At 72.3% G+C, this 57,671-nt stretch carries 45 protein-coding genes (2 of these 45 only partly in view); 20 read left to right on the plus strand and 25 right to left on the minus strand.

Annotated elements, in window-relative coordinates; translation table 11 throughout:
* Positions 1–454: the 3' portion of a TIGR03854 family LLM class F420-dependent oxidoreductase gene (locus OG408_RS34140; protein ID WP_326673590.1), read on the plus strand. The gene continues 428 nt to the left of window position 1, outside the view; 454 of the gene's 882 nt are visible here — the last part of the coding sequence; the start codon falls outside the window, past its left edge; its stop codon occupies positions 452–454.
* A 106-nt stretch (positions 455–560) separates the two neighbouring features.
* Here the strand turns inward: OG408_RS34140 and OG408_RS34145 are convergent, their stop codons facing one another.
* Together OG408_RS34145 and OG408_RS34150 are read right to left on the minus strand one after the other, a co-directional pair.
* On the minus strand, positions 561–1,676 hold the full coding sequence (locus OG408_RS34145; RefSeq protein ID WP_266785277.1) for a polyprenyl synthetase family protein: 1,116 nt from the start codon (positions 1,674–1,676) through the stop codon (positions 561–563).
* 37 nt (positions 1,677–1,713) lie between these two features.
* Positions 1,714–4,425, minus strand: coding sequence for a cytochrome P450 (locus OG408_RS34150; protein WP_326673591.1), 2,712 nt, complete (start codon positions 4,423–4,425; stop codon positions 1,714–1,716).
* A 608-nt stretch (positions 4,426–5,033) separates the two neighbouring features.
* On the opposite strand from OG408_RS34150, the gene OG408_RS34155 reads away from it, so the two are divergent.
* The 3 genes from OG408_RS34155 (at position 5,034) to OG408_RS34165 (ending at position 9,509) form a co-directional block, all read left to right on the plus strand.
* The gene (locus OG408_RS34155; RefSeq protein ID WP_326673592.1) at positions 5,034–6,008 is read left to right on the plus strand and encodes an arabinan endo-1,5-alpha-L-arabinosidase; all 975 of its coding nucleotides are present in this window, start codon (positions 5,034–5,036) and stop codon (positions 6,006–6,008) included.
* 100 nt (positions 6,009–6,108) lie between these two features.
* A complete protein-coding gene (locus tag OG408_RS34160) occupies positions 6,109–8,190 on the plus strand; it encodes a pectinesterase family protein (protein ID WP_326673593.1) in 2,082 nt (693 codons plus the stop codon).
* Between the two features lie 311 nt (positions 8,191–8,501).
* Positions 8,502–9,509 carry a LacI family DNA-binding transcriptional regulator gene (locus OG408_RS34165; protein ID WP_266785285.1) on the plus strand — a complete coding sequence of 336 codons (1,008 nt, stop codon included), beginning with the start codon at positions 8,502–8,504 and terminating at the stop codon, positions 9,507–9,509.
* Between the two features lie 64 nt (positions 9,510–9,573).
* Here the strand turns inward: OG408_RS34165 and OG408_RS34170 are convergent, their stop codons facing one another.
* From OG408_RS34170 to OG408_RS34200, 7 genes are all read right to left on the minus strand, one after another.
* Positions 9,574–10,287, minus strand: a complete 714-nt coding sequence (locus tag OG408_RS34170; RefSeq protein ID WP_266785287.1) for a GH12 family glycosyl hydrolase domain-containing protein — start codon at positions 10,285–10,287, stop codon at positions 9,574–9,576.
* A 42-nt stretch (positions 10,288–10,329) separates the two neighbouring features.
* The gene (locus OG408_RS34175) at positions 10,330–12,582 is read right to left on the minus strand and encodes a glycosyl hydrolase family 95 catalytic domain-containing protein (protein WP_326673594.1); all 2,253 of its coding nucleotides are present in this window, start codon (positions 12,580–12,582) and stop codon (positions 10,330–10,332) included.
* Positions 12,579–14,555: a beta-galactosidase gene (locus tag OG408_RS34180; RefSeq protein WP_326673595.1), complete on the minus strand. Its 1,977-nt coding sequence runs from the start codon at positions 14,553–14,555 to the stop codon at positions 12,579–12,581. Before OG408_RS34180 ends, OG408_RS34175 begins: the two co-directional genes overlap by 4 nt.
* 22 nt (positions 14,556–14,577) lie before the next feature.
* On the minus strand, positions 14,578–16,827 hold the full coding sequence (locus OG408_RS34185; RefSeq protein WP_326673596.1) for a 1,4-beta-glucanase: 2,250 nt from the start codon (positions 16,825–16,827) through the stop codon (positions 14,578–14,580).
* Between the two features lie 61 nt (positions 16,828–16,888).
* Complete coding sequence (locus tag OG408_RS34190) at positions 16,889–17,860, minus strand: carbohydrate ABC transporter permease (protein ID WP_266785295.1); 972 nt, start codon at positions 17,858–17,860, stop codon at positions 16,889–16,891.
* Positions 17,857–18,984: an ABC transporter permease gene (locus OG408_RS34195; protein ID WP_326673597.1), complete on the minus strand. Its 1,128-nt coding sequence runs from the start codon at positions 18,982–18,984 to the stop codon at positions 17,857–17,859. Before OG408_RS34195 ends, OG408_RS34190 begins: the two co-directional genes overlap by 4 nt.
* Positions 18,985–19,084: 100 nt before the next feature.
* Entirely contained in the window at positions 19,085–20,758 is a 1,674-nt protein-coding gene (locus OG408_RS34200) for an extracellular solute-binding protein (RefSeq protein ID WP_266785299.1), read from the minus strand.
* 456 nt (positions 20,759–21,214) lie between these two features.
* Between OG408_RS34200 and OG408_RS34205 the strand changes: the two genes are divergently transcribed.
* Both OG408_RS34205 and yicI read left to right on the plus strand, forming a co-directional pair.
* A complete protein-coding gene (locus OG408_RS34205) occupies positions 21,215–24,109 on the plus strand; it encodes a glycoside hydrolase family 3 C-terminal domain-containing protein (protein WP_326673598.1) in 2,895 nt (964 codons plus the stop codon).
* Positions 24,110–24,170: 61 nt separating this feature from the next.
* Entirely contained in the window at positions 24,171–26,435 is a 2,265-nt protein-coding gene (gene yicI, locus OG408_RS34210) for an alpha-xylosidase (RefSeq protein ID WP_326673599.1), read from the plus strand.
* 60 nt (positions 26,436–26,495) lie between these two features.
* Here the strand turns inward: yicI and OG408_RS34215 are convergent, their stop codons facing one another.
* Together OG408_RS34215 and OG408_RS34220 are read right to left on the minus strand one after the other, a co-directional pair.
* Positions 26,496–27,032, minus strand: a complete 537-nt coding sequence (locus OG408_RS34215; protein ID WP_326673600.1) for a DUF4232 domain-containing protein — start codon at positions 27,030–27,032, stop codon at positions 26,496–26,498.
* Between the two features lie 187 nt (positions 27,033–27,219).
* The gene (locus tag OG408_RS34220; protein WP_266785307.1) at positions 27,220–28,587 is read right to left on the minus strand and encodes a cytochrome P450; all 1,368 of its coding nucleotides are present in this window, start codon (positions 28,585–28,587) and stop codon (positions 27,220–27,222) included.
* A 228-nt stretch (positions 28,588–28,815) separates the two neighbouring features.
* Between OG408_RS34220 and OG408_RS34225 the strand changes: the two genes are divergently transcribed.
* The 3 genes from OG408_RS34225 to OG408_RS34235 all read left to right on the plus strand — a co-directional run bounded on the left by OG408_RS34225 (position 28,816) and on the right by OG408_RS34235 (position 31,451).
* On the plus strand, positions 28,816–29,385 hold the full coding sequence (locus tag OG408_RS34225) for a TetR/AcrR family transcriptional regulator (protein ID WP_326674634.1): 570 nt from the start codon (positions 28,816–28,818) through the stop codon (positions 29,383–29,385).
* Positions 29,386–29,449: 64 nt separating this feature from the next.
* Positions 29,450–30,634: a GDSL-type esterase/lipase family protein gene (locus tag OG408_RS34230; RefSeq protein ID WP_285564278.1), complete on the plus strand. Its 1,185-nt coding sequence runs from the start codon at positions 29,450–29,452 to the stop codon at positions 30,632–30,634.
* Positions 30,635–30,692: 58 nt separating this feature from the next.
* Positions 30,693–31,451 (plus strand): GNAT family N-acetyltransferase, encoded by a 759-nt coding sequence (locus OG408_RS34235; protein ID WP_285564277.1) that lies wholly within the window; start codon positions 30,693–30,695, stop codon positions 31,449–31,451.
* On the opposite strand, the gene OG408_RS34240 is transcribed toward OG408_RS34235, so the two are convergent.
* From OG408_RS34240 to xylB, 4 genes are all read right to left on the minus strand, one after another.
* Positions 31,430–32,980: an aspartate:alanine exchanger family transporter gene (locus OG408_RS34240; protein WP_326673601.1), complete on the minus strand. Its 1,551-nt coding sequence runs from the start codon at positions 32,978–32,980 to the stop codon at positions 31,430–31,432. The two genes, OG408_RS34235 and OG408_RS34240, sit on opposite strands and share 22 nt — an antisense overlap.
* Before the next feature lie 179 nt (positions 32,981–33,159).
* Entirely contained in the window at positions 33,160–33,990 is an 831-nt protein-coding gene (locus OG408_RS34245; RefSeq protein WP_326673602.1) for a hypothetical protein, read from the minus strand.
* A complete protein-coding gene (locus OG408_RS34250) occupies positions 33,990–35,264 on the minus strand; it encodes a VWA domain-containing protein (RefSeq protein ID WP_266785317.1) in 1,275 nt (424 codons plus the stop codon). The genes OG408_RS34245 and OG408_RS34250 overlap by 1 nt, the downstream gene beginning before the upstream one ends.
* A gap of 94 nt (positions 35,265–35,358) precedes the next feature.
* Positions 35,359–36,849 carry a xylulokinase gene (xylB, locus tag OG408_RS34255; protein WP_326673603.1) on the minus strand — a complete coding sequence of 497 codons (1,491 nt, stop codon included), beginning with the start codon at positions 36,847–36,849 and terminating at the stop codon, positions 35,359–35,361.
* A 222-nt stretch (positions 36,850–37,071) separates the two neighbouring features.
* Here xylB and xylA point away from each other — a divergent pair, with 222 nt between their 5' ends.
* A complete protein-coding gene (gene xylA / locus OG408_RS34260; RefSeq protein ID WP_266785321.1) occupies positions 37,072–38,241 on the plus strand; it encodes a xylose isomerase in 1,170 nt (389 codons plus the stop codon).
* 99 nt (positions 38,242–38,340) lie between these two features.
* Here xylA and OG408_RS34265 read toward each other — a convergent pair whose 3' ends face one another.
* From OG408_RS34265 to OG408_RS34280, 4 genes are all read right to left on the minus strand, one after another.
* A complete protein-coding gene (locus OG408_RS34265; RefSeq protein WP_285564273.1) occupies positions 38,341–39,585 on the minus strand; it encodes an ROK family protein in 1,245 nt (414 codons plus the stop codon).
* Positions 39,586–39,682: 97 nt separating this feature from the next.
* Positions 39,683–40,309: a DUF305 domain-containing protein gene (locus tag OG408_RS34270; protein ID WP_266786597.1), complete on the minus strand. Its 627-nt coding sequence runs from the start codon at positions 40,307–40,309 to the stop codon at positions 39,683–39,685.
* 62 nt (positions 40,310–40,371) lie between these two features.
* Positions 40,372–41,022 carry a DUF3105 domain-containing protein gene (locus OG408_RS34275; RefSeq protein ID WP_326673604.1) on the minus strand — a complete coding sequence of 217 codons (651 nt, stop codon included), beginning with the start codon at positions 41,020–41,022 and terminating at the stop codon, positions 40,372–40,374.
* 80 nt (positions 41,023–41,102) lie between these two features.
* Positions 41,103–41,531 (minus strand): hypothetical protein, encoded by a 429-nt coding sequence (locus tag OG408_RS34280; protein ID WP_326673605.1) that lies wholly within the window; start codon positions 41,529–41,531, stop codon positions 41,103–41,105.
* Positions 41,532–41,654: 123 nt separating this feature from the next.
* Here OG408_RS34280 and OG408_RS34285 point away from each other — a divergent pair, with 123 nt between their 5' ends.
* Positions 41,655–42,548: a phospholipid scramblase-related protein gene (locus OG408_RS34285; RefSeq protein WP_266785329.1), complete on the plus strand. Its 894-nt coding sequence runs from the start codon at positions 41,655–41,657 to the stop codon at positions 42,546–42,548.
* A 62-nt stretch (positions 42,549–42,610) separates the two neighbouring features.
* On the opposite strand, the gene OG408_RS34290 is transcribed toward OG408_RS34285, so the two are convergent.
* Together OG408_RS34290 and OG408_RS34295 are read right to left on the minus strand one after the other, a co-directional pair.
* Positions 42,611–43,960 carry a uracil-xanthine permease family protein gene (locus tag OG408_RS34290; RefSeq protein ID WP_326673606.1) on the minus strand — a complete coding sequence of 450 codons (1,350 nt, stop codon included), beginning with the start codon at positions 43,958–43,960 and terminating at the stop codon, positions 42,611–42,613.
* 8 nt (positions 43,961–43,968) lie between these two features.
* Entirely contained in the window at positions 43,969–45,093 is a 1,125-nt protein-coding gene (locus OG408_RS34295) for an aryl-sulfate sulfotransferase (RefSeq protein ID WP_326673607.1), read from the minus strand.
* A gap of 117 nt (positions 45,094–45,210) precedes the next feature.
* On the opposite strand from OG408_RS34295, the gene OG408_RS34300 reads away from it, so the two are divergent.
* Entirely contained in the window at positions 45,211–45,792 is a 582-nt protein-coding gene (locus tag OG408_RS34300; protein ID WP_266785335.1) for a helix-turn-helix domain-containing protein, read from the plus strand.
* A 36-nt stretch (positions 45,793–45,828) separates the two neighbouring features.
* Here the strand turns inward: OG408_RS34300 and OG408_RS34305 are convergent, their stop codons facing one another.
* Together OG408_RS34305 and OG408_RS34310 are read right to left on the minus strand one after the other, a co-directional pair.
* Complete coding sequence (locus tag OG408_RS34305; protein WP_442806089.1) at positions 45,829–46,794, minus strand: phosphotransferase family protein; 966 nt, start codon at positions 46,792–46,794, stop codon at positions 45,829–45,831.
* A gap of 28 nt (positions 46,795–46,822) precedes the next feature.
* Positions 46,823–47,602: a VOC family protein gene (locus OG408_RS34310; RefSeq protein ID WP_326673608.1), complete on the minus strand. Its 780-nt coding sequence runs from the start codon at positions 47,600–47,602 to the stop codon at positions 46,823–46,825.
* A 150-nt stretch (positions 47,603–47,752) separates the two neighbouring features.
* Here OG408_RS34310 and OG408_RS34315 point away from each other — a divergent pair, with 150 nt between their 5' ends.
* A complete protein-coding gene (locus tag OG408_RS34315; RefSeq protein ID WP_442806090.1) occupies positions 47,753–49,444 on the plus strand; it encodes an FUSC family protein in 1,692 nt (563 codons plus the stop codon).
* On the plus strand, positions 49,441–49,947 hold the full coding sequence (locus OG408_RS34320; RefSeq protein WP_285564266.1) for a MarR family winged helix-turn-helix transcriptional regulator: 507 nt from the start codon (positions 49,441–49,443) through the stop codon (positions 49,945–49,947). Before OG408_RS34315 ends, OG408_RS34320 begins: the two co-directional genes overlap by 4 nt.
* 30 nt (positions 49,948–49,977) lie before the next feature.
* Here the strand turns inward: OG408_RS34320 and OG408_RS34325 are convergent, their stop codons facing one another.
* Positions 49,978–50,757: an IclR family transcriptional regulator gene (locus tag OG408_RS34325; protein WP_266785341.1), complete on the minus strand. Its 780-nt coding sequence runs from the start codon at positions 50,755–50,757 to the stop codon at positions 49,978–49,980.
* 452 nt (positions 50,758–51,209) lie between these two features.
* Here OG408_RS34325 and OG408_RS34330 point away from each other — a divergent pair, with 452 nt between their 5' ends.
* From OG408_RS34330 to OG408_RS34355, 6 genes are all read left to right on the plus strand, one after another.
* A complete protein-coding gene (locus OG408_RS34330; protein ID WP_285564264.1) occupies positions 51,210–52,814 on the plus strand; it encodes a sensor histidine kinase in 1,605 nt (534 codons plus the stop codon).
* Entirely contained in the window at positions 52,811–53,218 is a 408-nt protein-coding gene (locus OG408_RS34335) for a roadblock/LC7 domain-containing protein (protein WP_024494673.1), read from the plus strand. Before OG408_RS34330 ends, OG408_RS34335 begins: the two co-directional genes overlap by 4 nt.
* Positions 53,215–53,586 carry a DUF742 domain-containing protein gene (locus OG408_RS34340; RefSeq protein ID WP_266785348.1) on the plus strand — a complete coding sequence of 124 codons (372 nt, stop codon included), beginning with the start codon at positions 53,215–53,217 and terminating at the stop codon, positions 53,584–53,586. Before OG408_RS34335 ends, OG408_RS34340 begins: the two co-directional genes overlap by 4 nt.
* On the plus strand, positions 53,567–54,181 hold the full coding sequence (locus tag OG408_RS34345) for a GTP-binding protein (protein WP_136324767.1): 615 nt from the start codon (positions 53,567–53,569) through the stop codon (positions 54,179–54,181). The genes OG408_RS34340 and OG408_RS34345 overlap by 20 nt, the downstream gene beginning before the upstream one ends.
* A gap of 94 nt (positions 54,182–54,275) precedes the next feature.
* Positions 54,276–55,862: a cytochrome P450 gene (locus tag OG408_RS34350; RefSeq protein WP_326673610.1), complete on the plus strand. Its 1,587-nt coding sequence runs from the start codon at positions 54,276–54,278 to the stop codon at positions 55,860–55,862.
* Positions 55,863–55,983: 121 nt separating this feature from the next.
* Positions 55,984–57,324: a 6-phospho-beta-glucosidase gene (locus OG408_RS34355; RefSeq protein ID WP_285564262.1), complete on the plus strand. Its 1,341-nt coding sequence runs from the start codon at positions 55,984–55,986 to the stop codon at positions 57,322–57,324.
* Between the two features lie 13 nt (positions 57,325–57,337).
* Here OG408_RS34355 and OG408_RS34360 read toward each other — a convergent pair whose 3' ends face one another.
* Positions 57,338–57,671, minus strand: partial view of a hypothetical protein gene (locus OG408_RS34360; RefSeq protein ID WP_266785355.1) — the 3' portion only. It continues 113 nt past the right edge of the window; 334 of the gene's 447 nt are visible here — the last part of the coding sequence; the start codon falls outside the window, past its right edge; the stop codon is at positions 57,338–57,340.

The raw sequence follows: 57,671 nt of genomic DNA on the forward strand, positions 1-57,671 counted from the left end.
CACGGTCGGATCCGCGCGCATCGGGCCGCTGCCCGCCAGGCCCCTGGACATCTGGCTCGGGGGCAGCGCGCCCGCGGGGCTGCGCAGGGTCGGGTGGTACGGGGACGGGTGGCTCGGCTCCTTCCTCACGCCCGAGGCCGCCGGGCGCGCCCGGGAGACGATTCAGGCCGCGGCGGCGCAGGCGGGGCGGGAGATCGAACCCGACCACTTCGGGATCAGCCTCGTCCTCGCCCAGGACGGCATTCCGGATGACCTCGCCCTGACGATGCGCCGGCGCGACCCGGAGAGCGACCCGCGCGATCTCGTCGCCACGGACTGGCCCGGCCTCCACCGGCTGCTCGACGCCCACATCGAGGCCGGGCTCACCAAATTCGTGATCTACTCCGCCGGGTCCCAGCCCTTCGACACCTTCCTCGACCGGTTCGAGGCGGAGCTGCTGCCCCGGCAGAACTGACCTGCCGGGGCCTGCGTTGCGGTGCGGTCCGTGGCGGTGAGGTCCGGGGTACGCCCGGCCGGCCCCCGGACCGGAGGCCCCGGACGGCGGGCCCCCGGACCGGTGGTCAGTGGGTGCGGTGGACGGCGAACTCGCCCAGTGCCGCCAGGGCGGCGGCGGCCGGACCGTCGACCGCTGTCCGGTGGATGAGGCTCTGTGCCCGGCACAGATGGCGCTGCGCGGAGTCGGCGGCGAGGGCGCGCCCGCCCGCCTCCTCGATCAGGTCGGCGGCCTTGCGCAGGTCCTCCTCGGAGCGCACACCGTCGGCCTCCGGACCGTCCGGGGTGCCGGGGGCGGCCGCCAGCAGCTCGACCAGCCGGCGGGCGGCCGGGGTGTCCTCGGCGAGCACCGAGACGATCGGCAGGGTCTTCTTGCGCTGCCGGAGGTCGCTGTAGACCGGCTTGCCGGTGACCGACGGGTCGCCCCAGATCCCGAGCAGGTCGTCCACCGCCTGGAACGCCAGGCCCAGATGGCGCCCCATCGCGGTCAGGTCCGCCACCGCGGCCGGGCCCGCCCCGCCGAGCAGCGCGCCGAGGCCGGTCGCGCAGCCGAGCAGCGAGCCCGTCTTGCGGCCCGCCATGGCCGTGTACTGCGCGACGGTGACGGCCTGCGGGCCCGTCCACGGCCGCAGTTCGAAGGAGACGTCCTCGGCCTGGCCGTTGACCAGCTCCACCAGAGCGGTCGAGAGGGCCTTCATGGCCGCCGCGCCGGTGTCTCCCGAGGCCGCCCGGGACAGGGCGTCCAGCGCGAGCGCCAGCAGCGCGTCGCCCGCGAGGACGGCCGTGCCGACTCCGTACGCCTTCCACACCGTGTCACGGTGTCTGCGCTGTTCGTCGCCGTCGATGATGTCGTCGTGCACCAGCGAGAAGGTGTGCACCAGTTCGACGGCGAGGGCGCCGGCGACCGCCGACTCCGGGGCGGCGCCCACGGCCTGCGCGGTCAGCATGGCGAGCGCGGGGCGCAGCCCCTTGCCGCTGCCGCCGCTGCGGGGACTGCCGTCGGCGTCGCGCCAGCCGAGGGTGAACTCGACCGTGGTGCCGATCTCCGGCGGAAGCCTGCGCACGGTCTCCCGCAGGGCCGGGGTGACCAGTTCACGGAAGTGGGCGAGGGTCGCCAGGACGTCCGTCGTCCCGGCCGCCTCGGCGGCGGGCCGCACGGGGGCCCCGGTGGACTGCTGTGTCATCGGATGCTCTCCTGGCGTGAGGTCCTGCGTCCGGTGCTCACCGGGCGCTCGACAGCGTGAGGCCGGCCGGACCGGAGACCCGGTCGCGGCGCTCGGGCACCATGGGCAGCGGGCCGGTCCCGAGCGAGGCCCGGGGGACCGCGGTGCCCGCCTTGGTGCCGGGGACGGTCCGCAGCCGCCAGCGGGCGGCGATGCCCGCGAGCGTGATGATGGTCTCCGCGGCGCCCAGCGTGTCGCCGATGCACTTGCGACTGCCGCCGCCGAAGGGCAGGTTGAAGCCGCGCGGCAGACCCTCGGCGCGCTCGGGCAGCCAGCGGTCCGGGTCGAAGGTGTCCGGGTCGGCGTATATCGCCGGGTTGTGCCCCAGCGCGTACGGGCTGTACAGGACGATGGTCCCCGCGTCGATGGACCGCCCCGCCAGCTCGGTCGCCCGAGTCGTGGCCCGGGTCAGCAGCCACGCCGGCGGGTACATGCGCAGGGTCTCGGTGATGACCCGGCCCGTGTACGGCAGCCGGTGCAGGTCCCCGAATCCGGGCACCCGGCCCGCCAGCACGGTGTCGAGCTCCTCGTGGAGCCGCTCCTCGATGTGCGGGTGGGTCGCGAGCGTGTGGAAGACCCAGGCCATGGTGTTGCCGGTGGTCTCGGTCCCCCCGATGAGCAGGGTCATGACCTGGTCGTGGATCTCCTCGTCGCTCAGCCCCTCCCCGGTCTCCTCGTCACGGGTGTTGACGAGGATGGACATCAGGTCGCCGGTGTCCTCGGAGTCCCCGGTGCGGTACGCCTCGACGGTCTCCCGGATCAGCCGGCGCATCCGTACCCGCACCTGCTCGAAGTCCCGGTTGTGGGCGGTGGGCAGCTTCTCCTGGAGTCCGGTCGGGGCGATCATCCGCTTGTAGACGCCGCGCATGATGACCGGCATGCAGTACGCGACCTCGTCGATCGCCCGCCGGTCCGCGGTGGTCGCGAACATGGTCCGCGCGGTGATCTTGAGGGTGAGCCCGTGCATCGTGTCGCTGACGTCCAGCGCCTTTCCGGGCTCCCACGCGGCGAGCTCCTCCTCCAGCTCCTCGCCCATCAGGCCGATGTAGCCCGGCACCCGGCTCGGGTGGAACGCGGGCTGGAGCAGCCGGCGCTGACGCTTGTGCGGCGCCCACTCGGAGCTCACGAGGCCGTTGCCGACGAGCAGCCTGGCCTTCTCGAAGAGCGGACCGCCCTTGTCGAACGTGCGCGAGTCGGTGAGCACCTGCTGGGCGAGTTCGGGGCTGTGCGCGAGGTAGGCCTTCTTCGGGCCGAGCCTGATCTCGACGAGGTCGGCGTCGGTGGGCAGCCCGCCGAGGAACTCCAGCGGCCGCCTCCAGAGCGGGAGCGCGTGGCCGAGCACCGGCAGGGCGCCGGGCGCGGTGACCACCTTCCAGGGCTCGGTGCGGGTGGCGCCCCGGGCGGGGCGCCTGCCCGGTCCGCCGGCCTCGGAGGCGTCCGGCTCCTGGCCGTCGCCCCCGGACCTGCGCTCGGTCCCCGGCGAGACGATCGACCGCAGTCGCGCGATGGCCGCCCGGTCGTCGGCCGTGGGCCGCGCGGGGGCGGCCCCGGAGTCCGGAGCTGCGTCCTCGGCTACGGCGTTGACGCCCTCCGGTTCCGGGGCCGTCGCGCGGCCGGTGTCGCCCGGGCCGGCTGTCCCGGCGCCGTCGGCGTCCTCCGCCGGGGTGTGCGGGCGGTCCCGGAAGCGGGTGACCTCCGCGTTCAGGTCCACCCAGCCGGACGTCGTACCGTCCCAGACCGAGCCGTCGCCGAAGTAGCGGGGCGTCAGGTACTCGAACTCCTGGCTGCCGCCCATCAGATGGTCGAGGCCGCGTAGATAGCGCCGTACGTCCTCGCGCTCCCCGAGCGCTCCGCCGAGGATCTCGTCGCGGGCGGCGATGTACGCCTTCTCGTGCTCCTCCACCAGATCGCAGAGGCGGTCCACCGCCTGCTGCAGACTGAGGCCCTCGCCCTCGGTGAGGACCCTGACCACCGTCATCTTGTCGTCCTGGGCGTGCTCCTTGCGCCAGGACAGCAGGTCGTTGATGATGATCATCTGGCGGCGGCAGTGCAGATGGACCTCGGTGAACTCCGGGATCAGCTCCGTCATGTCGACCTCGGCGCCGTACTCCGTCATCAGCTCGATGAAGTCGCACCCGAAGCTCTCCAGACGTACCGTCAGGCAGTCCTCGTAGTCCGGCACCCGGTCGGTCAGCTTGGCGTGGATCTCGGTGGCGCAGCCGCGGAGGAAGGCCTCCAGGCTTGCTCCGAAGCGGCCGATCTGCGCGGGGCTCAGCCCGGGGCTGATGCGCCGCCACAGGTCCTGGCCCGCCCGGCCGTAGGGGAACGCCTCGTCCGCCTCGACGTCGGTGTCGAAGTCACCGAGGATGCGGGCGAACACGGCCCGTGCGGCGTCCGCGCTCGCACCCAGGGCGGAGCGGTCCGAGACGAAGCTGTCGATCACCGTGACGTACTGGTACCAGTCGGCGATGTCGAGCGCCCGCTGGTCCGTGGCCTCCGGCACGGTGAGGGGCCCGTAGATGCCGTTGCGCTGGCGCAGGAAGTACAGCAGGTCCTCCTCGCCGGCGAAGGTGTCGCCCAGCTGGCGGCGTACCCAGCCGTTCGAGGCGATCTCCAGCTTGGCCGCCTGGGGGTGGTAGACGTAGGGGAGGAGGCGGGGGAGTTCCGGCAGGAAGAACTCGGTGATCTCCGGATCCGATGACTCCGGCACAGTGAATCCTTTCTTCGGGCGCACTGGACGTCAGCGCGCCGGTGGAACCGGCGCAGGCGTTCGCGGGCGACGAGCAGGCGGCGGCGTGGGAGGAGGGATGACGGGAGCCTCCCCGGTGGCCCGCAGCGGCCGGGGGAGCGAAGAAGGACAGGAGGACCGGCAGGGACGCGGACGGCACGGCGGTACGGAAGGCACGGAGGCGCGGATCGTCCGGCCCGTGCGAGGGGCGTCGTGGAGCGGCGGGATCAGCGGGCGGTGCAACACCGGCGACGGCCGCGGACGGCCGTCCGGCACGGGCTCTGAGCTGTCAAGGAATGCGCCAGCATGATCCGAACTCCCCCTTCGCGGAACCTTCCGACGTCCGGGATGCTAAGTGCGATGCTCGGCGGCTGTACACGCGCGCGTCCCGCCGGGCGGAACGGCCGGGCCGGTGCGGCGACCCGGCGCCCGGCACCTGATCACGGCGCTGTCCGGGCGGGGGCGCCCCGGACGCGGACGCGAGGCGTGCGGCAACCTCCCGCCCCGCGGCGGCAACTGCCTTACGCGTGCACGCACTCCACTTCCCCCGGTGCACGGTCCGCTCCGAGCCGAACGCAGGAGGCCCCCCCATGAGCCGCACCTTCCGCCGCAGGACCCTCGCCGCCCTCCCCGCCGCGCTCCTCCTGGCCCTGGTGCCGGGCAGCGCGTCCGCCTACCCCAACCCCGGGACCGTCACCGGCGACGTCGTCGTCCACGACCCCTCGATGGTCCGGACGGCCTCCGGGCAGTACCTGCTCTACTCGACGGGCGACGGCGTCCAGCTGCGCACCTCCACGGACCGCACCGCCTTCGGCCGCTCCGGATCGGCCTTCGCCACCCCGCCGGCCTGGTGGAGGAACTACTCCGCGGACTCCGATCCCTGGGCGCCGGACATCTCGTTCCACGGCGGCAAGTACCTGATGTACTACGCGGTCTCGTCCTTCGGCTCGAACACCTCGGCCATCGGGCTGGCCGGTTCCGCCACCGGGCAGCCGGGCAGCTGGACCGACTACGGCACGGTGTACACCTCCACCGCGTCGAGCGACTACAACGCCATCGACCCCAGCCTCTTCGTGGACGACGACGGGAAGTGGTGGCTGTCCTTCGGTTCCTGGTGGACCGGGATCAAGATGATCCGGATCGACCCGTCCACCGGCAAACAGGACGCCGGTGACACCGCCCGCCGCTCGCTGGCCTCCCGCCCCACGGGGACCAGGGCCGTCGAGGCACCGACCGTGGTGAAGCGGAACGGCTCCTACTACCTGTTCGCCTCGTACGACACCTGCTGCGCGGGCACGAGCTCCACGTACAAGGTCAGGGTCGGCCGCGCCGCGAGCGTGACGGGGCCGTACTACGACCGTGACGGCGTGAACATGCTCAACAACGGCGGGACCGCGGTGCTGGAGTCGCACGGCCGCTACATCGGACCGGGCGGACAGTCGGTGCTGGCCGACTCCGACGGCGACCTGCTCGTCTACCACTACTACGACGGCCAGGACGGCGGGACCCCGAAGCTCGGCGTCAACCTCCTGAACTGGAGCAGCGGCTGGCCCGTCGCGTACTGACCACCCGCGCGCACCGGGTGCCCGGCCCCGGCAACCCCGCGGTCTCCGGCGGCAACCAGTACCTGAACGCCACAACTCCTCAACGGGAATGGTTCAGGTCATGACAGCGGATCGCCGAACGGCACAGCACGCCCCCCACAGGCCGGCAGGCAGCGGCCACCGCAGAACCCGACTGGCGCTTGCGGCAGCGGTAGCCACCGCCCTCGTGGCCGGATTCACCGCCACCTCGGCGGCCGGCCGGCCCGTGGCGCAGAGCGCTCCGGGTCCCGCCGCGGCCGCCTCCACGGTCCGGGCAGACGAGGCGGCCGACGGATTCGCCTCGGTCGACGCCCTGGGACAGGACGGCACGTACGGCGGGCGCGGCGGTGCGACCGTCACCGTGCGCACCCTCGCCGACCTGGAGAAGTACGCGACGGCGGCGCAGCCGTACGTCATCGTCGTCGCGGCGGCCATCACCATGGACCCTAAGGGCAAGGAGATCAAGGTCGCATCGGACAAGACGATCATCGGCTCCGGCACCTCCGGACACATCGTCGGCGGCGGGTTCTTCCTCGGCCAGGGGGTGCACAACGTCATCATCCGCAATCTGACGATCCGGGACTCCTACGCCGGCACCTGGAACGACAAGGACCACGACTGGGACGCCATCCAGATGGACGGCGCCCACCACGTGTGGATCGACCACAACGACCTGCGGAACATGGCCGACGGCCTGATCGACAGCCGCAAGGACACCACGTACCTCACCGTGTCCTGGAACCGCCTCCAGCACGACAACAAGGCCTTCGGCATCGGCTGGACCGAGAACACCACCGCCGACATCACGATCCACCACAACTGGTTCCACGAGACCGAGCAGCGCAACCCGTCCACCGACAACGTGGCCCACGCCCACCTCTACAACAACCTCCTCCAGGACGACCCGGGCACCGACATCACCAGCAGCTACGGCAACTACGCCCGGGGCCGCACGAACATGGTCCTGGAGAACAGCTGGTTCGAGGGGCTGAACAACCCCGTCACCCGGGACGGCACCGCGACCCTCGTCCAGCGCGGCAGCGTCTTCAGCGGCACGAGCGGACGCAACGAGAGCGGCGGCGGCACCTCCTTCGACCCGCACACCTTCTACCCGTACGCCCTCGACAGTGCCGCCGACGTGCCCGCGCTGGTGAAGGCGGGGGCGGGGCCGCGCGCCACGACCGCGGCCGCCGCGGCGGCCGCCGCGGCCACGCTCACCGTCGCCCAGGACGGCAGTGGTCAGTACCGCACCGTGCAGGCCGCAGTGAACGCGGTGCCCGCCGGCAACACCTCCCGGGTCGTCATCGCCATCGCGCCCGGCACCTACCGCGAACTTGTCAAGATCCCCTCGACCAAGAAGAACGTCACCCTCCAGGGCACCGGTCCCAGCCGCAGGAGCACCGTCATCGTGTACGACAACGCCTCCGGTACCCAGAAGCCCGACGGATCGGGGACGTACGGTACGAGCGGCAGCGCGACCGTGGCCGCCGAGGCGGACGGCTTCCAGGCCCGCAAACTCACCATCGCCAACGACTTCGACGAGGCCGCCCACCAGGACCTGAACGGACTGCAGGCGGTCGCGCTGCGCACCGCGGCCGACCAGGTGTTCCTCGACTCGATCATCACCGAGGGCGACCAGGACACGCTGCTGCTCGACACCGCGGCCAAGGACAGGCTGGGCCGGGTCTACATGACCGACTCCTATGTCGTCGGCAACGTCGACTTCGTCTTCGGCAGGGCGAGCGCCGTCATCGACGCCTCGGTCATCACCCTGAAGAAGCGCTGGGACGGCAGTTCCGCGGGATACATCACCGCCCCGAGCACCGCCGCAGGCCGCAAGGGCTTCCTCATCAACGACTCCACGGTCAACGGCGACGTCTCCGCGGCCACCTTCTACCTCGGGCGTCCCTGGCACGCCGGGGGCGACGCCACGCTCGACCCGATGACCACCGTCCGCGACACCACCCTGAGCGCCGCGATCCGGCCGGCGCCCTGGACGGACATGAGCGGCTTCTCCTGGAAGGACGACCGGTTCGCGGAGTACCGCAACGACGGACCGGGCGCCGGGACGGCAGGCAGCGACCGGCCGCAGCTCGGCGACGGCGAAGCGGCCGGGCAGGAGATCGCCGACTGGCTGGGCGGCTGGACCCCTTCGGCCTCCTGAGCCGGGGAAACCTCCGGTCCCGCCGATGTTGCGGGCGGGGCGGCGGGCATATCGTGGCGGTAGCCGGGACGGCTGCCGCCACTGCCGTCCCCGGGCGGCCGACGGTCGGGACTCCCAGTGAGTCGAAGCGCTTCGACAGCACTCTGGACACGCTGTGCGAGCAGGTCTAGGCTCGCATCATCCGTGCATGTCACAGGCGGATCGAGCGAAGTCGAAGCGCTTCGCCACATCTGACCGAGATTGCCGGTGCAGGCCGATTTCCGCGCCGGTGTCCCGCCGGTGTCCGACGACGTCCCTTGATGGAGAGCTGAATGGTCACCCTTGCCGAGGTCGCCCAGCACGCCGGAGTCTCCGCGAGCACGGTGAGCTACGTCCTCAGCGGGAAGCGGTCCATCTCGGTGTCCACCCGGGAGCGGGTGGAGCTGAGCATCCAGCAGCTCGGCTACCACCCGAACGCGGGCGCGCGGGCGCTCGCGAGCAGCCGGTCGAACATCATCGCGCTCATGGTGCCGCTGCGGACCGACATGTACGTCCCCGTGATGATGGAGATCGCCATCGCGGTCGCCACCACGGCCCGCACCCACGGCTACGACGTCCTGCTCCTCACCGGTGAGGAGGGCCCCGCGGCGGTGCGGCGCATCGCCGGCAGCTCGCTGGCCGACGCGATGATCCTCATGGACGTCGAACTGCACGACGAGCGGCTGCCGTTGCTGCGCGAGACGGACCGGGCCGCCGTGCTCATCGGGCTGCCCGCCGACACCGACGGGCTGACCTGTGTGGACCTCGACTTCGAGGCGACCGGCGCCCTGTGCGTGGAACACCTCGCGGACCTCGGCCACCGGGAGGTCGCCGTGATCGGCGAGGCCGCCGCGGTGTACGAGCGGCACACCGGGTTCGCCGAGCGGACGGTCGACGGCATACGCGCCAAGGCGCGGGAGACCGGAGTGCGCGTGCTGCACCGCCCCTGCGAGGGCGGCTATCCCGCGATGGCGCAGACCCTGGCGCGGATCTTCGACGAGCGCCCCGGCACCACCGGGTTCATCGTGCAGAACGAGTCGGCGGTGGAACCCCTGCTCAACCTGTTGCGCCAGCAGGGCCGGGCGGTGCCCGAGGACGTGTCGGTGGTCGCGATCTGCCCCGAACAGGTGGCCTCGCAGGCCTCCGTGCGGCTCACCTCCGTCGCCATTCCCGCGCAGGAGATGGGGCGCCGCTCGGTCGAGCAGGTCGTCGCCAAGCTCTCCGGCCGCGGAACGGACGAAGTCGAGCTGCTGGCACCGGAACTGACGGTGCGCGAGAGCACGGGACCCGCACCGAAGTAGCCCCGGTACACGTGTGCGCGTGAGCCGGCCCCCGCGCGGGGACCGGCTCACGCGCGCGTACGGATCAGCTGGAGGAGACACCGAATCCGTTGGTCGTGAAGTCGAGGCCGCCCGGTGACGAGGTGATCTCGTAGCCGAACTGGACGTCACCGATGGTCTCGTCGCCCCACCAGCCCTTGGTGTCCTTGATCCACTTCAGGATCGGCAGGATGTCCACCGTGCCCGCGGTGGAGTCCGAGGTGCGCAGGAACGAGAAGACCTGGTTGGCCCCGTTGTCGCCCTTGTAGACGGTCCAGGTGTGACCGCCGAGCGTGAGGTTCCCCTGCGGGGTGCCGAGCGGGCCCACGGCGCCGTTGTAGTTGACCCAGAGCATGACCTCGTAGTCGTAGTCGCTGTCCCAGATGTCGTACGAGGTGTTGTAGGCACCCGACGACGGGACGGTGACGTTGTACGTGCTGGTGAGCGACGACAGCGAGGTGAGGGACTTGCCGACGACCTTCTTGGCGTTGGGGTACGACTTGATGCCGCCGGTGTCCGGGTGGTTCGCCGACACCCCCCAGTTCGCCGATGAGTTGGCCCAGATCGACTGCGAACCCGCGCCGGATCCCCAGATGTTGTTGTAGAGGGTGTAGCCGTCGGAGGTGGTGTAGTTGCCCCACTGGTCCGACGAGGACCAGATCGCGGCCTGGGCGGGGGCGGCGGCGAAACCGATGAGGGCGGCCACCGCAGTGGCCGGGGCCAGTACGAACCTGCTGAGTGTGCGGGTACGTCGTGCCATGGTTGTCCCTTTCCATGGTGGGGGGATGGGGTGGGGGGAGTGCTACCGCGGCCCCAGTTCGAGGACGCGGTCCACGCCGGCCGTCAGCTCCAGCGGGGCCGAGGGGGTTCCGGCGGAGGAACCGGTGAGGGTGCTGCCATGGCCCGTACGGACGTCCACGCGGGCGTCACGGGTGGGGTGGAGCACCGCGGTCGCGGTGCCGTCGGCGGACCAGCGCAGGTCCAGTCCGGCGCCGAACCGTGTCCGCACACCGCGCAGTTCGCCGCTCGGGCAGCCGGCCGGAGGGGCCGGGAGCAGGACCAGCCGGTGCGGTGTCGACTGGACCAGCGACTCGATCACCGCGGCGGGCAGGGCGTGAGCCGCGTCCGCGTTGTAGACGTTGCGGGACGGATAGTGCGCGCTCATCAGCGAGTCGTGGAAGAAGTCGCCCGCGAGCACGGCGTCCAGGGCCGCCGAGGCCCGGGCGCCGTCCCGCAGCCGTGCGGCGATCAGCGCATGGTGCAGATGGCCGTGGGCGGAGTCGTTCTCCGACCCGCGCAGCTCCAGTGCGCGGTGCGCGGCGGCCGAGAGTTCCGGGGTGTCGTACGGATTGATCGCGTCCAGCGGCCACACCGGGTAGAGGTGGCTGAGATGGCGGTGGTCGTAGGTCTCCGCCAGGCCCGGCCACGCCCACTCGGCGAGCGCCCCGTCCTCGTTGACCCGGTACGCCGGGAGCCGGGCGGCGAGCGCCCGCCGCCGTGCGGAGGCCGGATGGGTGGGGGAGCGGCCGGCCGACGCGGTGAGCGCGTGCCGGGCCGCCGCGATGTCCATCGTCGCGTTCACCGTCCCCCAGCTCGCGTTGGCCGGACGGTTCTCCGGCGAGTACGACGGCACGACGGCCACCGTGCCGTCCGGGGCGGTACGGGTCAGGAAGTCCTCGTAGAACAGGGCGGCTTCGTGCAGCGCGTCGACCAGCCGCGGGTCCGTCACCCCGCTCGTCTCGGCGTCCTCGATCAGCGGTTCCAGGAGCCAGTCCGCGCCCGCCGTCCACAGATGCAGCGGGTAGGCGCGCTGGTAGTGACGGGTGTGCCCGGACTCGCCGTCGGTGTGGGAGGGGGCGACGATGCCCCGCGCCCCGAAGATCGCCCGGGCGTTGTCCCGCCAGTCGGCCAGCTGCCCGTACACCAGGGCGGCATGGGCCCGGGACACCTCGGGCAGCGCGGCAGCGGCCGCCGAGGCGATCTGGAGGTTGAGGTTGGCGTTGGTGGTGAACGCCCCCGACCAGGCGGTGTTCCAGTCACCCGTCCACAGACCGGTCAGCCGGGGCGGCAGCACACCCGAAGAAGAGAGCAGGTGGTAGCGCCCCGCCGCGAACAGCCGCTCCAGAAGAGCGGGGCTGCCGGGCCGGAGCAGCAACTCGCTCCCGGGCAAGGCGCGTTCGGCCGGATCGGCGTCCAGGGTCAGGGCGGACCGCTCGAAGGCCGGGCGGTGCAGGGCGCGGTGCCGGGCGAGCAGCGCCGGGTAGTCGTCCTGCGGCAGCGCGGCGGACTCCGCGGCCGGGGCAGGCCCGCTCGCGTGACGGTGCACCCGGGTGAGGAGCAGCAGACTCCGGGCCCCCTCGATCCGGATGCCCTCGCCCGCGACCGTCACCCGGCCGCCGTCCGCCCGCACCACCGTCACCCCGGTGTAGGCGAGGTCGCTGTCCGGGTAGCCCACCCGCAGCGCCAGCCGGCCGCCGCCCGGCGTCAGCGCGGTGCCGCGCCCGATGGCCAGCCGGGGCGGGGCGCCGGGCAGCGCGTGGTCCAGGGTCAGATCCACCGCGAGGCCGGGGCCGGTGACCCGCTGGACGATGACGTCGTCGGCGCGGGAGACGAAGACCTGGCTGCGCCGGCCCTCGCACACGGCCGTGATCTCGCCCGTGGTGAAGTCGACCGTGCGCCGGTAGCCCGCCGGCGGACCCCCGTCCTCGGACCCGGCCGACGCGCCGGGTGTGGGGCGGATCCGGGTCTGGAACGCCGGGTGGAAGGGCTGGACCCACACCAGCGGCCGCCCCGCCCCGAACCGTTCGGCGGCCGTGGTGTCCCCGGTGAGCAGGGCGCTCTGCATCTGGTGCAACCGGTCCGCGAGCTCCGGCGGGCGGGCGTGTTCGCTGCCGTTGGGCCGGACCAGCGAGTGGTGGTTGACGATGACCCGGTCGTCGGCCGGATCCCCGTACACCATCGCGCCGTGCCGGCCGTTGCCGCCGAGGAAGGCGTCCTCCCAGCGGGTCGCGGGGCTCGGCTCCCACGTGCCGTCGATGTCCGCGCGCAGGGTCATGGCGCGGCGCTCCGCAGCACGGCCACGCCGTAGCGGCCCAGCTCGACCCGGTCCTCGACGGTTCGCCCCGTCAACAGGTCCTCGTGCGTGCCCGGCACCTCCACGGTGACGGTCTCGCGGCCGTGGTGCAGCAGGAAGAGAAGACCGCCGCGGCGCACCGCCTCCACACCCGCGGGCAGTCCGGCGAGCACCGGCTCCGCGCCGGCCTCCCGCACCACGTCACCGAGCAGCGCCCGCAGCGCCGCCGGTTCCGGCAGCGTCGACAGGTAGTGGGCCCGGCCCCTGCGCAGCACCGCGGGCAGCCCGGCCAGCTCGCCGTCACGGTAGGAGGCGACCACCTCGGTGCCCTCCGACGCCTCCAGTTCCTCCGACCACAGGCTTCCCTCGAAGCCGTCGCAGGCCACGGTCGCACCGGCGTCCAGCGGCCACCACTCGTGCAGGGTGCGGATGCCGAACAGCTCACGCAGCCGGACGTCCATGCCGCCCGGCCTGATGCGGTCGTCCACGTCCGCGATCCCGCTGAAGAAGCCGCAGACCAGCCGCCCGCCGCCCTGCGCGTACGCGACCAGGTTGTCGACCGCGGCGTCGTCGAGCAGGTACAGGTGCGGGACGGCGACCGCCTTGAACCGGCTCAGGTCCGCGTCGGGGCGGGCGAACTCCGTGACCACGCCGTTCTCCCACAGCGCCCGGTGCCAGCGCTGCACCACCTCGGTGTAGTCCAGCAGCGAGGACGGCCTGCCCTCCTGGGCGCCCGCCCACCAGGAGTCCCAGTCGTGCAGGACGGCCACATCGGCGGGCACGTCACCGCCGCCGACGGCCGGTCCGAGCAGGGCGAGTTCCGCCCCCAGTCGCCTGATCTCGCGGAACGTGCGGCCGTGTTCACCGGCGTGGGTGAGCATCCCGGAGTGGAACTTCTCCGAGCCCTGCCGGGACTGCCGCCACTGGAAGTAGCAGACGGCGTCGGCGCCGCGCGCCACGGACTGCAGCGACCAGAGCCGGTTCAGGCCCTCGGGCTTGGGGTGGTTGACGCCCCGCCAGTTGACGGGCCCCGCCGCCTGCTCCATCAGCATCCACGGACCGCCGGCCTGCGAGCGCGTCATGTCGGCGAGCATCGCGTTGTACTGACCGGCCTGCGGGTCCCGGGGGTCCGGATAGATGTCGACGGAGACGATGTCCTCCTGCGCCGACCAGGCCCAGGCGTCCTGACCCGACCACAGCGGCATGAAGTTCGTCGTGACCGGGATGTGCGGGGTGTGCCGGGCGACGATGTCCCGCTCGGCGACGTAGCACTCCATCAGCGCGTCGGAGGTGAACCGCTTGAAGTCCAGCACCTGCGCCGGGTTCTTCATGTACTGCGCCTTGCGCGGCGGCAGGATCTCCGTCCAGGAGTCGTAGCGCTGGCTCCAGAAGGCGGTGCCCCAGGCCTCGTTGAGCGCGTCCACCGTGCCGTACCTGCTGCGCAGCCAGCGGCGGAAGTGGGCGCCCGTCTCGTCGCACCAGCAGTGCGTGCAGTACTCGTTGTTGATGTGCCACACGGTGAGCGCCGGATGGTCCGCGTACCGTGAGGCGAGGTCCTCGGTGAGCGCGGCGGCGTAGCGCCGGTAGACGGGTGAGCTGGCGCAGAACTGCTGGCGCGAGCCGTACCAGACGACCGAGCCGTCCTCCGCGCGCGGCAGCGTCTCCGGGTGCCGCGCCCCCATCCAGGGCGGCGGGGACGCGGTCGGGGTGGCGAGCACCACGCCGATGCCGTTCGCGTGCATCAGGTCCATCAGCCGGTCCAGCCAGCCGAACTCCCTCGCTCCCGGGCGCGGTTCGATCTTGGCCCAGGAGAAGACGCCGAGGGTGACGGAGTTGACCCCGGCCTCCTTCATCAGCCGGGCATCGTCCTCCCACACCTCCTCGGGCCACTGCTCGGGGTTGTAGTCGCCTCCGAAGAGGATGCGGCCACGGGCCGCGTCGCGCAGGGACGGCATGGCGTCTCTCGTTCCTTCGTGCCTATTCGGGTTCTGCGTACTGGATGCCGCGGCCGTTGGTGCCCAGGTGGACACGGCCGTGGACGCGGGGGTCGCCGGTGATCACCTCACCGGTCCACCCCCACTGGTGGGAGTCGTCGTTGATCCGGACCCAGGTGGCGCCCGCGTCGTCCGAACGCAGCACGGCCACGCCGTCGTGCGTCGCGGAGACCCGTCCCGTCTGGAAGACCGCCGGATAGCCGGCACCGGGCCGCTTTCGCCCCTTCACCGGCGCCGCTCTGCCGAATCCCAGCGCGTGCGAGGCCTGGCAGCCGGCCACCGCCGTGAACGTGAGCCCGCCGTCCGTCGAGCGGAACAGTCCGTTGTCCTTCGCGGAGAGCCACAGGTCACCGCTGCGGCCGGGCGCCGCCGCCACCTTGAACTGCACGTCCCCGGAGGGGAGTCCGGACGCGCCGCGGGCGAAGGTCGCACCGGCGTCGGCGGAGTGGAAGACCGCGCCGGTGTCGGTGTCGTAGACGTAGAAGCGCCGCGGGTCGAGCGGATCGGCGACCGGGGCGGCGCCCTTCGGGAAGGTGGCGACCTCGGTCCAGGTCGCTCCGCCGTCCGTGGACCGGTGGGCCGGGTACTTGGTGCCGTCCCAGTGGACGAACGACCAGAGCAGCACCGAACCGTCCGCCGAGACCGCGACCGGCCCGGGGGCCGACGCGGCGATCTCCGGCTGGGCCGCGAACGGCCGCCAGGTCCTGCCGCCGTCGTCCGAGGACGCCCCGGCCGCCGTGGAGCCCGACGGCCAGCCCGTCCGTACGACGTACGAGGGTTTCAGCGCGGCGAGCGCGAGACCCGTGGCCGTGCCGAAGACCGGGTCCGACGCCATGCCCCGCGACGGGGACGCGGTCAGCGAGTCGTGGTACATCACCCCGATGTCGCCCAGGCCGCTCAGCAGCCGGGCGCCCTTGCCCGGCGGGGCGATCAGGAACCGTACGGACGACTCCTCGAGACCCCGGATCTCCGGGGCCCAGTGGACCAGGTCCCGCGTCCCGAAGACCGTTGCGCCCGTCCCGAAGACGATGTGGCGCGAGTCGAACGGGTCGACGGCCACGGTCTGGATCCACCAGCCGAACTTCGCCGAATCCCCGCCCCAGCGCAGATAGGGGGTCTCCGCGACATCGAGGACCGCGGTGTCCTTGAGCGACGCCCAGGTGGCGCCGGCGTCGGTGGAGCGGAACACCGTGTCGATCCGCGACCAGCGGTTGTTCGTCGTGACGACGAGCGTCCCGGCCCGGCGCGCGTCGACGGCGACACCGCCGTAGCCGAAGCCGTCACCGGCCGCCGCGTCCGGAGCCACCGGGGTGACCTCGCGCCAGGTGTCCGTCACGGTGTCGAGCCGGTGCACCGAACCGTCGGACTGGCCGTTGGGGCCCGGGGCGTCCGCGTAGGTGACGTACAGCGCCCGGTCGCGGGCGTCGTACGCCGCCCGGACCGGCACCTTCACCGCCGCGCTCCCGGACGGCTGCCCGGGCACGGCCTCCCAGCCGCCTGAACCGTCCGTACGGTGCAGCGCGGCGCCCCCGTCGCCGCAGCCCGCGTAGACCACCCGGCCCGCGGCGGCGAGGAACATCACGCCCTGCCCGTTCGCGGACGCGGTGGCCGGGAAGTCGACGGGCGCCCAGGTCGCACCCCGGTCGGCGGAGCGCAGCAGCCCGTCGTGCCGGGTGCCGAGCCACAGCGTGTCGCTGTCCCGCGGATCGACGAGCAGCCGCTCGCCGGCCCCGCGCCCGTCCTCGTTGGCGCCCAGCCGCACCGTCAGGTCGCTCCGCCGCCAGGTCGCGCCCCGGTCCTCGGAGCGGAGCACCGCGCCGGGGCCGGCCCAGTCCTGGGCGTACGTACCGCAGGCCAGGTAGAGACGGTCCGGGTGCGCCGGGTCGACGGCGAGCGCCTCGATGCCGAGGAGGTTCCAGTCGTCCCAGCCGAGGTGGTCGGTGAGCGCGGTCCACCGGGCCTTCGCCCCGTCCCAGCGGTAGGCGCCGCCGATGTCGGTGCGGGCGTACGCCAGTCCCTTCACGGAGGGGTGGAACAGCAGCCCGGTGACGAAACCCGTCCCGCCGATCGCTGCGGTCCGCCAGCGGTGCGGTTCGGCGCCGCCGTCCGCGTGGTGGTGCCCCGCCGCGGCCGAGGCGGGGCCGGCGGCCGGCAGGGCGACCGCGGCCGCGGCGACGGCCGCCCCCGCGAGCACGGTTCTGCGACGGGGCGTGGGCGCGCTGGAATCGCGCATGGCGAGAACACCTTCCGGACGGGGGGAGGGGAGACAGGGGGAGCGGGGGCCGCGGGGCGGATCAGCCCTTCACGGCGCCGGTGAGCATGCCCTTCTGGAAGTGCTTCTGGACGAACGGCGACAGGATCGCGACCGGGATCAGGGCGAGGATCATGACGGCCATCTGCACGGCCAGGCTGTTGATCGACCCGTTGCTGACCGCCGCGCCCATGGCACCCGGCGGCACCTGGTGCTGGAGGACCAGCTGACGCAGGATCATCTGCAGCGGGTACTTCTCGCTGTCCTGGATGTAGAGCATCGCGTTGAACCACTGGCTCCAGTAACCCACCGCGTAGAACAGCGAGATCACGGCGATCACCGCACGCGACAGCGGCATGATGATCTGGAGCAGGATCCGCCACTCGCCGGCCCCGTCGATGCGGGCCGCGTCGATGAGTTCGGGCGCGGTGTCCATGAAGAAGCCGCGCAGGACCAGCACGTTGAAGACGCTGATCGCGCTGGGCAGGATCATCGACCAGTAGCTGTCGCTCAGCCCGATGCCGGTGACCAGCAGATAGGTCGGGATGAGGCCGGCGCCGAAGAACATCGTCGCCATCAGCGTCATCAGCAGCGGCCGGTGGGCGTACGAGTCGCGGCGGCTCAGCCCGTACGCGCACAGGATCGAGACCACCATGCTGACCGCGGTGCCGACGACGGTGAGGCCCACGCTCACGGCCGCCGCACGCGTCACCGCGCCCCCGCTGAGGAGCTCCTTGTACGCGACGAAGGTGATGCTCCTGGGCCAGACGACCAGTCCGCCCGCGTCGTTGATGGCCTTGGTGTCGGAGAGGCTGGTGACGAGCACCACCCAGATCGGGACGATCACGACCGCGCAGATCGCGACGAGGCCGAAGCCCTTGAAGGCGAGGCCCGCCTTGGTGGGCTCCTCCTCCCACACCGGACGCGGCTCCGTCCGGAGGGCACGCTGGAGCGGGGTCTCCGCGCGCGGCGCGGGTCCGGCAGGGTCCTTCTCGAGTTCCAGGAGAGTTGTCATTTCTTGGAGTACACCCCCTGCTCGCCCAGCATGTGGGCGACCTTGTTGGCACCCAGCACCATGGCGACGCTGAACAGCCCCTTGAAGATGCCGGCGGCGGCCGCGTAGCCGAAGTCGCCGGTCTTGATGCCCGTCCACCAGATGTAGGTGTCGAGGATCTCGGACGCTCCGGCGCCGACCTGGTCGCGCTGGAGCAGGATCTGCTCGAAGTCGAGGTTGAGCGCGCTGCCGACCCGCAGGACGAGCAGGAGCGCGATGACCGGACGCAGCGCGGGCAGCGTGACGTGCCACATGCGGCGCCACCGGCCGGCGCCGTCCACGGCCGCGGCCTCGTACAGATCGGTGTTGACGGCGGCGAGCGCGGCGAGGAAGACGATCACACCCCAGCCCGCGTCCTTCCAGACCGCCTGGGCGGAGACCAGGAACTTGAAGAAGCCCGGGTTGGTCATCAGGTCGAAGCCTTCGTGGCCGTGCTCGCGCAGCCACTGGGCGACCAGCCCGGCGCCGCCGAACATCTGCTGGAAGACGGTGACGACGAGCACCCAGGAGAAGAAGTGCGGCAGATAGACGACCGCCTGGACCCAGGCCCGCACCCGTGCGCTCATGATCGTGTTGACCAGCAGTGCGATGGCGATCGGGATGGGGAAGAACAGGACGAGCTGGGTGACGAAGATGACCAGGGTGTTGATGAGGACTTCCCAGAAGCGGTAGTCCTCGAAGATCCGGGTGAAGTTGTCGAAGCCGACGAAGGGACTGCCGGTGATGCCCAGGTCGTACACGTCGTAGTCCTGGAAGGCCACGATGTTCCCGAGCAGCGGGATGTAGTTGAAGATCAGCAGCAGGGCGATGGCCGGCAGGGTCATCAGCACCAGGGTGCGGTCGCGCCGCAGCCGTTGCCGCCAGGTGATGCCGCCCGCCTGCGGTCCGGATCCGGTCCCGGCCCTCGCCGGTCCGTTCCTCGGCGAACGGGTACGGCGGCTGCGGGTCGTCCGCGCCCCGCCCGCCCTTCCGACGCTGTCCTCCCTGCCGCTTTTTCCGTCTCCGTCACCGCCGCCTCCGGCCGGGGCGTCGGCCCCGTCGGCGGTGCGGTCCGGGTCGGTCGCGACCGTGGCCCGTGGCTTCACCGTGTGCTCCCCATGTCGTGCTCTCCGCCCTGGCCGCCGGGGGTCGTGCGCCCGGCGGCCCTCGTGCTGTCCTGCGTACGGCTGCTGTGCCTCGTACGCGTCAGTTGCCGGAGCCGTTCTTGTCGAGGATGTCCTGGTACCAGTCGCGCAGCTTGTCGCCGCCGCTCTTCTTCCAGGTGTTGACGGCCTCGTCGATGTCGCTGACCTTCTTGCGCCCCCGGCGGATGTCCTTCTGGAGGTCGTCGAAGGGGGTGTACAGGGAGGCGTACCGCTGCGGTTCGACGACCTGCATGCCGAAGAAGAGCGGCTTCTTGACGTTCGGGGCCTGGCGCGCCATCCAGCCCGCGTAGTCCTTGGCCAGCTGCGGCTGGTCCGGGTAGGCGATGGAGGTCGGGGGCGAGGCGAGGAAGAGGAAGGTGGAGGGCTGCGCCTCCTGGACACCCTGCGGGGTGAAGGTCGGCGCACCGTCCTTCAGCGTGTAGTGGGTGCCCTTCACGCCGTAGTTGGTGAGCATGAACTCCTCGGTGCCGTACGGCGCCGCCGCGTAGTCGGCGATCGCGAGGAACTCCTCGATCTGCGCCTTGGAGAGCTTCTTGCTGAGGAAGGTGAAGATGCCGGCCGGGTCGTCCTGCCACAGGACCGGCTTGCCGCCGTCCTGGTTGAAGAAGTCCAGTGCCTGCATGTCGAACTTCGGGTTGGCGGTGGCCTGTTCGGTGACCATGCCCTTCCAGCCGCCGGTGCCGTCGTTGTACATGACCACGTGGCCGCTGGTGAAGCGGATCTTGGCGTCGGCGTCCTTGTTGGCCTCGGCGTCCGGGTGGACGTACCCGCCGTCGTGGAGCTTGCGGGCGAAGGCGAGTGCCTCGCGGTACTCCTTCGTCTCGATCTTGTGGACCAGCTTGCCGTTCTCCAGCTGCCAGTAGTGCGGCGCGTCGGGCAGCAGGCCGTAGATCTTCTGGATGCAGGTCCAGAGGTCGTCGAAGGCCCACACCTTCTTCTTGGGAGCGGTGTACTCCTTGCCGAAGGCCAGCAGGTCGTCCGCGCTGGCCGGCACGGCGCCGGAGCCGATCAGGTCCTTGCGGTAGAAGATCGCGTTGCCGATGACCGGCGTCGGCATGGGCAGGCCGCGCAGCTTGCCGCCGAAGACGGAGTACTGCCAGGCGCCCGTCGGGATGTTCGCCAGGTTCGGGTACTTCTTGACGGCGTCGCCCGCCAGGAAGGGGGACAGGTCCGCGAACTTGGCGCTGATCGCGTTGCGGATCTGGCCCACCATGTTCCAGCCCGGGATGGTCATGACGTCCGGGATGTCGGAACCGGCGAGGACCGCGCCGATCTTGTCCTGGTAGGTGTTGCCGTCCTGCGGGTCGAAGTCGAGCGTGGCGCCGACGGCCTTGTTCACGGCCGTGTAGTACGGGTTGTTCTTCTTCGGGACCGTTCCCCACAGCGGCGTCATGACCCGGAACTTCGAGCCCTTGCCGGGGACCGACTTCACCGAGACGACCAGCGGGTCGGGCAGCTTGGTGAAGCCGGGGCTCGAACCGTTGACGCTCGCGACATCGGGCTGGACCAGGTTCAGCGGGGCGTAGGACGGCACAACCTTCTTGAGGGCCTTGCCCGTTGTCGCGCCCTCCTTGCTCCCGGAACCGGAGCCGGAGCCGCCGCACGCGGCGAGCAGCGGTACCCCGCCGGCCACGGCGACGGCGGCGACCGCGCCCGTGGCGAGGAAGCTTCTCCGGCTCGGAGCCGTGGAGGAGGGGGAGGAATTCGGCGTCATTGCGTCAACCCTTCGAGGCGCACCAGGACGACACGTGGCGGGCGACCGCCGTTCGGTTCCTGTGTCTGAGGTGGGGCGTTGCTGGCTGGGCCGGTGTGACCGGCCCCAGGTGAAGCGGTTCAACAGCCGGGCGGCAGAACCTGTCGCCGTCCCGGGAAATCACGGGCGCCGGGCGCCCCATCGAAACTCTGTCGAAGCGCTTCGATGTTGCAGCGAGGTTAAGTGAAGGTCCCTTGCCGCACAAGAGTCCGTTTCGAGATTCCTCCGACCTGTTTCCGAACCGTTTCCCGGCGCAATGGGGGCGTGCGGCGTACGGAGGTCAGGTGCGAGGCCTTGACACGTGCGGGGTTGGCCACAGAGCATCGAAGCGCTTCGAAAGATCTTCCGAGGCTCCTCGGCCGCTCGCACGAGGCACTGGCACCGGAAAACCTCCCACCTCTCCAAGGGGACCCGCACGTGACGGAACAACCGCAGCCCTTCCGCGACCCGCAGCTGCCCTTCGCCAAGCGCGTCGACGATCTGCTTCAGCGGCTCACGCTCGACGAGCGCATCGCGATGCTGCACCAGTTCGCACCCGCGGTCGGCCGGCTCGGGCTCGGCGCCTTCCGGACCGGGCAGGAGGCCCTGCACGGCGTCGCCTGGATGGGGCCGGCGACGATGTTCCCGCAGGCCGTCGGGCTGGGCGCCACCTGGAACGGCGAACTGGTGCGCCGCGTCGGCGAGGCGGTCGGCAACGAGGTCCGCGCCAAGCGCGCCCAGGACGACCGCGTCGGCCTCAACGTCTGGGCCCCTACCGTGAATCTGCTGCGCCACCCGCTGTGGGGGCGCGGCGAGGAGGGGTACTCGGAGGACGCCGGACTGACCTCCGCCATCGCGGTCGCGTACACCCGGGGACTGCGCGGCGACCATCCGCTCTACTGGCGGACCGCCCCCGTCCTCAAGCACTGGCTCGCCCACAACAACGAGACCGACCGCGACACCGCCTCGTCCTCCGTCCGCCCGCGGGTCCTGCACGAGTACGACCTCAAGGCCTTCCGCGACGCCGTGCGGGCGGGCGCGGTGGCCGGGGTCATGCCGGCGTACAACCTGGTCAACGGGCGGCCCAACCACCTCTCGCCGCTCCTGTCCCAGCAGCTGCGCGCCTGGACCGACCGGTCCCTCGTGGTCTGCTCGGACGCCGGGGCGCCGTCCAACCTCGTCGACTCCGAGCACTACTTCGACACCCACGAGGAGGCCACGGCCGCCTCGCTGCGCGCGGGTGTCGACAGCTTCACCGACCACGGCCAGGACTCGTCCGTCATGACCGGCCGCGTCAAGGGCGCCCTGGAACGCGGACTCCTCGACGAGCACGACATCGACACCGCCGTCCGCCGGCTGCTCGAACTGCGCTTCTCGCTCGGCGAGTTCGACCCGGAGCTCGACCCGTACGCGGACACCGCCGACTTCGACACCGAGGAGCACCGGGCGCTCGCCCTGGAGGCCGCCGAGCAGGCCGTCGTACTGCTCAGGAACGAGGGCCTGCTGCCGCTCGACCCCGCAGCAGGCAAGACCGTCGCCGTCGTCGGACTCCTCGCGGACGCCTGCAAACTCGACTGGTACAGCGGCACGCTGATCCACCGCTCCACCCCGCTGGACGGCCTCCGGGAACGCTTCGGCGCGGAGCACGTCGTCTTCGAGGAGGGCGCCGACCTGGTCCGGCTGAGGTGCGCGGACGGCTGGCTGCGGATTCCCGAGGCGGCGGCGGGCGCGGAACCGGTGCGCGGCGCGGAAGGCGCCCTCGACCCGGCGCTGCTCGCGGGCCGTACCGACCTGCCCCCGCTGACCTGCGGCGACACCCCGTCCGAGCTGGCGCTCGTCGACTGGGGCGACGGCGTGATCACCCTGCGGGAACCGGCCGGCAGCTATCTCTCGGTCGCCGAGGACGGGTACGTACGCGCCTCCGCGGACGAGCCGGGCGGCTGGATCGTCCAGGAGACGTTCCGTCTGGAGGCGGCGGAGGGGCATGCGGGCGGGCACCGCCTTCTGCACGTGGGAACGGGTAGGTATGTCTCTGTCGCCGCCGACGGCGTAAAGGTTGCCGCGCCGGGCGAAGAAGTTTCCGGCCCCGGCGAAGGAGCCTCCGGCTCGGTTCCGGCCGCCGGGACGGTCTTCGAGCTGGAGGTGACCCAGCGGGGCGAGGACGCCGTCTCCCGCGCCGCGGCCGCCGCCGACACGGTGATCGTGGTCGCCGGCAACGACCCGCACATCAACGGCCGCGAGACCGAGGACCGCACCACCCTCGACCTCCCGGCCCAGCAGGAACGCCTCTGGCGCGCCGCCCACGCCGCCAACCCGCGCACCGTGCTCGCGGTCACCTCCGCCTACCCGTACGCCCTCACCGACGCGGCGGCCACGCTCCCCGCCCTGCTGTGGACCGCGCACGGCGGCCAGTCCGCCGGAACCGCGCTCGCCCGCGTCCTGGCGGGCGACGTCTCCCCGGCCGGCCGGCTGCCGCAGACCTGGTACACCTCCGACGCGGAGCTGCCCGGCCTGCTGGACTACGACATCATCGGCTCCCGGCAGACGTACCTCTACTACGAGGGCACCCCGCTCTACCCGTTCGGCCACGGCCTCTCCTACAGCGAGTTCACCTACAGCTCCCTGACCGCCGACCGCGAGGGCGACCGGCTGAGCGTCTCGCTCACCGTCACCAACACCGGCACCGTCGCCGCCGACGAGGTCGCCCAGCTGTACGTACGGGCGGTGGCCCCGTCCGTCGTCCGGCCGCTGCGCCAGCTGGCCGGCCACCGCCGGCTGCACCTGGCACCCGGCGCCGCCGAGCGCGTGGACTTCACCGTCCCGGTCACCGAGCTCGGTCACTGGGACGTCGCGCACGGCCGCTGGACGGTCGAGCCCGGCGCGTACGAGATCCAGGCGGGTGCCTCCAGCACCGACATCAGGACCGTCGCCGTCGTCACCGTCGACGGCGAACCCTCCGGACCGCGGCCGGTCCTGGCCCGCGGTCTGGACGCGGCCGACTACGACGAGCAGCTGGGCACCGAGATCACCGACCGGACGAGGACGGACGGCGACGCCGTCACCGCCGTCGCGGAGAGCAACGAACTCCTCTACCGCCGCTGCGACTTCGCGGCCGGAGTGCGGGGGATCGAGGTGTCCGCCGCGGGGGAGGGGGAGGTCCTGGTCACCGTCGGCGGGACCACGGTCACCGTCCCCGTCGCCGCCACCTCCGGACCGTACGACCACCGCACCGTGCCGGCCGCGCTGAGCGCCCGTGGCACCGGCGATCTGCGCGTCACGCTGCGCGGCACGGTCCGCCTCGCCCGGATCGGCTTCACCGGGGACGACGAGTGAACCCGGCCGCTCCACGCACCCCTGTCCCCGTCCCGCCGGCTGCCCCCGGCAAGGAGTCCGCATGAAGTTCACCGACGGCTTCTGGCTCATGCGTGAGGGCGTACGCGCCTCCTACGCGACCGAGATCCGCGATCTGCGCGTCGGCGACGACCGGTTCACCGCCCACGCGGCGGTCAAGCGTGTCGCCGAGCGTGGCGACACCCTCAACACCCCGCTCATCACGGTCGACTGCTTCTCCCCGGCCGAGGGCGTCATCGGCGTGCGGGCCACCCATCACGCCGGACGGGTCCACCGCGGACCGGACTTCGCGCTGCCCGGCCTCGACCCGGCGGCCGCCGGGGCCCGCACCCGGCGGGACGGGGCGGTCACCGAACTCACCAGCGGCCCGCTGACCCTGCGCATGGACGGCGACGGACCCTGGGGCCTGAGCTTCCTCGACGCCGAGGGCCACCGGCTGACCGGCGTCGACGCCAAGGGCACCGCCTTCGCCACCACACCGGACGGCAGCCACCACATGGTCGCCCAACTCGCCCTGGACGTGGGCGAGAACGTCTACGGACTCGGCGAGCGCTTCACGCCGTACGTCAAGAACGGCCAGACCGTCGACATCTGGCAGGCCGACGGCGGCACCAGCAGTGAACTGGCCTACAAGAACATCCCGTTCTACCTCTCCTCGCGCGGCTACGGCGTCTTCGTCAACCATCCCGGCAAGGTCTCCTTCGAGATCGGCTCGGAGTCGGTCGGCCAGGTGCAGTTCAGCGTCGAGGACCAGTCGCTGGAGTACTACATCGTCGCCGGGCCGACGCCCAAGGAGGTGCTGGCCCGCTACACCGCACTGACCGGCCGCCCCGCCCTGCCGCCGGCCTGGTCGTTCGGACTGTGGCTCACCACGTCCTTCTGCACCTCGTACGACGAGGAGACCGTCACCTCCTTCGTCGACGGGATGGCCGAACGCGACATCCCGCTGTCCGTCTTCCACTTCGACTGCTTCTGGATGCGCGAGTACCAGTGGTCGGACTTCCTGTGGGACCCCGAGGTCTTCCCCGATCCGGAGGGCATGCTGGCCCGGCTCAAGGAACGCGGCCTGCGGATCAGCATGTGGATCAACCCGTACATCGCCCAGAAGTCCGCGCTCTTCGCCGAGGGCGCCGAACTGGGCCACCTGGTGCGCCGGCCCAATGGCGACATCTGGCAGTGGGACCTCTGGCAGCCGGGCATGGCCCTGGTCGACTTCACCAACCCCGCCGCGTGCGAGTGGTACAACAGCAAACTGCGGGTCCTGCTCGACCAGGGCGTCGACTGCTTCAAGACGGACTTCGGCGAGCGCATCCCCACGGACGTCGTCTGGCACGACGGCTCCGACCCGGAGCGGATGCACAACTACTACGCACAGATCTACAACCGCACGGTCTTCGAACTCCTGGAGAAGGAGCGCGGTCACGGCGAGGCGGTCCTCTTCGCCCGCTCGGCGACGGCGGGCGGCCAGCAGTACCCGGTGCACTGGGGCGGCGACTGCTTCGCCTCGTTCACCGCGATGGCCGAGTCGCTGCGCGGCGGGCTCTCCCTCTCGCTGTCCGGCTTCGGCTTCTGGAGCCATGACATCGGCGGCTTCGAGGGCACCCCCGACCCGGCCGTCTTCAAGCGCTGGCTCGCCTTCGGCCTGATGTCCTCGCACAGCCGGCTGCACGGCAACGTGTCCTACCGGGTGCCGTGGGCGTTCGGCGAGGAGGCGGTGGACGTCGCCCGGAAGTTCACCCTGCTCAAGCACCGGCTGATGCCGTACCTGTACGGGGCGGCGGCCACCGCCCACCGCACCGGCATCCCGATGATGCGCCCCATGCTGCTGGAGTTCCCCGGGGACCCGACGACCCGGATGCTGGACCGCCAGTACATGCTCGGCCCCGACCTGCTGGTCGCGCCCGTCTTCACGGAGGACGGACAGGTCGAGTACTACGTCCCCGAGGGCACCTGGACGGTCCTGCTGACCGGCGAGACGGTCACCGGGCCGGTGTGGCGCCACGAGACCCACGGCTTCGACAGCCTGCCGGTCCTGGTGCGCCCCGGCGCGGTGCTCCCCTGGGGCGCGGACGACCAGCGCCCCGACAGCGACTGGCTGGACGGGCTCACGCTGCGCGTCTTCGGCGCCGGCGACGACAGCCGGCCGGTCGTGGTGCCGGACCTGACGGGCGAGACCGCCGCCGTGTTCCGGATCGTCCGGGACGGGGAGAGCCTGACCGTCACCGCCGAGGGCACGGACCGCCCGTACCGCGTGGTCGCGGAGACGACGGGAGCCACGGGGGAGGGAACGGGCACGGTGACGCTTTAGCGCGTCGCCCTGGCGGGGACCCACGGCCGTTGGCGGCTCCGGGTCCCCGCCTCCGCGGGGTCAGTGCGTCGCGCGGGCCAGGGCCCGGTCCGCCGCGCCCCGCGAGGTGTGCCACAGCGTGGTCACCGGCTCCCACACCCGGATGCCCCGGTCCATGCCCACGGCGGCCGCGCCGAACGTGACCCCGTAGTGCGCGGGGTCCGCCGCCACCGACAGGCTGCGGATGACGTGTCCGTGACGGGTGCCCCGCTCCGCCGTGCGGACGGCGGCGTACCCGCGCTCGCCCGGCGAGAGCACGTACGAGCCGCTGGTGGCGGGCGGGACCGGCTGGGCCGAGCCGTCGAGACCCCGGAACGTGATCGTCGGGATGCGGTCCACGACGCAGGTGCGGCCGCCCCGGTTGGTGACGGCGATGCGCGCCACGTTGTGCTGCCCGCCGGGCGATGCGGAGATCCGGAGGGCCTTCTCCTGGCAGTGGGCCGGGCGGCCCGACGGCCCGTGGGTGGCCGCGCCGGCCGTGGCCGACGCCCCGGTGGCGGTCAGGGCCAGGGCGGCCGCCGCGGTGAGGGCGGCGGTGAGAGCGGAACTCGGACGCATGATGTGTCTCCCCTGAATCGGCGTGGATCGACAGCGTGTGGTCGTGGCCCGGGGGCCACGGTGGCCGCTACGGCCGACACGCACATTCTGAACGGTATGCCCGGTTCATGGCGATAGATCGGACATATCGGTTCAGCATCTGTGTCGCCCTGTGCCCCCTGCTCGGCCGCCGCCCGGCCGTCTGCCGCTAGCGCGCCCGGACCGTGGCCATCACCTCGCGGTCGGGCTGGAGCGTCAGGGTCGGCACCGGGTTGACCGTGCCCGGATCGACGTCCAGGTCGAACCGCCGCGCGAGCACCGCCAGGATCAGCACCGCCTCGACCATCGCGAACCGGGTGCCCAGGCAGACCCGCGGGCCGCCGCCGAACGGGAACCAGGCGTACTCCGCGATCTCGTCGCCCGTCTCCGGGTCCCAGCGCTCGGGGCGGAACTCCTCCGGCTCCGGGAACCACCGCTCGTCCCGGTGGGTGGCCCACTGGCTGCTCCACACCCTGGTGCCCTCCGGGATCGGCAGCCCGCCGATCCGGGCGCCCTCCTTCGCGACCCCGGTGACCAGCCAGATCGTCGGGTAGAGCCGCAGCGTCTCCTTGACCACCGCCTGGGTGTACGGGAGCTGTGCGTAGTCGTCGAAGCCCGGCTCGCGGTCGCCGAGCACCCGGTCCAGCTCCTCGGAGAGCGCCGCCCGCGCCCCGGGGTTGCGGGACAGGAGGTACCAGGCCCACACCAGCGTCGAACTCGTCGTCTCGTGGCCGCCGATGTAGAGGGTGACGGTCTCGTCGCGGATCTCCCGGTCGTCGAGCTTCGCCCCGGTCTCGTCGACGGCGGTGAGGAGCCGGCTCAGCAGGTCGGGGCGGTCGTCCGTGCCCTCGCGGTGCCGGGCGACCACCCGGCCCACCTCGGCGTCGATGACCGCGGCGGCCTTCTTGATCCTGGCCCGGCCCGGGGTCGGGACCCAGTCCGGCAGCAGTGCGCCGATCCCTGCGAACTCCTTGCCGATCTCCGCCTGCGCCACATCCATCGCCCGGCCCATCGCCTCGGCGTCGGCGGGGGTGTCGACGCCGAAGATGGTGCGGACGGCGATCTTCTGTGTCAGCGCCGCCATCTCCCGCTTGATGTCGATGCGCCGGCCGCCCGACCAGGTGTCCGCGAGTTCCACCGTGCTGCCCGCCATGGTCGCCGCGTACGACCGGACCTGCTTGGGGCGCACCGACGGCTGCACGAGCGAGCGCTTGCGCCGCCAGTCGGCCCCGCGCGCGACCACCACTCCGTTGCCCATCACGGTACGGAAGGCGATGCCGAGCGCGGGCTGGTCGAAGGTGCGTTCCGTCTCGGTGAGCAGTTCGCCTATGCACTCCGGATCGGCTATGAACACGCATGAGTTGGGGCCGAAACGCCACTGGACCAGGTCTCCGTGGCCGCGCAGCCGCTCGAAGAACGCGAGGGGGTTCTTGCCGAACTGCGGCATGTTCCCGAGGAAGGGCAGCCCCTTGGGGCCCGGGACGATCCTGTGGCCGCGCGGTCCGGCATCGACGGCCGGGCCGGTCTCCGTGGACATGAAAGGTCTCCGCTCTGAATGTCCGGCCGGGCTGGGTCGCGCGTCACCGGCCTTGTGGAGTACGTGAGTTGTCGAGAGTAGCCCGGACATGTCACGGATGGCGCCGCCGCCCCGAGGCGTGATCGGCAAGGCGGATCCGGCCCGTCGGCGCCCCTAAATATCGATCCCATTTGCCTAAAGGTATTAGGCAAATGCATGATGGGTGATGCCGAGAACGAGGAGAAGCCGATGGTGCGCGCAGGACTGACCCCGGACCGCCTGGCGCAGGCCGGTGCGGAGCTGGCCGACGAGGTCGGCTTCGAGCAGGTGACCGTGTCGGCGCTCGCCCGCAGGTTCGACGTCAAGGTCGCCAGCCTCTACTCGCACCTGAGGAACTCCCACGACCTGAAGACGAGGATCGCGCTGCTCGCGCTGGAGGAGCTCGCCGACCGGGGTGCCGCCGCACTGGCCGGCCGGGCCGGCAAGGACGCCCTGAGCGCCTTCGCGAACGTCTACCGCGACTACGCCCGGGAGCACCCCGGCCGCTATGCCGCGGCACAGTTCAGGCTCGACCCGGAGACGGCCGTCGCCAGCGCCGGGGTCCGGCACGCGCAGATGACGCGCGCGATCCTGCGCGGCTACGACCTGACCGAACCGGACCAGACGCACGCGGTCCGGCTGCTGGGCAGCGTCTTCCACGGCTACGTCAGCCTGGAACTGCAGGGCGGGTTCAGCCACAGCGCCCCCGACTCGCAGGAGTCCTGGACGCGCGTCGTGGACGCCCTCGACGCCCTGCTGCGCAACTGGCCGGCCCCCTGACCTCCCGTACCGCCCCGGCGCCACCGCCGCGACCTCACCCCCACCGAGCAACAGGCAGAGACATATGGACACCGGAACCGAACTGATCACCACACCCCTCACCGCCGGCCTCCTGCGCGGCGCCCTCGACCTGGAGCGGACCGAGCACGGCCTGCGCCCGCACCGGCTGCCCGCCCGTGCCCGCGCGCAGTACCCCGACGGCCAGGTGGCCATGACGGAGGCCCAGCCCTCCGGCGTACGGCTGGTGTTCCGCACCCGGGCCGGTGTCATCGAGCTGGACGCCCTGCGCACCAAGACGGAGTACACCGGCGCACCGTCCCGCCCCGACGGTGTCTACGACCTCGTCGTCGACGGACGTCTCGCCGCCCAGGCCGACGCGAGCGGAGGCCACGTCCTCACGGTCGACATGACCACCGGCTCCGTCGACTTCCGGCCCGGCCCGGTGGGCACCGTCCGGTTCGACGGTCTGGGCGATGAGGACAAGGACGTCGAGCTCTGGCTGCCGTACAACGAGGGCACCGAGCTCGTCGCGCTGCGCACCGACGCCCCGGTCGAGCCTGCCCCTGACCGGGGGCGCCGGACCTGGCTGCACCACGGCAGCTCGATCAGCCACGGTTCGAACGCGGCGAGCGCCACCACCACCTGGCCCGCCCTCGCCGCCTCCCTCGGCGGAGTGGAGCTGATCAACCTGGGCCTGGGCGGCGGCGCGCTGCTCGACCCGTTCACCGCCCGCGCGATGCGTGACACCCCCGCGGACCTGATCAGCGTCAAGATCGGCATCAACGTCGTCAACAGCGACCTGATGCGGCTGCGCGCCTTCACCCCGGCCGTGCACGGATTCCTCGACACCCTGCGCGAGGGCCACCCCGACACCCCGCTCCTGGTCGTCTCGCCGATCCTGTGCCCCATCCACGAGGACACCCCGGGCCCCAGTGCGCCCGACTTCTCCGGCCTCGCCGAGGGAAAGCTCAGCTTCCGTGCCATGGGCGACCCGGCGGAGCGCGCGGCCGGGAAGCTGACGCTCCAGGTGATCCGGGAGGAACTGGACCGGGTGGTGCGGCAGCGCGCCGCCGACGACCCGCACCTGTACTACCTCGACGGCCGCGGTCTCTACGGCGAGCAGGACGTCGCGGAACTGCCCCTGCCGGACGCGCTCCACCCGGACGCGGCGACCCACCGCCGCATGGGCGAGCGCTTCGCCGGCCAGGTCTTCAGCGGCGACGGGCCGTTCGCCGCTGACGGCGTCTGAGAGCAGAGACCCGGAAAACCAGGAGGAGTTCCCCGTCGCCCGATGGCAGGATCCGGCCATGGACACCGACCGCGGCACAGGCACCGACCCCCTCATGGCACGGGCCCGTCTCCTGTGGGAGTCACTGGCCGGAGTGCCGGTCTCGTTCGCGTCCCGCGGCGGTCCGACGGTGGTCACGGCGCCCGCGTCGGCCCTGGCCCCGCCGGGCTGGGTGGGCACCGTGCTGCTGGGGGACGCGGCCGTCGTCACCGCGCCCTCCGACGGCGTGGCGCACACGGTCCGCCGGGCCCTGACGGGTGTCGCGACGCCCTCGCTCACCGACCCCGGTGCGGTGGCCGGGGTCCTGCCGGTCGCCGAGGTGCTCGGCCCCGCCACCCTCGCCTACCTGTCCGGCGACGCCTTCCGCCCGTCGCCACCGGGAGCCGGCGCGACCGACCGCCTGCCCCCGGGCCACGGAGACCTCGTGCGGCTGCTCGCCTCGGTGAGCGAGGAGGACGCGGGGGAGTGCGGGCTGGACGAGATCACCTCCCCGGCGTTCGCCGTACGGGACGGGGACACGGTCGTCGCGGCCGCGGGATACCGGGACTGGCCGCACGGCACGGCGCACCTGTGCGTCCTGACCGCCCCTCATGCGCGGGGCCGCGGTCTGGCCCGCCGGGTGGCCTCCGCAGCGACCGCGCACGCCCTCGCCGCCGGGCGGCTGCCGCAGTGGCGCGCGAGGCCGGCCGCGTCGCGCCGGGTGGCCGGGGCCCTGGGCTTCCGGGAGCTGGGCAGCCAGCTGAGCGTGCGCGGGGTTCAGAGTCCGACGATCAGCTGAATGCAGACGATCTTCACGAGGATGGCGAGCGCGAACAGCGTCGAGTAGCCGTTGTTGACGCGGCTGTCCGTGACCCGGCTGTTGGCGTACGCGGTGATCGCGGGGTTGCCGACGTACCCCGACAGCAGGCCCATCGTCCGCTCCCTGCTCTGCCCGAGCGCCTTCGCGACCAGCACCATCAGCGTGTAGCTGACCACCGCGCCGATCACCAGCACGGCCACCAGTTTCAGACCGAACAGCGAGAACGCGTTCTGGCGGAAGGAGTAGCCGGAGGTGAGGCCGACGACCGCGAGGAAGAGCAGCAGACCGATCTGGCGCAGGGTGAGGTTGGCCCGGGTCGGCAGGGTCCACACCAGCGGGCCGGTGCGCCGTCGCCAGCCCAGGATCATGCCCATCACCAGCGGTCCGGCGCCCGTGCCGAGCGCCAGGGTGGTGGAGCCGAAGGTGACCGAGGGGATGGCGATCAGGAAGCCGAGCGTGAGTCCGAGCCCCAGGCTCACCGCGCTCACCTCGCTGACCTTCGTCTCCGTGTCGCCGAGATACGTGGAGACCTCGGTGATCCGTTCGCGCGGCATCACCACACGCACCCGGTCGTCCAGTTGGAGCACCAGGTCGTCGTGGGCGAGCATGTCGACGTCGCCGCGGCGGACCCGGCTGACGGCGGCCCCGTACCGGGGGCCGAGACCGAGTTCGGCGACGGTGTGGCCGGCGAGCTCGGGGTTGGTGAGCAGGACCCGGCGGTAGTCGACCGTGCGGCGGTTGTCGAGGAGGTGGACCGGCGCGGTCGAGCCCAGCCGCTCGGTCGCGACGCGTACGTCGTCCTCGCCGCCCACCAGAACGATGAGGTCACCGGGGCGCAGCCGGTCCAGGCCGTGCGCCACCTGGACGTCGCCGCCCTCGGGGCGGTACTCGCTGGCCAGCACCCGGTGGTCCGCGACGCCCGGTACCGCGTTCCACTCCGTGTCGTGGTCCACCTGGACCGTACGGGTGACGAGCACGGGCGGCAGTCCGGAGCCGGGGTCCCGGCGTGCCGCCCAGTGGCGGCGGGCCGCGATCGCGGAGATGAACAGGATGGTGATGACGACGGCGAGCGGATAGCCGATCGCGTACCCCACGGCGGGCTGCGTCGGATCGGCGGAGGCCTCCTGCGCGGCGGCCAGACCGGGTGTCGTCGTCCCGATCCCGGCGTACCCGCCGGCCAGGAACGGTCCGCTGATGCCGAACGCGCTGTGGCCCACGTACCCGACCACGACCGCGGTGAGCGCGAGCGCCACCACCGCACCGGCCATCACCGGCAGCTGGCTGCGCAGTTCGCGGAAGAACGCGGGCCCCGACTCCAGGCCCACGGTGTACACGTACAGCGCCAGGCCCAGGGCCGAGACACCGGCGGGCACGGCGGGCGCGATGTCCTTGTCGAGCGCGCCGACCAGCAGGCCGACGAACAGGACACCGGCCGCACCGAGTTTCACCGGGCCGAACCGGACCATTCCGAGCAGGGCGCCGACGGTGATGACGGCGAACACGGCCACCCAGGGATTGTCCGCGAAGAACTGCCACACGGGGTGGGCCTCCCGTAGCGAGGAACGAGGCGATCCTGACGGGGCCATGATCTTCGAGGTGCCGGGAGGCTGCCACTCAGGACCGTCCGGCCGAGCGCCCGCACCGCCGGGCGGGCCGGGCGCCCGGCCCGCCCGGCGGTTTCGTGCCGTCAGACGCCGGACGGGACCCGGGACGGGCGGCCGCGGCCACGCGTCAGGGAGTAGCCGAAGACGGCCGCGAGCGCGCCCAGCACGCCGCCGCCGACGGTCCACAGCCAGCGGTCGGTCCACCAGCCGGAGGACCAGCCGTCCTCGGGCTCGGTGCCGAGCGCGACCGGAGCGGCCGACGCGTCGGCCGAGGCCTGCTCGGCCGAGGACACTCCGGGAACCAGCGGCTGGGAGAGGGTGCCGTCGACGTCCGAGGCACCTCCCTTGTCGGCCGACGTGACCGCGACCTCGGTGCTCACCGGCAGTCCGAGATCCGCCGACGGCAGGTCCACGACCGTGAGGCGGACGTAGTAGCTGCCGGGCAGCGGGTCGTCGGCCCACGGTTCGGACCAGGCCCGGACGGTCCGCAGGACGCAGGTCAGCTCGACCGCGCCGGCGTCGGCCGCCACCTTGCCGGTCTGCTTCCCGTACATGCAGGCCTGACGGCGGCGCAGTCCGTCGTACACGTCGACCTGCCAGGTCGAGGCGCCGTGCCGGGTGGCGGACTCGGGCAGGGTGACCTTCGCCCTGACCGTGGCCCGCTGACCGGCGTCGGCCGGGAAGACCCAGTACAGGTAGTCGCCGGTGGAGGCGCCCGCGGTGGCGGTCTGGCCCTGCTGGAGCGCCGTGGCGGTACGGAAGGTGGTGCCCGCCTCCGTGGGGCCGGAGCCCTCGGCGGAGGCGCTCGGGTCCGGGCTCGGCGACGGGTCGTCGGCGACGGCGGCACCCGTCCCGGTCAGCAGTGCGAAACCGGTCAGCAGCGTGCCCGCGAGCACGCGTCTCGTACGGAACATCAGCTGGTCCTCCAGACGGCGACGCGCCAGCGCGAGATCCAGCCGGTCAGCAGACCCGCGATCAGTCCGGTCAGGACGAGCACGCCCAGCAGCCACCAGCCGTGGCCGAGGCCGAACGCGGCGGCGTCGGCCGCCTCGTCGGGGCCGTCCACCAGGTCGACGGTCAGCTCGACCGGCATGCCGGGAGCGGTCTTCACCGAGGCGGGCGCGGAGAAGGAGTGGGAGACCTGGAGGCAGACGGTCTCGGCGGCCGGCTTCTCGTCGCCGTCCGTGTCCTGTTCGGGCTTCGGATAGCGCAGCCCGGACGAGATCGCGTCGGTGCGTCCGGTGCCGGACTCCGAACCCCGGACGATCTCCCGGCCGTGCACGGTCACCGCGCGCAGCAGTGTGCCGTAGTCGTTGTTGACGGCCCGGTCGGCGAACACGCTGACGGAGGCGCGCAGTTCCTGGCCGGGCAGCACGTCGACCCGGTACCAGCGGTGCTCGCCGAACTTCGACCGGTCGGTGTAGAGACCGGGCTGCAGCTGCGGGGCGCCGGTGCAGCTGTCCGCACCCTTCGTCGCGACCGGGGTGACGACGGGCTCGGCCGCGCGGTCCACCAACTGCTTGACACGGCCCGAGAGTTCGTCGGTGTGCTGGACGGCGGTGTAGGTGCCGCCGGTGGCCTCCGCGATGCAGGTGAGCTGCTGGCGGATCTTCGCGTTCGGCACCAGGCCGAGGGTGTCGATGACCAGGTGGATGCCGCGGGCCGCGATGTCCCGGGCGACCTCGCACGGGTCGAGCGGACCGCAGGTGTCCTCGCCGTCGCTGATCAGCACGATCCGGCGGGTGGAGTCGCCGCCCTCCAGATCGTCGGCGGCGCCCAGCAGGGCCGGGCCGATCGGGGTCCAGCCGGTGGGGGCGAGGGTGGCGACCGCGGTCTTGGCCTCGGTGCGGTCCAGCGGGCCGACCGGGTACAGCTGCCTGGTGTCCTTGCAGCCGACCTTCCGGTCGTCGCCCGGGTAGTCGGCGCCGAGGGTGCGGATGCCGAGCTGCACCTGCTCGGGCACCGCGTCCAGGACCTCGTTGAACGCCTGCTTGGCCGCGGTCATCCGGGACTGGCCGTCGATGTCGCGGGTCCGCATGGAGCCACTGACGTCGAGCACCAGCTCGACCTTGGGGGAGGCTTTGGCGGGGGGTTCATCGGCCGCGGCGGGGAGCGCCGAGCCGAGCCCGGCGGTCAGGGTGGCGAGCAGGATGCCCACCCCGACCGTCAGCCTTCTTCTTATGATCATCGCCGGATAGTAGTGAACATCAGTTCGCTATCCAAAACGGCTGGTGCCCGCCGCACGCGCTTGTGCGCGGCGTGCGACGGGACATGACTGCCGGTCAGCTCGCCCGGGCCGCTCCCAGCAGGGGGCCGGCCGCCCGCTCCAGTACGGAACCGACCCGGTCCCAGGTCGTCAGATCCCGTTCCACCGCCGCCAGGCGGACGTCATCGCCGGTGTCCCAGCCGGTGGCGATCGCGACCGGATCCGCGCCCGTGGCCGCCGCGGCGGCGAGCGCGGCCGCGCCGAGTGCGACCAGTTCGCCGCTCGCGGGCACCGTCACCGGCCGTCCGGAGAGGCGGCGCACGGTCTCCACCCACACCCTCCCCTGAGCGCCGCCGCCGATCAGCCGCAGCGGGCGGGCCGCCACCTCGGGGTCGTCGGGGTCCAGCCCGCAGGCCCGCAGCAGTTCGTCGAGCGCGCGGAGCACGGTGACGACGGCCCCCTCGTAGGCGGCGCCGAGGAGCTGCTGCGGGGTGGTGTCGTGGCGCAGGCCGGTGAGGAGTCCGGCGGCGGTGGGCAGGTCGGGGGTGCGTTCGCCGTCCAGGTAGGGGAGGAGCACGGCTTCGCCGCCGGGGGCCGCGTCATCGCGGTCCAGGCCGAGCAGGGCGGCCACCTTGTCCACGGCGAGCGTGCAGTTGAGGGTGCAGCCCAGCGGCAGGTACGTGCCGTCCGCCGCAGCGAACCCGGCGAGTGCGGGCGAGGCGGGGCGGGCCCGGGAGGCGGTGAAGACCGTGCCCGATGTGCCCAGGCTGAGGACGGGGTGGTCGAGGAGGCCGGCGCCGCCGAGCCCGAGGCCGACGGCGGCGCTCATGTTGTCGCCGGTGCCGGCCGCGACCGCGATGCCGGCGGCCAGCCCGAGTTCCCCTGCCGCCTGCGCGGTGAGTGAACCGACGCGGGCGGCACCGCTCGACGCCACCTCCGGAAGCATCGCCGGGTCGATGGCGAGCAGGGCCAGCAGCTCGGGGTCGTAGGCGCCGGTCGCGGTGGAGTACCAGCAGGTGCCGGACGCGTCGCCGGGGTCGGTGACGGCCCGGCCGGAGAGGCGCTCGGTGAGGAAGTCGTGGGGGAGCCGGATCGCGGCGGCCGCGGCGGCGGTCTCCGGCTCGTTCTCCCGCAGCCACTGCCACTTCGACGCGGTCATCGAGGCCACGGGCACCGAACCGGTTCGCGCGGTCCAGGCGTCGGCCCCGCCCAGTGCCTCGGTCAGCGCGGCGGCCTGCGGCGCGGAACGGGTGTCGTTCCACAGGAGGGCCGGGCGCAGTGGGCGGCCCGCGCCGTCGAGGACGACCAGTCCGTGCTGCTGCCCGGCCACGGCGATCCCGATGACGTCGGAAGCGGCGGCGCCGGACTCCTTGAGCCCTGCGGCCACCGCGTCGCGCAGCGCCTGCCACCACACCTCCGGATCGCTCTCACGGGCCCCGCCCTCGCCGGTGACGACGTGCGGGGCCCGGCCGACGGCGAGCAGCCGGCCGGTTGCGGTGTCGACGAACGCCGCCTTGGTGGACTGGGTGGAGCTGTCCACACCGATGACGACCGAGTGCGGCGGCATGGCTGACCTCATTCTCTGGTTGACGGGGATTTGATCGTACGAAAAACAAATTACGCGATCGCGCACGCCCCGAACAGGGCTGGACCGGGCCCGCTCCGGATTTCCCGGGACGGGGGGTTACGTCGCGAGGGTGGTCCGTGCATGATTAGTCATGACAGTGAACAAATCGTGGTTCGGCCGCTCGACCGGCTGCGGACCCATGGCACCGAAGGCGGCTGGACCATGACGGAACGCTTCACGCCCACCCCGCAGGACAAGTTCACCTTCGGCCTGTGGACCGTGGGCTGGCAGGGCCGGGACCCGTTCGGTGACGCGACCCGGGCGGCGATCGACCCGGTCGACTCCGTCCAGCGCCTCGCGGAGCTGGGGGCGTACGGCGTGACCTTCCACGACGACGACCTGATCCCGTTCGGCTCCACGGACGCCGAGCGCGAGGGCATCGTGAAGCGGTTCCGCCAGTCGCTGGACGCGGCCGGGCTCGTGGTCCCGATGGCCACGACGAACCTCTTCACCCACCCCGTCTTCAAGGACGGCGCCTTCACCTCCAACGACCGCGACGTCCGCCGTTACGCGCTGCGCAAGGTCATCCGCAACATCGACCTCGCCGTCGAGCTCGGCGCCACCACCTACGTGGCCTGGGGCGGCCGCGAGGGCTCCGAGTCGGGCGCGGCCAAGGACATCCGCGTCGCGCTCGACCGCATGAAGGAGGCCTTCGACCTGCTGGGCGACTACGTCACCGAACAGGGCTACGACCTCCGGTTCGCCATCGAGCCCAAGCCGAACGAGCCGCGCGGCGACATCCTGCTCCCCACCATCGGCCACGCCCTCGCCTTCATCGAGCGCCTGGAGCGCCCGGAGATGGTGGGCGTCAACCCGGAGACGGGCCACGAGCAGATGGCCGGGCTGAACTTCCCGCACGGCATCGCACAGGCCATCTGGGCGGGCAAGCTCTTCCACATCGACCTCAACGGCCAGTCCGGCATCAAGTACGACCAGGACCTCCGCTTCGGCGCCGGCGACCTGCGCCAGGCCTTCTGGCTCGTCGACCTGCTGGAGACGGCCGGCTACGAGGGCCCGCGCCACTTCGACTTCAAGCCGCCGCGGACCGAGGACTACGACGGCGTCTGGGCCTCGGCCGCGGGCTGCATGCGCAACTACCTGATCCTCAAGGAGCGCGCCGCCGCATTCCGCGCCGACCCGGCGGTGCAGGAGGCGCTGCGCGCGTCCCGGCTCGACGAGCTGGCACAGCGCACCGCCGAGGACGGCGTGGCGGGCCTGCTCGCCGACCGCTCGGCCTACGAGGACTTCGACGTGACCGCGGCGGCCGAGCGCGGCATGGCGTTCGAGGCCCTGGACCAGCTGGCGATGGACCACCTGCTCGGCGTCCGCTGACGCCGCCGGCCGCACCGCGGCGGTGACACGAGGGGGACGGACGCACCGTGCGTCCGTCCCCCTCCGTCGTTCACGCCCCGGGTCCGCCGGGCCGTCCGCTCAGGCCGGTGTCCGCCCCGCGTACGCCACCGGGTCGGCCAGCACATCCGTCATCACCAGTGCCGCCGCACCCCGTGCCGCGTCGCCCGCGACGGACGAGGCCCGCAGCCGGCCGCCGCCCGGGGTCCACAGCCCCGACACCACCCGGTCCGTCAGCTCCTCGTCGGCGGGCGGCGCCAGCCACGGCATCAGGTTCCGGTAGATCCCGCCGAGCACCACCGCGTCCGGGTCCAGCAGGTTCACCGCCCCCGACAGCACCCGCCCCAGCATCCGCCCCGCGTCGGCGACCGCGGCCACCGCCCGCTCGTCCCCGGCCCGGGTGCGCCGCTCCAGTTCCTCGACCCCGGTCCCGCTGCCGCTCTCCTCGATCCCCGCCGACCGCAGCAGCGCCGCCTGTCCCGCGTACTGCTCCAGGCAGCCGCGCGACCCGCACCGGCACTGCGGCCCCTCGGAGTCCACCACCACGTGCCCGATCTCCCCGGCGAAACCGTGCGCGCCGCGCAGCAGTTCCCCGTTGATCACCAGGGCACCGCCGACACCGATCTCACCGGTCAGATAGAGGAAGGTCCGGATCCGGCCAAGCCCGCCGAACCAGAGCTCGGCCAGCGCCGCCAGATTCGCCTCGTTCTCCGAACTCACCGTCAGCGCCTCGTGGCCCGGGCGCTCGGCGGCCAGTGCGGCGGCGAACAGCTCCTCGGCCGGCACCTGGTTCCAGCCCAGGTTCGGCGCCTGCCGCACCGAGCCGCCGGAGACCAGACCGGGCAGGGCCAGGGCCACCCCGACCGGGAACAGCTCCTGCTCGCGCGCCGACTCCAGGGTGCGCGCGGCGATCCTGGCCGCCCTGGCCAGTACCTCGGCGGGCGGCGCGCCCCGGTTGTCGAGGTGCTCGGTGAGCCGGACGCGGCCGGTTCCGGCCAGGTCGACGACGCACACCGAGACGTAGTCGATGTTGACCTCGACACCGAGGCCCGCCGGACCGGTGCGGGCCGTCTTCAGCGCGGTCCCCGGCCGGCCCGCCTGCCCGCTGAACGTCTTGCCGGACTCGGTGAGGAACCCGCTGTCGATCAGCTGCTCGACGAGCGAGGACACGGCGGCCCGGGTCAGTCCCACCCGCGCGGCGACCCCGGCCCGGGTCGCCTCGCCCTCGCCCTCGTCACGGACGGCCCGCAGCACGAGGCTGAGGTTGCTGCGCCGGACGGTGTCCTTGTCGGCCTTGGGCCCCAGCGGCGTGAGGTTGCTCTTCATATCGGTCCCGAGCCTATGCGATTCCGTACGCGCGTACGGTCCCGATGCGGCAGGACCGGGGCCGGGTCCTCGGATGCGGCCCGGCCCCGGCCACCGCTCAGTCGGTGGCGCCGCGCTCCTTGAGCATGTCCGCCATGAGCGCGATCTCCGACCGCTGGCCCAGCACCATGCCCGAGGCCAGATTCCGGATCTCCTCGGTGCCCGCCGCGTCGGCGGCCGCCTGCGCCATCTCCGCCCCGGCCCGGTGGTGCGCGGTCATCAGTCTCAGGAACCGCACCTCGGCGTCCCGGCCCTTCGCCGCACGCAGCGCGTCGAGCTCCGCGTCGGTCGCCATGCCGGGCATCAGCGCCCCGTCACCGCGCGAGGTGAAGGCGTGCCCCATCCAGGCCATGGGCGGACCGGGGGAGCTCTTCGACCGGCCCCAGGTCTCCAGCCAGCCCAGCATCATGCCGCGCTGGTTGGCCTGGGTGTTGATGATGTCGTACGCCAGCCGGCGCACCGCCACGTCCGCGGTGCGGTCCCGGACGACGAACGCCATCTCGACCGCCTGCTGATGGTGGACGGCCATGTCGCGCGCGAACCCGACATCGGCCGAGGTCTCGGCGGGGGCGGACGTGGACGACGCGGCGCCGGTGTCCGAGGGGGAGGAGGACGAGGGCCGCGCCAGCATCAGCACGACCAGGCCGGCCGCCACCAGCAGGACCGCGCCGCCGGCCAGCACCATCGGCCGCCACGTACGGGCCGAGGGCGTGGCCCGACCGCCCTGAGCCGCCTGGCTTGCCTGGCTCACTTGGCGATCCCGCCCGAGCAGGCGGCACCCGGCTCCGGCGTCTGCGGACCCTGGACGTACTTCGTGAAGAACTGCGCGACGCGGGCGTCGGACGCGCTCTTGACGGCCAGCTGCTTGCCCCAGGCGCTGAGCATCAGCGGGGAGCCCTGGTCCTCCAGCGGGCTCATCAGGGAGTACGGGGTGGCCGAGACCTTGTCCTGGAGCTTCTTCACGTCGGCCGCGCTCGCCTTGCTCGTGTACGTGACCCAGACGGCGCCGTGCTCCAGCGAGTGGACGGCGTTCTCCTTCGGTATCTCCTTGCTGTAGACGTCGGCGTCGCAGTTCATCCACACCGGGTTGTGGTCGCCGCCGACCGGCGGGTTCATCGGGTAGTCGACCTTCTTCTCGACGTGGTTCTGCGTGAGCTTGTCCCAGCTCTTCTCGCCCTCGACGGGCGAGGCCTTGGCGGCCGTCTTGGCCTTGTCCTGCTCGTCGGCCGCGTTCATCAGATAGCCGCCGCCGGCGACGAGACCCGCGACGACGAGCACGGCCGCGCCGATCGTGATGACGCGGCTGCGGCGCTCGCGGGCCCGCTCCTGGCGGCGGGCCTCCTCCAGCTTGGCGCGGCGGGCGTTGGCAGGGGTGTTCTGCTTCTTGGCGGAAGCCATGACGGGTCCTCGGTTTCGGTGGAACGGACGGGTTGCGGGCATGCGGCAGCGTCCCGGGTGGTCCGGGACGTGCGCGGCTGCTAGATCCGTTGAACCTGGAGGAGGAGATGGTCGACGTCGGCCACGGTGTCGTTGGACGGGCCGCGGATGACGGCTCCGCCGGTGAGCGGGGCCGCGGGCAGCGTCGCGGCGGCCGAGGGCGGCGAGGCGGGGGCGGGCTGTCCGGGCAGCAGGACCGGGGCCGAGTGCTCCGAGGCGCCGTGGCAGGAACTCCCCGACCCGCGGTCGTCGGGGGCGACGGCCACCACGGCCCGTACCGCGGACGCCGGGGCGGCGGGGGTGATCCGGGGAGCCGTCGCGGCGGAGGCCGCCGCGTGGTGCGCGGAGGCCGGCCGGCCGGACGTCAGCGGGCAGCACACCACCATGGCGACGAGGACGAACACCCAGCCGAGCACCACCGGCACGCGGATGCTCCGCCGCCGGTCCGGGTGCTCGCTCAGCCAGTTCACCCCGGCATCGTACTGGTCTGTGAACTTTCAATGAGTGCCGGACCGGCAGGAACGCCGGCCGGTGAAGCTGTGGATCCCGGGGGAAAGGGTTCCGCCGCGGGCGCGCCGGGATAGTGTGCCCCGGTGACAACGCACTCGAACGTATCTGCGGGCTGGTATCCGGATCCGCACGGCGCCCCCCAGCTGCTGCGCTACTGGGACGGTTCCCAGTGGACCGAGCACACCAACCCGGCGGGCGGACAGCAGCAGGCGCAGGCTCCCGCGCAGGCCCCGGCCCAGCCGGCCCAGGTTCCGCAGCAGCAGCACCAGCCGCAGGCGGCCCAGCAGCAGTACCAGCAGCAGGCGCCTGCCCAGCAGCAGCCCGCCGCGGTGCCGCAGCAGGGCATGCCGCAGCAGCAGGGCGGCGTCCCGGGCGGCGCCTCGCTCTTCAACCAGCAGGTCCTGGTCGTGAACCAGAAGGCCAAGCTGATCGAGGTGACGAACGAGTACAGCGTCTTCGATCAGAACGGCAACACCATCGGTTCGGTCGTGCAGGTGGGCCAGAGCGCGCTCCGCAAGGTGCTGCGCTTCCTGACCAGCATCGACCAGTACCTGACCCACCGGCTCGAGATCCGCGACGCCTACGGCCAGCCGCAGCTGCTGCTGACCCGGCCGGCGAAGTTCATCAAGTCCAAGGTCATCGTGCAGCGCGCGGACGGACAGCCGGTCGGCGAGATCGTCCAGCAGAACGCCATCGGCAAGATCAACTTCGCGATCATGGTCGACGGTCAGCAGATCGGCGCGATCAAGGCCGAGAACTGGCGCGCCTGGAACTTCGCGATCGTCGACCACAACGACGCCGAGATAGCCCGGATCACCAAGACCTGGGAAGGCCTCGCGAAGACGCTCTTCACCACGGCGGACAACTACGTGCTGCAGATCCACTACCAGCTGCCCGAGCCGCTGCTGAGCCTCGTGGTGGCGACGGCGCTGACCGTGGACACGGCCCTCAAGCAGGACGCCCGCGGCCTCGGCTGAGCCGGCACCCGCGTATGCGAGGACGCCCGCACCCCCCGAAGGGTGCGGGCGTCCTCATGTGTTCACTCCGGTGTGCGGCCGGGCGGCCCGGTGTCGGGCGGACCCAGCCGGGAGAACACCGCCGCGAGGATCACCGCGGCCAGTGCCCCGGCGGCCACACCGCTGCCGAAGACGGTCCGCGCCCACACCGGAAGCCCCGCGTACATCTCGGGCGCGAAGACCGGCAGCAGGCCGACGCACAGGGCCAGGGCGACCACGATGCCGTTCGTGCCGTGGCTGAGGTTCTCGCGGCTGAGCATGCCGAACCCCATCGTGGCGATCACCGCGTAGATGATCAGCCCCGCGGCCCCGACCACCGGCTCCGGGATGGCGGCGAGCAGCCGGGTGAGCGGCGTGATCAGGCCGCACAGGATCAGCAGCACGCCCGCGCCCGCCGTGACGAACCGGCTCCGCACCCGGGTGAGCTGGACGATGCCGATGTTCTCGGCGCTGGTCACCATCAGCGACGTACCGAAGACGCCCGCGCCCAGCGAGGTCACGGCGTCCGCGCGGGAGATCCGCGGCACGTCACGGGCCGCGTCCGGAGTACGTCCCACCGCCTCGCTGTTGAGCACGGTCTGGCCGGTCGCCTCCGCCAGCGAGGCGAGCGCGAAGACCAGCAGCGGCACGGCGGCCAGCAGATCGAAGTGCGGTGTGCCGTACGGGAACGGGTCGGGCAGCGCGAAGGTGCTGCCGTGCGCCATGTGGAACGCCGTACCGCTCACCGCCGCCACGAACGTGCCGCCCGCGAGGCCGAAGAGCACCGACATCTGCCGCCAGACACCGCGCATGAACAGGAAGAACAGGGCGGTGATGCCGAGTGTGGCGAAGCCGAGCCCCGGTCCCGAGGCGATCATCGGCGCGGTGATCTTGATCATGTTGATCCCGATCAGGACCACCGTGGTGCCCATGACCAGCGGCGGGAAGAACCGCACCAGCCGCCCGTACAGGGGCAGTACGGCGATCAGGAAGACCGCCGCGATGAGCACCGAACCGGAGGCGGTGGCCGGCCCGTGCTCCTTGGCGACCTGGAGGAAGATCGCCACCGCGGCGCCGCCCGGCAGCATCAGGAACGGCAGCCGGGCGCCGATGCGCAGCGCCTTCACTCCCAGCGACTGGAGCAGCGCGCCGATGCCGCAGAGCACGAGGGTGGCGCTCAGCAGCGACGCCGTCTGCGACGCCGACAGCGACAGCGTGGTGCCGATCAGGATGACCGAGGAGACGGGGGCCGCCACCCCGGCCAGCAGGTGCTGGAACGCGAGCGGGACCAGCCGGGGGAGCGGAAGCCGCTCGTCGACCGGTGCGACGGACGGGGCCGACGAGGCGGGGGCGGCCGTGCCGGGGACGGTCGTGTCGGGGACGGGGGAGGCCATGGTCCGGCTCAGCCCTTCGGGACGTCGAGCCAGGGGAGCTCCCGGTCCGAGTAGCGGTAGGAGCGGAACACGGCGTTGGGCTCGGACGGGAACAGCTTGCGCACTTCTTCTTCCTGGTAGCCGCCGAAGAACGGCACGACGTACTCCCAGCAGAGATAGCCCTCGGCGGTCACCTCGAAGAGGCGTCCCGCCGGGGAGTCCGTCACGAGCGTGTTCCCGTTCGGCAGGCGCTGGGCGCTGCCCATGAACGGGGCGAAGAACGACTCGCGTGCCGGGTCGTGGTACTCCCAGACAATGGTGCCACTCGACCGTTCGATCTCGATGACCCGGCTGAACGGCACGTCCCAGTGCGGCCGGAAGACGCCGTTGTCGAAGACCAGGAAGTTGCCGTTCTCCAGTTCGGTCGGGCAGTGCTGCTGCGATACGGCACCGGGCTCGCTGCGCCAGATGATCTCGCCGGTCTCCCGGCTGATGACGACGACGGCGGAGACGGAGCGGAAGCTCGCCAGGATGTTGCCGTCGCTGGTCGGCAGCACGCTGTTGATCAGCGGGTAGTGCTCGCGCGAGTAGTCGGGGTGCAGCGGGAAGGCCTCGCGGTCGAGGTGCTCGGAGACCTTCCACTCCCAGACCGTGTTCCCCTCGGCGTCCACCTCGACGATGGTGTCCGCCCAGACCGTCCCGCCGGGCTCCGAGCCGGGCACCCCGCCCCGGACGGCGGCCGCGGCCTCGCCGGTCAGCGGCTCCAGCGCGGCGTAGAGCAGCCGGCCGTCGCCGTAGTGGTACGCGTCGTGGTGCTGGAAACGGTCGCGGTGCTCGCGCACCACCGTGCCGTCGGGGGTGATCTCCTGCATGATCCCGCCGCGGTACTTGTGCCACATCGGGAAGAGCGCCGGCTCGTCCGGCAGGACGCCGCTGTAGGCGAGGTTGCCGTTGGGCAGGATCCGGGCGTGCCGGCCGGGGCGGTACGGGAGGTCCCACCGGTGGACCACCTCACCGCGCATGTCGATGAGGTACACCTCGCCGCCGCCGGTCAGCGGGGCGAACAGGGTGTACCCGCCGTAGCTGGCGTCCTCGTCCAGGGCTATGAGCCCGGTGCCGCGGCGCCGTCGCTGGTTCTGGTCCACGAGGGGCATGGATCGGTCCTCCCGGTTAACTTTATTAGGTGGGACTTAAAAGGTTAACCGGCCCGGTAGGCTGCTCCCTGCCCCGCCGGCTGTGGTGTGCGGCACGCGGGACACGGAGTGGATGAGATGAGCGAGGCGGACACACCGCTGGTCGGCCCGGGAATCCGCCGACGGCGCCGCGCACTTGAACTGACCCTCGCGGAGGTCGCGCGACGGGCCGGGCTCTCCGTCCCCTTCCTCAGCCAGATCGAGAACGGCCGCTCCCGGCCGAGCATGGGATCGCTCCAGCGCATCGCCGACGCGCTCGACACGACCGCGGTCCAGCTGCTGTCCACGGCCGAGGCGCCCCGCCCCGTCGACGTGGTGCGCGGCAGCTCCGCCTCCGTACGGGAGACGGGTGCGGAGGGCGACGGTGACGGCCGGATGCGTCCGCTGGTCCGCGGCCATCAGCGGCTGCACGCGCTGGAGTTCACCGGGGACCACGACTGGGGCCGCGAGTTCCGGCACCGCAACGACGAGATCCTGTACGTCGCCGACGGCTCGGCGGAGGTCGAGGCGGACGGCAGCTTCTACCGTCTGGAGCGGGGCGACACGCTCTACTGCGCGGGCGGCCTGGTGCACCGCTGGCGCCCGATCGAAGCGGGCACCCGGGTCCTCGTCGTCGGCATCGGGGACCACGTCCAGGTGACGGACGAGCAGACCGGCTGACGGGCGGCCCGCGCGCCTGTGCCCAGCGGTGACGGCTCAGCCGTACCGGACGAACAGCTCCCGCAGGTACTCCTCCAGCCGCCCGGTCAGCAGTCCGGGCGTCAGGTCCTCCCGTCCCAGTTCGCGCCAGGGGCCGGCCACCTTCTCCGCGTCGGGGGCGAAGGCGAGCGCGTCCAGCAGGCGCCAGTAGAGGTGGTCGCCCGGGTCCCGGGCGAGCGCGCCGCCCGCCGCGAGATAGGCGTCGGCGAAGGCCATGCCGGATCGGGGTCCGTGCAGCAGGGCCAGGGCCGTGGAGCAGTGGGCCACGTCCAGGTCCGCCGGCCCCCAGGAGGTCTCCACCCAGTCGACGACGCCCGTGACGCGCACGGATTCGCCCTCGCCGTCGAACAGCACGTTGCCCGGATGGAAGTCCCGGTGGAGGAAGCGGGGCCGGTAGGCCGGTGCGTCGCGGCGGATGACGTCGACGGCCCGCCGCCACAGCCCGGGGCTCGTGGTGGTCTCCGGGACGCGCACCCGATCGGCGGCGGTCCACGCCTCGTACGTGCGGGGCCGGTTCTCCGCGGTGACGTCGACGCCGTGGATACGCACCAGCTGGGCGGCCAGCAGCCCGGCCCGGCGTTCCGCGCCCGCGTCGGACAGCCGGACGCCTCCCGGCAGCAGGGACATCAGCAGCGACGGATGGTCGCAGTGCGCCGCCGTCGCGTCCACCGCGTGCAGGGCCGCCGCGGGCACGTCCGTACCGCCGAGCAGTGCCAGCACGTCGGCCTCGCGCCTGAGCAGGCCGGGCGCGTGCCGGACGAAGAACGGCTTGACGAAGGAGCGCAGCACCAGCTGCCCGGGCGCCCCGCCGCCGGTCACGCTCAGCCGCCGCATCTGCGAGGTCCAGCCCCCGCGCAGCCGCTCCGCGCCGACAATCGTGGCGCCCTCGGGCAGCCCGTTCTCCACCCAGGTGCGGGTGCGGCCCCATTCGGTGCCCCGGTCGTCCCTGTCCTGCTCGCCCACCGCTGCCTCCCCGCCTCGTGCCGGAAGGCTATCGAGGCGGGTCCTGCCCCTCGTCACCTGCCCGGTGGATACCGAACGCGGCGCCCTGCGGATCGCGGACCACGGCGATCCTGCGGCCGTGCGCGATGTCCGTCGGAGGCATCAGCAGATCACCGCCGCCGCTCTGGGCGGTAGCCGCCGTCGCGTCGACGTCGGAGACGGCGATGTACGGCAGCCAGTGCGGCGGCACCTCGGGCGGGATGTTCCCCTCCATCGCCAGCAGGCCGCCGAAGTCCGCCCCGTCGACACCCCACTGCGGGTACGTGTCCGACGGCGTGACCGACCACCCGAAGACGTCGTCGTAGAAGGTGAGCGCCGTATCGCGGTCTCGGGTGGCGAGCTCGGTCCAGCCCAGGGCGCCGGGCTCGTTGAACAGGTCGGCACCGGCGAAGGCGCGCCCCTGCCACAGCGAGAACACCGCACCGGACGGGTCCGCCAGGACGGCGAACCTGCCCTCCTCGAAGACGTCCATCGGACCGACCAGCAGGGTCCCGCCCGCCGCCTTCGCCTTCTCGGCCACGGCGTCCGTGTCCTCGGCGGCGAACGAGACCGTCCAGGCGGGCGGCTGTCCGGGCTGGTAGACGGGGCTGAGCGCCGCGACCCGGGCGTCCCCCAGCCGCGCCATGGTGTAACCGCCCGCCTCCTCGCGCGGATCGGTCTCGCACCGCCAGCCGAAGAGGGCCGTGTAGAAGGACTTGGCCGCCGGTACGTCGGACGTGCTCAGCTCGATCCAGCAGGGACCGCCGGGCACCGGTGCGGTGAGCTTCATTCGGGACTCCTCGATGCGGGGGTGGACGGGTGAGGGGCACGTTCTGTCGCGGCCTCCTGGCACAGCTGAACGCTATGACCGCGGACCCGGGAGAGCCATCGGGGAGCGGCACGACACGAAGTCTTTTACAGGTGTAATACCTGTTAAAGTATGTGGGTGAGCGATACAACTGTTCGGACCCGGCAGCCCTCCGTCCGCAGAATCCCGCTGGCCGCCCCGCTGCGCCTGGCCCGGCCCTCGGACATGTGGTTCAAGCCGGCGACCAGCGTGGTCGTGTCCACGGCGATCCCCAACCTGGTGCTCTACTCCCTGGACCGCCTCGACCTCGTGATGTACACGATGGCCGGATCGCTCTGTGCCCTGTACGGCCACAACCTGCCGTACGCCCGCCGCGCCAGGGCCGTCGCCGGCGTCGTGCTCGGCATGCTCGCCGGCCTCGCCGTCTCCCTGCTCACGGCCTCGCTGACCGGCTCCACCGCCGTGCTGATCGCGGCCGGCGCGCTCCTGGCCGCCGGACAGAAGCTGCTCTGCGACGCCACCCGCATCGGGCCGCCGGGACCGGTGATCTTCACCTTCGTCAGCTCCGCCGCCCTGTTCTCCCCGCAGGAGCTCCACCAGGTGCCGGGCCACCTCGCCCTGACCCTCGGCGCGGGCGCGGTGTCCTGGCTCGTGACCGTCGCCCCGGCCCTGGTCCGCCGGGAGGGGCCCGAGCGCCGCGCGACCGCCCGCGCGTTGAACGCCGCGGCCGGCTACGCCGCCGACCCCGGCCACCGCACCCGTCACACCGCGGTCACCGCCGTCCACGGGGCCTGGCAGACCCTCATGGCCGCCGGCCGCCCCACCCCGGTCCGCACGGCGCTGGAACGCCTCGTCGTCCACGCCGAAGCCGCGCTCGCCGACGCTCCGCGCACCGCGGCCGAGGGTGCCGCCGACGCGGCGCGGCTCTCCGACTGGGCCCGGCGGACCCGCGCCCGCGGCCCCGTGCCCACCCCGCCGCCCGCCCCCGGAACCGCCGCCGAACTCTTCGGCGTCGAGGCCGAACGCACCGCCCGCGGCGGAGCCGTGCGCGCCCTGCTCCACCGGCTCGCCCCCGGCTCCCCGCTGCTGCCGATCGCGGCCCGCACCCTCATCGGCTGCGCCCTGGCCGGTTACATCTGCTCGGCCGCCGGCGTCGGCCGCCCCTACTGGGCGATCGTGACCGCCGCCTCGCTCTACCAGGCCAACGTCACCCTGTCCTGGAACCGCACGCTCCAGCGCACCGTCGGCAACCTCATCGGTGTCCTGGTCTTCGCCGCGGTGCTCCCGCTCACCCGGACGGACCCGCTGGTCCTGATCGGCTTCTGCCTCTTCTTCGGCTTCGCGGCCGAGGCGCTGATCACCCGCAACTACTGGCTCGGCTCCGTGGCCGTCACGCCGATGGCCCTGCTCGTCCTGGAGTACGCGGGCAGCCACCCGGCCGGCGAACTCATCGGGGACAGGGCCCTGGACACCGTCATCGGCGCCGCCGTCGGCTTCCTCGCCGCGGTGCTCGTCACCAACCGCCGCGCGGGCGGCCGCGTCGAACAGGCCCTCGCCGCCGCCGAACAGGCCCGCGCCCACGCCGTACGGACCCTCGCGGCCCCCGCCGTCACCCCCGCAGCCCTGGACGCGGCCCGCCGCGGGCTCACCGGGGCCCTGGTCGAACTGCGCGAGGCGGACGACACCGCCGCCGGTGAGTGGTGGCAGCGCGACCTGCCCCAGGAGGCGGTACTCGCCGCCGAGCAGGCCGGACACCGTACGCTCGCGGCGACAGCGACACGGCGGGGGACGATCGCCCCGGCCCAGGAGAACGGAGCGGTGTGACCGACGACATCGTCGCCTCGGTGGTACGGCAGTGGCAGGCCGTCAATCCGGAACTCGACACCGGGCCGATGGAACTCATCGGCCGGATCAACCGCTGCTCCGCCCTGCTCCAGCAGGCCGAGGACGCACCGCTGCGGGCCGCCGGGCTGACCCGCCCCGAGTTCGACCTGCTGGGCGCCGTGCGCCGGACCGACCGTGAACTCACCCCGGGCGAACTGGCCAGGGAGACGTTCTCCTCCGGAGCCGCCGTCACCAAGCGGCTGCGGGTCCTCCAGGAGCGCGGCCTCATCGGCCGGCGCGGCGACGCCCGGGACCGCAGGGTCGCACTCGTCCGTCTCACCGACGAGGGCCGGGCCCTGGTCGACGGACTGCTGCCCCGCCAGCTGGCGTACGAACGCGCGGTGCTCTCCGGCCTCGACGCGGAGTCCCGCGAGCGGCTCAGCGCCCAGCTCAGCGAACTGCTGGTCCAGCTGGAGGGCCGGATCGGCGGCGCCCGCCACTGACCGCCGCGCCGCCGGCCCGTCGCCCGTCCGTCAGGACCGGTCCGCGGGCCGCTGCCCGGCCGGGTCCGGCAGCGCGGCCGACTGCCGGAGTTCCCCCGCCCGGCGCGACAGCGCGGTGTCGTCGCCGCGGTCGGCCGGCGCGCACGCCGTCAGCGCCAGCCGGTCGCGCCAGGTGGAACCGGTCAGCGGCACGGCGACCGTGTACACGCCCGGCACCGACTCGCCGCGGCCGAACGCGCAGCCCCGGTCACGGATCTCCGCCAGTTCCGCGAGAAGCGCCGAACGGGAGCCGTGCGTACGGGGAGTGACCTCCTCCAGCCGCTCCCGCGGATACAGCGCACGGATCTGCTCGGTGGTCATCCAGGACAGCAGCAGCTTGCCGCCCGCCGTGGCGTGCGCGGGCCGGCTGCGGCCCCGCTCCAGCACCACCCGTACCGCGTGCGCGGACTCCCGGCCGTCCGTGACGAGGACCCGGTCGCCGATCAGCGCCACGCTCTGCACGGTCTCGCCGGTCCGCCGTACGGCGTCGTCCAGCACCGCGCCGACCCGCTCCCGCACAGCGGTGCCGAAGCCGGCGGGGCGGCCCAGCCGCACCAGTTCGGGACCGGCACAGTAGCCCCGCCCCGACGCGTCCCGGACCGCGAAACCGCGCCCCTCCAGGGTGCTGAGGACCCGGTGGGCGGTGGAGCGGCCGATGTCGAGCAGCGCGGCCGCCTCGGAGACGGTCAGCGCGTCATGGGTGAGGAACAGCCGCATCAGCCGGAGGCCGGTGTCGAGCGATTCGATGGTGTAGTCCCGCGCCGGCCCCATGAGAAGTCTGTTCCCCTTCGTGCCCCGGATTGCCCTGCACCCTTGCGGTGGTCATGAATCTGCTCCTTTCGATCCGCTTCGATCGCATGTGCGCTTGTCCTTCCCTGCGGGACGAGCGACAGCGGCAAAGGGTCTGATTCCGCGGAGACTTGAGTGCCGACCGTACCCAGCGTCCCGCTGTGCGGGATGCCGCCGGGTGATTCATCCGCATCCGGCCCCGTCGTCACTCCCCGCTTACGAGCGTTGGCGGTGCGTGCAAAAACTCGTGAGTGTATTACCGCCCGAGTGCTCGCGCAGGGGGTTGGGTGAATGTGCCGAAGCACTGTTTCGATCTGACTAAGCTCACGCGCAGTGAAGTCGAGTTGAGATGAATTCGAGCACTTGTTCCTCACTGCCCTGCAAGTGCCGTATCTCCTGAATACTCCCCCCGAATCAACCGCCAGAGGTTTTAGATGGTTCGTGTTGAATCACCGCCGACCGACCGGGAAACACCTGTTGCCCGCGCCGTGTTGCTGCCCGTCGTCGTGACGGCCGGAGCGACCGCGGCCGCCGTGGCACTGGTCGCCGAGGCCGCGCGGATACCAGTCGTCTGGTGCGGCGTCGTCGCCACCGTCGTGATCGCCGCACTCTCCGCCCAACTCGCCCGCCGCGGCCGCGCGGCCCGCCGGCAGCGCGCCAATTACGAGCAGCGCATCACCGCGCTGGAACGGCGCATCGCCAGCCACGACGAAGAGACCGTGCGCATCAGCAAGGAGCTGCTGCCGGCCGCCATCCACCGGCTGCGCGTGGGCAATTCGCCCGACGAGGTGCTCCGGGACGTCGTGGACGCCGACGAGGTCTACCGCCATCTCCCCGACGCCCAGCGCGCCCTCGTCTACACGGTGCTGGACATCATCGACAACGAGGAGGCGACGCGTGACTCCGCGCAGCGCGCCTTCGTCAACGTCGCCCGCCGCGTCCAGGCGATCGTCCACCGCCAGGCCAGTGAACTGCGCGAGATGGAGGAGCACCACGGGCGCAACCCCGACGTCTTCGACGACCTCCTCCGCATCGACCACGGCACCGCGCTGATCGGCCGCCTCGCCGACTCCATCGCGGTCCTCGGCGGCGCCCGCCCCAGCCGTCAGTGGCCCAAGCCCGTACCGCTGTTCAGCGTGCTGCGCGGTGCCATGTCGCGCATCCTGGAGTACCCGCGCGTCGATCTGCACTCGATCGCCAAGGTCGCCATCATCGGCACCGCGGTCGAACCCCTCATCCACGCCTGCGCCGAACTCCTCGACAACGCCACCCGGTACTCACCGCCGCAGACCCGGGTGCACGTCACCGCGGTCGAGGTGCAGACCGGCATCGCCATCGAGATCGAGGACGGCGGCGTCAGCCTCAGCGAGGAGGCCCGCGCACGGGCCGAGAACATGCTGGCCAGGGCCCAGGCCGGGTCCAGCATGAACGACCTCGGCGAGTCCCCGCGCCTCGGCATGGCGGTCGTCGGCCGGCTGTCGCGGATGTACGACCTCCAGGTCTCGCTGCGGCAGTCCGCGTACGGCGGCGTCCGCGCCGTGCTCATCGTGCCCCGCGCCATGATCACCACCGGGCCCGCTCCCGGTATCGCCCACGGCATCGGCGCCACGTCGCGGCCCACCAGCGACATCGACCTCGCGGACATGAAGCACGTCGTCCCGGCCCGCAGCACCCACCGCAAGCCGCGCACCGTCACCTCCCGTCCGGTCAGCGGACCCGTATCGCCCGAAACCCGCCCCGTCACCCCGGCCGTCGCCATGGAGGACGACGTCCCCGTGGTCACCGAGTGGACCGCGGGCGGACTCCCGCAGCGCCGCAGCCGCGGCCGTGCACCCCTCGGTTCGCACAACCTCCCCGCGCAGTCCACCGACACCGGCGCGGGCCGGACCAACGGCCACGGCAACGGACACGACAACGGCAAGGAACCGCCTCCCGGGATCTGGCTGGAGGCGTTCACCAAGGCCGCCAACGGCGTGCCCAAGGACCCCAGGGCGGACGAAGACTCTGACGATGCGTGGGACAAGGGAGACCTGAAGTGATCCAGCAACGGGGCAACATGGACTGGATGCTCAAAGAGCTCGCCGACGACGTCCCCGACATCCACCAGATCGTGGTCCTCTCCGCGGACGGCCTGCGCATCGCCCGGCACGGCGGCGACCCCGACGTCGCCGACCGGCTCGCGGCGGCCTGTGCCGGACTGCAGAGCCTGGCCGCCGCCGTCGCCTCCGAGATCCCGTACAGCGACGGCAGGATGCGGCTCGTCGTCATCGAGGTCACCGGCGGCTTCTTCTACCTGATGGCCGCGGGTGCCGGCGCCTATCTCGCGGTGCTCGCCGGCGAGACGGTGGACGCGGGACTCGTCGGCTCACGGATGCGCGACATGGTCGTGCGCATCGGCGCCCACCTCACGAGCCCGCCCCGACATGACGGGCAGGCCGGATGAGTTCTTCCCGGCGAGAACGCCGCAAGGCCGACCCGGCACTGAGCGATCCGGAGCGGCTGTACGTCATCACCGGCGATCCCGACGGCAGCGAGCGGGCAGCGCTCGACCTGGTCACGATGGTGGTCTCGAAGTCGGATCCGTCACCGACGGTCCAGCCCGAGCAGGCCGTGATCCTGCGGCTCTGCCAGGCACCGTTGTCCGTCGCCGAGATCTCCGCCTACCTCAGCCTGCCCTTCAGCGTGGTGACCTCGCTCCTCACCGAACTCCTCGCGACCGAACTGATCGAATCGCGCGCACCGATCGTCCGCGCAACCCTCCCGGACAGGTCCCTCCTCGAAGCGGTGATGCATGGACTTCAGAAACTCTGACACGATCACGGGCCCCCGGAGCGAGGACGTCCTTCCCACCACGGCCACCGCCGCGGTGAAGGTCGTGATCGTCGGCGGGTTCGGGGTCGGCAAGACGACCATGGTCGGCTCGGTCAGCGAGATCCGGCCGCTGACCACCGAAGAGACCATGACGCAGGCCGGCGTCGGCGTGGACGACAACTTCGGGGTGGAGAGCAAGACCGCCACCACCGTCGCCATGGACTTCGGCCGGATCAGCATCAGCGAGGAGCTGATCCTCTACCTGTTCGGCACCCCGGGCCAGGAACGCTTCTGGTTCCTGTGGAACGGCCTGTTCGAAGGCGCACTCGGCGCGGTCGTCCTCATCGACACCCGCCGGCTCGAAGTCAGCTTCGACGTCATCGGACGGCTGGAGGAGCGCGGCGTGCCGTTCGTCGTCGCCGTCAACACCTTCCCGGATGCGCCGAAACACCCCGTCGAGGCGCTGCGCAGCGCCCTGGACCTCCCGGACGAGGTCCCGATGATCGACTGCGACGCCCGGCTGCGCGCCTCCAGCCGCGATGTGCTGATGACCCTCATGCGCTATCTGCACAGTCTGGCCGTCCCGCTCGGCTGACGTCGCCCGCCCGCGTCGCCCGCCACCCGTTCCGCGCGCCCCCACGCGTACCCCCATTCGTCCGGCCCTTGGCAGCCTGATCCCTGGAGCGATCGTGACAACCCCATTCCACTACGAGCCCGGCGAGGCCCCGGGGCCGGTTCCGCCCCCCGAGTGCCCGGCCCACGGCCTCGGCATCGGCCCCGGCGGCCTGCGACGGTTCTACGGCCCCGAGGCCGAACAGGACCCGCACGGCCTGTACGAGAAACTGCGCGCCGAACACGGCGCGGTGGCGCCCGTGCTGCTGCACGGGGACGTGCCCGCCTGGCTGGTCCTCGGGCACAGCGAGAACCTGCACATGACCCGTACGCCCTCGCAGTTCTCCCGCGACTCCCGCCGCTGGCGGGCCCTGCAGGACGGCAGCGTCGCCCCCGACCACCCGCTGGCCCCGATCTTCACCTGGCAGCCGATCTGCGTCTTCGCCGACGGCGCCACCCATGAGCGCCAGCGCGGCGCCGTCACCGACTCCATGGGCCGGATCGACACCCGCGGCGTGCGGCGCCACGTCAACCGCTACAGCAACCGGCTCGTCAACGACTTCTGCCGGGAGGGCCGCACCGACCTGGTCGCCGACTTTGCCGAGCGACTGCCCATGATGGTGATGTGCGCGATCCTCGGCATGCCCGAGGAGTACAACGACCGGATGGTGCAGGCCGCCCGCGACATGACCCGGGGCACCGCGACCGCCGTCGAGAGCAACGCCTATGTGCTGGCCGCGCTGAGCCGTCTCGTCGAACGGCGCCGCCGCGAGCCCGCGGACGACTTCGCCACCTGGCTCGTCGAGCACCCCGCCGACATGAACGACCAGGAGGTCGCCGAACACCTGCGGCTGATCCTGATCGCCTCCTACGAGTCGACCGCCAACCTGATCGCCAACGTGCTCCGCATGGTGCTCACCGACCCGCGCTTCCGGGCCCGGCTCAGCGGCGGGCACATGACCGTCCCCGAGGCGGTCGAGCAGACCCTGTGGGACGAGCCGCCGTTCACCGCGGTCTTCGGCCGCTGGGCGGTCGGGGACACCGAGCTGGGCGGGCAGCGCATCAAGGCGGGCGACGCGATGATCGTCGGGATCGCCCCGGCCAACACCGACCCGGTGGTCCGGCCCGACCTCAACGCCAACATGGAGGGCAACCGCGCCCACCTCGCGTTCAGCGGCGGACCCCACGAGTGCCCCGGCCAGGACATCGGGCGCGCCATCGCCGACGTCGGCGTCGACGCCCTGCTGATGCGCCTGCCCGATCTCGAACTCGCCGTGGCCGAGAGCGAACTCCAGTGGGTCGGCAACATCATGGGCCGCCATCTGGTGCAGCTCCCCGCCGAGTTCGCCCCGCGCTCCCCGCAGGACGACCGGGAACCGCCGTCCATGGGCAAGCCGAACCCGGCCCGCCAGGACTGGGAGGTGCAGTCCGCGGTCCGGCACACGGCGCCGACCCCGGTACGCGCCACCGCCCCGGCGCCCACCGAACCGGCCCGTGCGGGCACGGCCCCGGCCGGCGCCACCGCCACCGCCGACGGATCCGTCGATGCGCTGGCCGGCCCGCAGGGCGAGGGCTCCGCCTCCGGGATGATCCCGCAGCAGCGCAGGCCAGCGGCCCCGGCCCGGCTGTGGCGGGTCGTCACCCGCTGGTGGAACGGCTACTGACCTGCCGCGACCGACGGCGGACGGCCCGGTGGAGGCGGACCTGCGGGTCCCCGCCACCGGGCCGTTCCACCGGCCGGTCGCTCGCCCCGCCGCCCGGCCTGCCCACGTACCATGCGGAAGCGTGAAGCTGACAATTCTGGGCGGCGGCGGATTCCGGGTTCCACTCGTCTACGGGGCGCTGCTCGCCGACCACGCCGAGGGCCGGGTCTCGGCCGTCACCCTCTACGACACGGACGCCGACCGGCTCACCGCCGTCGCCCGGGTCCTCACCGAGCAGGCCGATTCGGTGCCCGACGCACCCACCGTCGTCGCGACCACCGAACTCGACGAGGCACTGCGCGGCGCCGACTTCGTCTTCTCCGCGATCCGGGTCGGCGGCCTCGCCGGCCGGGCGGCCGACGAACGGGTCGCGCTGGACGAAGGGGTGCTCGGCCAGGAGACCGTCGGCGCGGGCGGCATCGCCTACGGGCTGCGCACCGTCCCGGTGGCCGTCGACCTCGCCCGCCGCATCGCCCGGCTCGCCCCGCACGCCTGGGTCATCAACTTCACCAACCCGGCCGGCCTGGTCACCGAGGCCATGTCCCGGTACCTCGGCGACCGCGTCATCGGCATCTGCGACTCACCGGTCGGCCTCGGCCGGCGCATCGCCCGGGTGCTCGGAGCGGACCCCGGCCGGGCCCGGATCGACTACGTCGGACTCAACCACCTGGGCTGGGTGCGCGGGCTGTACGTGGAGGGCCGCGACGAACTCCCGCGCCTGCTGGCCGACCCCGAGCTGCTCGGCTCGTTCGAGGAGGGCCGGCTCTTCGGCACCGACTGGCTGCGCTCCCTGGGCTCGGTCCCCAACGAGTACCTGCACTACTACTACTTCAACCGGGAGGCCGTCCGCGCCTACCAGGAGGCGGACCAGACCCGGGGCGCCTTCCTCCGGGAGCAGCAGGAGGGCTTCTACGGCCGGATGAAGGACCCCGCCACGCCCGCGCTCGCCACCTGGGACCGCACCCGCGCCGAGCGCGAGGCCACGTACATGTCGGAGAACCGGGAGGTCGCAGGGGCGGGGGAGCGCGAGGAGAGCGATCTGGAATCCGGCGGCTACGAGCAGGTCGCGCTCGCGCTCATGCGGGCGGTCGCCCGCAACGAGCAGACGTCCCTGATCCTCAACGTCCGCAACCGCATGACCCTTTCGGTGCTCGACGCGGAGGCCGTGATCGAGGTCCCGTGCCTGGTCGACGCGAACGGTGCCCGCCCGGTCGCCGTGGAGCCGCTTCCGTACCACGCGGTCGGCCTGGTCACCGCGGTGAAGGCCGTCGAGCGCGCGGTGCTCGACGCGGCGGCGAGCGGCTCCCGCGCCGACGCCGTCCGGGCGTTCGCCCTGCACCCGCTGGTCGACTCCGTGTCGGTGGCCCGCCGCCTGGTGGACGGCTACACGAAGGCCCACCCGGAGCTGGCGTACCTCCACTAGCGCGAGGGGCGGGTCAGGGCGCGGAGACGACGCGCGGACCGCCCGCGGCCGCCCACGACGGCGTCACCCCGGTCACCTGGCAGACCATCAGGAACAGCGGGATGGGCGGGGTGTACGGCGTGCGGCCGCTGTCGGGCTGGTGGATCAGCCGGGGCCGCACCGCGGGGACGTACGCCCCTCGCACGTACGCGGCCTGCGCGGGCCAGTCCAGATCGAGGTCGGAGCCCGAGGGCACGATCCACCACCAGAGGTCGGCGTCCGCGAAGACGCAGCCCGTCCGCGGCAGATGGGACATCAGCCGGAAGCCGTACCGCGCGGGCACCCCCACCGCGTCGCAGCCCAGGCTC

Source organism: Streptomyces sp. NBC_01257, from assembly GCF_035917255.1.
Lineage (GTDB): Bacteria > Actinomycetota > Actinomycetes > Streptomycetales > Streptomycetaceae > Streptomyces.

What these genes read in the sequence shown, in the direction of transcription:
- OG408_RS34145 (WP_266785277.1), bottom strand. Translation starts at nt 1,676, where the DNA reads ATGACACAGCAGTCCACCGGGGCCCCCGTGCGGCCCGCCGCCGAGGCG.
- OG408_RS34155 (WP_326673592.1), top strand. Translation starts at nt 5,034, where the DNA reads ATGAGCCGCACCTTCCGCCGCAGGACCCTCGCCGCCCTCCCCGCCGCG.
- OG408_RS34160 (WP_326673593.1), top strand. Translation starts at nt 6,109, where the DNA reads ATGACAGCGGATCGCCGAACGGCACAGCACGCCCCCCACAGGCCGGCA.
- OG408_RS34165 (WP_266785285.1), top strand. Translation starts at nt 8,502, where the DNA reads ATGGTCACCCTTGCCGAGGTCGCCCAGCACGCCGGAGTCTCCGCGAGC.
- OG408_RS34170 (WP_266785287.1), bottom strand. Translation starts at nt 10,287, where the DNA reads ATGGCACGACGTACCCGCACACTCAGCAGGTTCGTACTGGCCCCGGCC.
- OG408_RS34175 (WP_326673594.1), bottom strand. Translation starts at nt 12,582, where the DNA reads ATGACCCTGCGCGCGGACATCGACGGCACGTGGGAGCCGAGCCCCGCG.
- OG408_RS34180 (WP_326673595.1), bottom strand. Translation starts at nt 14,555, where the DNA reads ATGCCGTCCCTGCGCGACGCGGCCCGTGGCCGCATCCTCTTCGGAGGC.
- OG408_RS34185 (WP_326673596.1), bottom strand. Translation starts at nt 16,827, where the DNA reads ATGCGCGATTCCAGCGCGCCCACGCCCCGTCGCAGAACCGTGCTCGCG.
- OG408_RS34190 (WP_266785295.1), bottom strand. Translation starts at nt 17,860, where the DNA reads ATGACAACTCTCCTGGAACTCGAGAAGGACCCTGCCGGACCCGCGCCG.
- OG408_RS34200 (WP_266785299.1), bottom strand. Translation starts at nt 20,758, where the DNA reads ATGACGCCGAATTCCTCCCCCTCCTCCACGGCTCCGAGCCGGAGAAGC.
- yicI (WP_326673599.1), top strand. Translation starts at nt 24,171, where the DNA reads ATGAAGTTCACCGACGGCTTCTGGCTCATGCGTGAGGGCGTACGCGCC.
- OG408_RS34215 (WP_326673600.1), bottom strand. Translation starts at nt 27,032, where the DNA reads ATGCGTCCGAGTTCCGCTCTCACCGCCGCCCTCACCGCGGCGGCCGCC.
- OG408_RS34220 (WP_266785307.1), bottom strand. Translation starts at nt 28,587, where the DNA reads ATGTCCACGGAGACCGGCCCGGCCGTCGATGCCGGACCGCGCGGCCAC.
- OG408_RS34225 (WP_326674634.1), top strand. Translation starts at nt 28,816, where the DNA reads ATGGTGCGCGCAGGACTGACCCCGGACCGCCTGGCGCAGGCCGGTGCG.
- OG408_RS34230 (WP_285564278.1), top strand. Translation starts at nt 29,450, where the DNA reads ATGGACACCGGAACCGAACTGATCACCACACCCCTCACCGCCGGCCTC.
- OG408_RS34235 (WP_285564277.1), top strand. Translation starts at nt 30,693, where the DNA reads ATGGACACCGACCGCGGCACAGGCACCGACCCCCTCATGGCACGGGCC.
- OG408_RS34245 (WP_326673602.1), bottom strand. Translation starts at nt 33,990, where the DNA reads ATGTTCCGTACGAGACGCGTGCTCGCGGGCACGCTGCTGACCGGTTTC.
- OG408_RS34250 (WP_266785317.1), bottom strand. Translation starts at nt 35,264, where the DNA reads ATGATCATAAGAAGAAGGCTGACGGTCGGGGTGGGCATCCTGCTCGCC.
- xylB (WP_326673603.1), bottom strand. Translation starts at nt 36,849, where the DNA reads ATGCCGCCGCACTCGGTCGTCATCGGTGTGGACAGCTCCACCCAGTCC.
- xylA (WP_266785321.1), top strand. Translation starts at nt 37,072, where the DNA reads ATGACGGAACGCTTCACGCCCACCCCGCAGGACAAGTTCACCTTCGGC.
- OG408_RS34265 (WP_285564273.1), bottom strand. Translation starts at nt 39,585, where the DNA reads ATGAAGAGCAACCTCACGCCGCTGGGGCCCAAGGCCGACAAGGACACC.
- OG408_RS34270 (WP_266786597.1), bottom strand. Translation starts at nt 40,309, where the DNA reads ATGGTGCTGGCCGGCGGCGCGGTCCTGCTGGTGGCGGCCGGCCTGGTC.
- OG408_RS34275 (WP_326673604.1), bottom strand. Translation starts at nt 41,022, where the DNA reads ATGGCTTCCGCCAAGAAGCAGAACACCCCTGCCAACGCCCGCCGCGCC.
- OG408_RS34290 (WP_326673606.1), bottom strand. Translation starts at nt 43,960, where the DNA reads ATGGCCTCCCCCGTCCCCGACACGACCGTCCCCGGCACGGCCGCCCCC.
- OG408_RS34295 (WP_326673607.1), bottom strand. Translation starts at nt 45,093, where the DNA reads ATGCCCCTCGTGGACCAGAACCAGCGACGGCGCCGCGGCACCGGGCTC.
- OG408_RS34300 (WP_266785335.1), top strand. Translation starts at nt 45,211, where the DNA reads ATGAGCGAGGCGGACACACCGCTGGTCGGCCCGGGAATCCGCCGACGG.
- OG408_RS34310 (WP_326673608.1), bottom strand. Translation starts at nt 47,602, where the DNA reads ATGAAGCTCACCGCACCGGTGCCCGGCGGTCCCTGCTGGATCGAGCTG.
- OG408_RS34315 (WP_442806090.1), top strand. Translation starts at nt 47,753, where the DNA reads ATGTGGGTGAGCGATACAACTGTTCGGACCCGGCAGCCCTCCGTCCGC.
- OG408_RS34325 (WP_266785341.1), bottom strand. Translation starts at nt 50,757, where the DNA reads ATGGGGCCGGCGCGGGACTACACCATCGAATCGCTCGACACCGGCCTC.
- OG408_RS34330 (WP_285564264.1), top strand. Translation starts at nt 51,210, where the DNA reads ATGGTTCGTGTTGAATCACCGCCGACCGACCGGGAAACACCTGTTGCC.
- OG408_RS34340 (WP_266785348.1), top strand. Translation starts at nt 53,215, where the DNA reads ATGAGTTCTTCCCGGCGAGAACGCCGCAAGGCCGACCCGGCACTGAGC.
- OG408_RS34345 (WP_136324767.1), top strand. Translation starts at nt 53,567, where the DNA reads ATGGACTTCAGAAACTCTGACACGATCACGGGCCCCCGGAGCGAGGAC.